This is a genomic window from Mycobacterium sp. Dal123C01 (genome assembly GCF_052566995.1).
The window spans coordinates 3186243-3243024 of the sequence record NZ_CP199580.1; the positions used below are offsets into that span (position 1 = coordinate 3186243).

Annotated in this window: 53 protein-coding genes, 1 tRNA gene and 1 pseudogene (2 of these 55 only partly in view); 42 read left to right on the plus strand and 13 right to left on the minus strand. The window is 65.6% G+C overall.

The window, feature by feature from the left end:
* The 5 genes and pseudogenes from ACTXG5_RS15080 to ACTXG5_RS15100 form a co-directional block, all read left to right on the plus strand.
* A protein-coding gene (locus tag ACTXG5_RS15080; protein ID WP_445159580.1) for an amino acid adenylation domain-containing protein crosses the window boundary here: on the plus strand, positions 1-4391 show its 3' portion. Its footprint begins 10 nt before the window's first position; only the last 4391 of its 4401 coding nucleotides appear in the window; the start codon falls outside the window, past its left edge; the stop codon is at positions 4389-4391.
* Positions 4388-5684, plus strand: a pseudogene (locus ACTXG5_RS15085) (SidA/IucD/PvdA family monooxygenase); the annotation flags it as partial. The gene ACTXG5_RS15080 and the pseudogene ACTXG5_RS15085, both read left to right, overlap by 4 nt.
* Entirely contained in the window at positions 5665-5892 is a 228-nt protein-coding gene (locus tag ACTXG5_RS15090) for an MbtH family protein (protein WP_445164430.1), read from the plus strand. The pseudogene ACTXG5_RS15085 and the gene ACTXG5_RS15090, both read left to right, overlap by 20 nt.
* Before the next feature lie 161 nt (positions 5893-6053).
* The gene (locus tag ACTXG5_RS15095; protein WP_445159581.1) at positions 6054-6578 is read left to right on the plus strand and encodes a hypothetical protein; all 525 of its coding nucleotides are present in this window, start codon (positions 6054-6056) and stop codon (positions 6576-6578) included.
* A 62-nt stretch (positions 6579-6640) separates the two neighbouring features.
* A complete protein-coding gene (locus ACTXG5_RS15100; RefSeq protein WP_445164431.1) occupies positions 6641-7144 on the plus strand; it encodes a hypothetical protein in 504 nt (167 codons plus the stop codon).
* Here ACTXG5_RS15100 and ACTXG5_RS15105 read toward each other — a convergent pair.
* From ACTXG5_RS15105 to ACTXG5_RS15115, 3 genes are all read right to left on the minus strand, one after another.
* Entirely contained in the window at positions 7141-8028 is an 888-nt protein-coding gene (locus ACTXG5_RS15105; RefSeq protein ID WP_445159582.1) for a sigma-70 family RNA polymerase sigma factor, read from the minus strand. The two genes, ACTXG5_RS15100 and ACTXG5_RS15105, sit on opposite strands and share 4 nt — an antisense overlap.
* Positions 8025-8633, minus strand: a complete 609-nt coding sequence (locus ACTXG5_RS15110) for a carboxymuconolactone decarboxylase family protein (protein ID WP_445159583.1) — start codon at positions 8631-8633, stop codon at positions 8025-8027. Before ACTXG5_RS15110 ends, ACTXG5_RS15105 begins: the two co-directional genes overlap by 4 nt.
* Before the next feature lie 81 nt (positions 8634-8714).
* A complete protein-coding gene (locus ACTXG5_RS15115; RefSeq protein WP_445159584.1) occupies positions 8715-9056 on the minus strand; it encodes a type II toxin-antitoxin system VapB family antitoxin in 342 nt (113 codons plus the stop codon).
* Between the two features lie 154 nt (positions 9057-9210).
* Between ACTXG5_RS15115 and hrcA the strand changes: the two genes are divergently transcribed.
* The 9 genes from hrcA to era all read left to right on the plus strand — a co-directional run bounded on the left by hrcA (position 9211) and on the right by era (position 17727).
* Complete coding sequence (hrcA, locus tag ACTXG5_RS15120) at positions 9211-10242, plus strand: heat-inducible transcriptional repressor HrcA (RefSeq protein WP_445159585.1); 1032 nt, start codon at positions 9211-9213, stop codon at positions 10240-10242.
* 67 nt (positions 10243-10309) lie between these two features.
* On the plus strand, positions 10310-11452 hold the full coding sequence (gene dnaJ, locus ACTXG5_RS15125; protein ID WP_445159586.1) for a molecular chaperone DnaJ: 1143 nt from the start codon (positions 10310-10312) through the stop codon (positions 11450-11452).
* A 24-nt stretch (positions 11453-11476) separates the two neighbouring features.
* On the plus strand, positions 11477-12283 hold the full coding sequence (locus ACTXG5_RS15130; protein ID WP_445159587.1) for a 16S rRNA (uracil(1498)-N(3))-methyltransferase: 807 nt from the start codon (positions 11477-11479) through the stop codon (positions 12281-12283).
* Between the two features lie 55 nt (positions 12284-12338).
* A complete protein-coding gene (locus ACTXG5_RS15135; protein WP_445159588.1) occupies positions 12339-13391 on the plus strand; it encodes a PhoH family protein in 1053 nt (350 codons plus the stop codon).
* Positions 13392-13409: 18 nt separating this feature from the next.
* Positions 13410-13943 (plus strand): rRNA maturation RNase YbeY, encoded by a 534-nt coding sequence (ybeY, locus tag ACTXG5_RS15140; RefSeq protein ID WP_445159589.1) that lies wholly within the window; start codon positions 13410-13412, stop codon positions 13941-13943.
* A gap of 41 nt (positions 13944-13984) precedes the next feature.
* Complete coding sequence (locus ACTXG5_RS15145) at positions 13985-15217, plus strand: hypothetical protein (RefSeq protein ID WP_445164432.1); 1233 nt, start codon at positions 13985-13987, stop codon at positions 15215-15217.
* The gene (locus ACTXG5_RS15150) at positions 15214-16518 is read left to right on the plus strand and encodes a hemolysin family protein (RefSeq protein WP_445159590.1); all 1305 of its coding nucleotides are present in this window, start codon (positions 15214-15216) and stop codon (positions 16516-16518) included. Before ACTXG5_RS15145 ends, ACTXG5_RS15150 begins: the two co-directional genes overlap by 4 nt.
* Entirely contained in the window at positions 16511-16831 is a 321-nt protein-coding gene (locus ACTXG5_RS15155; protein WP_445159591.1) for a cytidine deaminase, read from the plus strand. Before ACTXG5_RS15150 ends, ACTXG5_RS15155 begins: the two co-directional genes overlap by 8 nt.
* Positions 16828-17727, plus strand: coding sequence for a GTPase Era (era, locus tag ACTXG5_RS15160; protein WP_445159592.1), 900 nt, complete (start codon positions 16828-16830; stop codon positions 17725-17727). Before ACTXG5_RS15155 ends, era begins: the two co-directional genes overlap by 4 nt.
* A gap of 6 nt (positions 17728-17733) precedes the next feature.
* Here era and ACTXG5_RS15165 read toward each other — a convergent pair whose 3' ends face one another.
* Positions 17734-19221, minus strand: coding sequence for an amidase (locus ACTXG5_RS15165; protein WP_445159593.1), 1488 nt, complete (start codon positions 19219-19221; stop codon positions 17734-17736).
* Positions 19222-19282: 61 nt separating this feature from the next.
* On the opposite strand from ACTXG5_RS15165, the gene recO reads away from it, so the two are divergent.
* The 3 genes from recO to ACTXG5_RS15180 are packed head-to-tail and all read left to right on the plus strand — an operon-like array spanning position 19283 to position 21394.
* Positions 19283-20080: a DNA repair protein RecO gene (gene recO, locus ACTXG5_RS15170; RefSeq protein ID WP_445159594.1), complete on the plus strand. Its 798-nt coding sequence runs from the start codon at positions 19283-19285 to the stop codon at positions 20078-20080.
* 16 nt (positions 20081-20096) lie between these two features.
* Positions 20097-20966: a decaprenyl diphosphate synthase gene (locus tag ACTXG5_RS15175; RefSeq protein WP_445164433.1), complete on the plus strand. Its 870-nt coding sequence runs from the start codon at positions 20097-20099 to the stop codon at positions 20964-20966.
* Positions 20966-21394 (plus strand): hypothetical protein, encoded by a 429-nt coding sequence (locus ACTXG5_RS15180; protein WP_445159595.1) that lies wholly within the window; start codon positions 20966-20968, stop codon positions 21392-21394. The genes ACTXG5_RS15175 and ACTXG5_RS15180 overlap by 1 nt, the downstream gene beginning before the upstream one ends.
* 113 nt (positions 21395-21507) lie before the next feature.
* On the opposite strand, the gene ACTXG5_RS15185 is transcribed toward ACTXG5_RS15180, so the two are convergent.
* On the minus strand, positions 21508-21900 hold the full coding sequence (locus ACTXG5_RS15185; RefSeq protein WP_445159596.1) for a Fur family transcriptional regulator: 393 nt from the start codon (positions 21898-21900) through the stop codon (positions 21508-21510).
* Complete coding sequence (locus ACTXG5_RS15190) at positions 21897-22304, minus strand: ArsR/SmtB family transcription factor (RefSeq protein WP_445164434.1); 408 nt, start codon at positions 22302-22304, stop codon at positions 21897-21899. The genes ACTXG5_RS15185 and ACTXG5_RS15190 overlap by 4 nt, the downstream gene beginning before the upstream one ends.
* Before the next feature lie 175 nt (positions 22305-22479).
* Between ACTXG5_RS15190 and ACTXG5_RS15195 the strand changes: the two genes are divergently transcribed.
* From ACTXG5_RS15195 to ACTXG5_RS15205, 3 genes are all read left to right on the plus strand, one after another.
* Positions 22480-23871, plus strand: a complete 1392-nt coding sequence (locus tag ACTXG5_RS15195; protein WP_445164435.1) for a glycine--tRNA ligase — start codon at positions 22480-22482, stop codon at positions 23869-23871.
* Positions 23872-24025: 154 nt separating this feature from the next.
* Entirely contained in the window at positions 24026-25204 is a 1179-nt protein-coding gene (locus ACTXG5_RS15200; RefSeq protein ID WP_445159597.1) for a PPE family protein, read from the plus strand.
* Positions 25205-25833: 629 nt separating this feature from the next.
* On the plus strand, positions 25834-26091 hold the full coding sequence (locus ACTXG5_RS15205) for a hypothetical protein (RefSeq protein ID WP_445159598.1): 258 nt from the start codon (positions 25834-25836) through the stop codon (positions 26089-26091).
* Positions 26092-26223: 132 nt separating this feature from the next.
* Here the strand turns inward: ACTXG5_RS15205 and ACTXG5_RS15210 are convergent, their stop codons facing one another.
* Positions 26224-28206 (minus strand): TPM domain-containing protein, encoded by a 1983-nt coding sequence (locus ACTXG5_RS15210; RefSeq protein WP_445159599.1) that lies wholly within the window; start codon positions 28204-28206, stop codon positions 26224-26226.
* Positions 28207-28324: 118 nt separating this feature from the next.
* Here ACTXG5_RS15210 and ACTXG5_RS15215 point away from each other — a divergent pair, with 118 nt between their 5' ends.
* From ACTXG5_RS15215 to dnaG, 3 genes are read left to right on the plus strand one after another with little or no spacing between them, the layout of a single operon-like run.
* A complete protein-coding gene (locus ACTXG5_RS15215) occupies positions 28325-29602 on the plus strand; it encodes a deoxyguanosinetriphosphate triphosphohydrolase (protein ID WP_445159600.1) in 1278 nt (425 codons plus the stop codon).
* Between the two features lie 41 nt (positions 29603-29643).
* Positions 29644-30240, plus strand: coding sequence for a superoxide dismutase[Cu-Zn] (sodC, locus tag ACTXG5_RS15220; RefSeq protein WP_445159601.1), 597 nt, complete (start codon positions 29644-29646; stop codon positions 30238-30240).
* A 44-nt stretch (positions 30241-30284) separates the two neighbouring features.
* Entirely contained in the window at positions 30285-32207 is a 1923-nt protein-coding gene (gene dnaG, locus ACTXG5_RS15225; protein ID WP_445159602.1) for a DNA primase, read from the plus strand.
* On the opposite strand, the gene ACTXG5_RS15230 is transcribed toward dnaG, so the two are convergent.
* Entirely contained in the window at positions 32182-32460 is a 279-nt protein-coding gene (locus ACTXG5_RS15230; protein WP_445159603.1) for a hypothetical protein, read from the minus strand. The two genes, dnaG and ACTXG5_RS15230, sit on opposite strands and share 26 nt — an antisense overlap.
* 175 nt (positions 32461-32635) lie before the next feature.
* Between ACTXG5_RS15230 and ACTXG5_RS15235 the strand changes: the two genes are divergently transcribed.
* The 6 genes from ACTXG5_RS15235 to ACTXG5_RS15260 all read left to right on the plus strand — a co-directional run bounded on the left by ACTXG5_RS15235 (position 32636) and on the right by ACTXG5_RS15260 (position 37160).
* Positions 32636-32711 (plus strand) — tRNA-Asn (locus tag ACTXG5_RS15235).
* A 455-nt stretch (positions 32712-33166) separates the two neighbouring features.
* Complete coding sequence (locus tag ACTXG5_RS15240) at positions 33167-34156, plus strand: AMP-binding protein (RefSeq protein WP_445159604.1); 990 nt, start codon at positions 33167-33169, stop codon at positions 34154-34156.
* Positions 34157-34291: 135 nt separating this feature from the next.
* Positions 34292-34741, plus strand: a complete 450-nt coding sequence (locus ACTXG5_RS15245) for a class I adenylate-forming enzyme family protein (protein WP_445159605.1) — start codon at positions 34292-34294, stop codon at positions 34739-34741.
* Positions 34741-35427, plus strand: coding sequence for a TetR/AcrR family transcriptional regulator (locus ACTXG5_RS15250; protein ID WP_445159606.1), 687 nt, complete (start codon positions 34741-34743; stop codon positions 35425-35427). Before ACTXG5_RS15245 ends, ACTXG5_RS15250 begins: the two co-directional genes overlap by 1 nt.
* Entirely contained in the window at positions 35424-36254 is an 831-nt protein-coding gene (locus ACTXG5_RS15255) for an SDR family NAD(P)-dependent oxidoreductase (RefSeq protein WP_445159607.1), read from the plus strand. The genes ACTXG5_RS15250 and ACTXG5_RS15255 overlap by 4 nt, the downstream gene beginning before the upstream one ends.
* 93 nt (positions 36255-36347) lie before the next feature.
* On the plus strand, positions 36348-37160 hold the full coding sequence (locus tag ACTXG5_RS15260; protein WP_445159608.1) for an enoyl-CoA hydratase/isomerase family protein: 813 nt from the start codon (positions 36348-36350) through the stop codon (positions 37158-37160).
* A gap of 236 nt (positions 37161-37396) precedes the next feature.
* Here ACTXG5_RS15260 and ACTXG5_RS15265 read toward each other — a convergent pair whose 3' ends face one another.
* The 4 genes from ACTXG5_RS15265 to ACTXG5_RS15280 all read right to left on the minus strand — a co-directional run bounded on the left by ACTXG5_RS15265 (position 37397) and on the right by ACTXG5_RS15280 (position 40890).
* Positions 37397-37675 carry an ANTAR domain-containing protein gene (locus tag ACTXG5_RS15265; protein WP_445159609.1) on the minus strand — a complete coding sequence of 93 codons (279 nt, stop codon included), beginning with the start codon at positions 37673-37675 and terminating at the stop codon, positions 37397-37399.
* A gap of 344 nt (positions 37676-38019) precedes the next feature.
* Positions 38020-38700, minus strand: coding sequence for a serine O-acetyltransferase (cysE, locus tag ACTXG5_RS15270; RefSeq protein WP_445159610.1), 681 nt, complete (start codon positions 38698-38700; stop codon positions 38020-38022).
* 2 nt (positions 38701-38702) lie between these two features.
* Positions 38703-39635 (minus strand): cysteine synthase A, encoded by a 933-nt coding sequence (gene cysK / locus ACTXG5_RS15275; protein ID WP_445159611.1) that lies wholly within the window; start codon positions 39633-39635, stop codon positions 38703-38705.
* Positions 39622-40890: a thioester domain-containing protein gene (locus ACTXG5_RS15280; protein ID WP_445159612.1), complete on the minus strand. Its 1269-nt coding sequence runs from the start codon at positions 40888-40890 to the stop codon at positions 39622-39624. Before ACTXG5_RS15280 ends, cysK begins: the two co-directional genes overlap by 14 nt.
* Before the next feature lie 366 nt (positions 40891-41256).
* Between ACTXG5_RS15280 and ACTXG5_RS15285 the strand changes: the two genes are divergently transcribed.
* The 13 genes from ACTXG5_RS15285 to ACTXG5_RS15345 all read left to right on the plus strand — a co-directional run bounded on the left by ACTXG5_RS15285 (position 41257) and on the right by ACTXG5_RS15345 (position 55662).
* Entirely contained in the window at positions 41257-42180 is a 924-nt protein-coding gene (locus ACTXG5_RS15285; protein ID WP_445159613.1) for a family 2A encapsulin nanocompartment shell protein, read from the plus strand.
* On the plus strand, positions 42167-44086 hold the full coding sequence (locus tag ACTXG5_RS15290) for a family 2A encapsulin nanocompartment cargo protein cysteine desulfurase (RefSeq protein WP_445159614.1): 1920 nt from the start codon (positions 42167-42169) through the stop codon (positions 44084-44086). The genes ACTXG5_RS15285 and ACTXG5_RS15290 overlap by 14 nt, the downstream gene beginning before the upstream one ends.
* A gap of 605 nt (positions 44087-44691) precedes the next feature.
* Positions 44692-45459, plus strand: coding sequence for an MlaE family ABC transporter permease (locus tag ACTXG5_RS15295; RefSeq protein WP_445159615.1), 768 nt, complete (start codon positions 44692-44694; stop codon positions 45457-45459).
* The gene (locus tag ACTXG5_RS15300; RefSeq protein ID WP_445159616.1) at positions 45456-46304 is read left to right on the plus strand and encodes an ABC transporter permease; all 849 of its coding nucleotides are present in this window, start codon (positions 45456-45458) and stop codon (positions 46302-46304) included. Before ACTXG5_RS15295 ends, ACTXG5_RS15300 begins: the two co-directional genes overlap by 4 nt.
* Positions 46305-46308: 4 nt before the next feature.
* Positions 46309-47580, plus strand: coding sequence for an MCE family protein (locus tag ACTXG5_RS15305; protein ID WP_445159617.1), 1272 nt, complete (start codon positions 46309-46311; stop codon positions 47578-47580).
* Complete coding sequence (locus tag ACTXG5_RS15310; RefSeq protein WP_445159618.1) at positions 47577-48605, plus strand: MCE family protein; 1029 nt, start codon at positions 47577-47579, stop codon at positions 48603-48605. Before ACTXG5_RS15305 ends, ACTXG5_RS15310 begins: the two co-directional genes overlap by 4 nt.
* A gap of 47 nt (positions 48606-48652) precedes the next feature.
* Positions 48653-49786, plus strand: coding sequence for an MCE family protein (locus tag ACTXG5_RS15315; RefSeq protein ID WP_445159619.1), 1134 nt, complete (start codon positions 48653-48655; stop codon positions 49784-49786).
* Positions 49787-49788: 2 nt separating this feature from the next.
* Positions 49789-51168: an MCE family protein gene (locus ACTXG5_RS15320; protein ID WP_445159620.1), complete on the plus strand. Its 1380-nt coding sequence runs from the start codon at positions 49789-49791 to the stop codon at positions 51166-51168.
* Positions 51165-52286: an MCE family protein gene (locus tag ACTXG5_RS15325; protein WP_445159621.1), complete on the plus strand. Its 1122-nt coding sequence runs from the start codon at positions 51165-51167 to the stop codon at positions 52284-52286. Before ACTXG5_RS15320 ends, ACTXG5_RS15325 begins: the two co-directional genes overlap by 4 nt.
* Positions 52287-53759 carry an MCE family protein gene (locus tag ACTXG5_RS15330; RefSeq protein ID WP_445159622.1) on the plus strand — a complete coding sequence of 491 codons (1473 nt, stop codon included), beginning with the start codon at positions 52287-52289 and terminating at the stop codon, positions 53757-53759.
* A gap of 17 nt (positions 53760-53776) precedes the next feature.
* Positions 53777-54475 (plus strand): Mce protein, encoded by a 699-nt coding sequence (locus ACTXG5_RS15335; protein WP_445159623.1) that lies wholly within the window; start codon positions 53777-53779, stop codon positions 54473-54475.
* Positions 54472-55128 (plus strand): hypothetical protein, encoded by a 657-nt coding sequence (locus tag ACTXG5_RS15340; protein WP_445159624.1) that lies wholly within the window; start codon positions 54472-54474, stop codon positions 55126-55128. The genes ACTXG5_RS15335 and ACTXG5_RS15340 overlap by 4 nt, the downstream gene beginning before the upstream one ends.
* A 15-nt stretch (positions 55129-55143) precedes the next feature.
* Positions 55144-55662: a CAP domain-containing protein gene (locus tag ACTXG5_RS15345; protein WP_445159625.1), complete on the plus strand. Its 519-nt coding sequence runs from the start codon at positions 55144-55146 to the stop codon at positions 55660-55662.
* Positions 55663-55668: 6 nt separating this feature from the next.
* Here ACTXG5_RS15345 and ACTXG5_RS15350 read toward each other — a convergent pair whose 3' ends face one another.
* Positions 55669-56782 carry the 3' portion of an NAD-dependent malic enzyme gene (locus tag ACTXG5_RS15350; RefSeq protein WP_445159626.1) on the minus strand. Its footprint extends 533 nt past the window's final position, so only the last 1114 of its 1647 coding nucleotides appear in the window; its start codon lies off the right edge, out of view — the gene reads right to left on this strand; the stop codon is at positions 55669-55671.

Below are 56782 nucleotides of genomic sequence, written 5' to 3' on the forward strand. Positions count from 1 at the left end.
CCGGGACACGGCCGGTCATCGAGGACGTGATGGCGCTTAGTCCCTTGCAACGGGGCCTGTTCTCGATGGCAACGCTGGCCGATGCGGAGTCCGGCGACGACCCGTATGTCATTGCGATGGCCGCCGACGTGGCCGGTCCGCTCGACGTCGCGTTGCTGCACGACTGCGCCACTTCGATGCTGGCCCGGCACCCGAACCTGCGGGCGAGTTTTATCCACGGCAACCTGAGCAGGCCCGTGCAGGTGGTCCCCGCCGTTGCCGAGGTGCCGTGGCGGTGTGTGCGCGCCGACCCGGACGAAGTCGAGGTCCTCGAAGCCGAAGAGCGTCGGCGCCGTTTCGATGTAGGTCGGGGGCCGCTGATCCGTTTCCTGATCATCGAATTGCCGGACGAACATTGGCGTTTGGTCATCGTCGCGCACCACATAGTTATCGACGGGTGGTCGTTGCCACTCTTCGTGTCCGAGCTAATTGCCCTGTATGGATTCGGTGGCGATACCAGTGCGTTGCCGTCACCGCCTCGGCACTATCGCGACTACATCGGATGGCTGGCTGCGCGAGACGAAACGGCCAGCCGCGCGTTGTGGGCCGAACATCTCGGCGGCTTGGACGGCCCGACCTTGCTTTCGTCGGCGTTGACTGACATTCCGGCGAGAGCCGGCATTCCGCACGGCACCGAACTGAGGCTCGAGCGCGACGCGACCGCAGCACTGGCCGACACCGCCCGTAAGTGCGGCGTGACCCTCAACACGCTTGTTCAAATGGCATGGGCGATAACACTTTCAGTCATTACCGATCGCCAGGACGTGGCTTTCGGTGTGACGGTGTCAGGGAGGCCCAGTGAATTGTCGGGCATCGATACGATGGTTGGCCTCTTCATCAACACCGTGCCCTTACGGGTTCGGCTCAATGTCCGCGAAACAGTTGGCGCGCAGTGCCTTGCACTACAACGTGCGTTCGCCGAATTGCGAGACCACAGCTATCTGGAACACGCCGAATTGCGTTCCCTGGCCGGTGTCGGCGAAATGTTCGACACCCTGTTGGTGTACGAGAACATCCCGCCCCGCGACGTCGTGGGGGCCGTGGAGTTCGTCGCTAACGGAGCGACAATTCGCCCGGCCGCGATGCAGAGTTTGTCGCACTTCCCGGTGACCATCGCGGCGCACCTCACCGACGGCGAGCTGACGGTCCTGGTGGAGGTGCTTGACGGTGCGCTGGGGGCGATGTCGCCCGAACACCTCGGCGCCCGGCTGCTCACCGTGGTGGAGCGCTTGCTCGCGAATTGGGAACGGCCGCTGCGCGACGTCAGTGTCCTGCTCGAAGACGAGGCGGTCCCGGCGGTCGCCGGGACGCTCACCCCGTCGGCCACGCCCGGCATCCACGCGCGGTTTGCCGACGTCGCGGCGCGCGCTCCGGACAATACCGCGGTCAGCTGGGCGAGCGGCGCGATGAGTTACCGTGAGTTGGACGCCCTTGCCAACGGGTTGGCCGCCCGGCTCGCGACCCGTCGCATAGCGCCTGAAACCCCAATAGCACTGCGGCTTTCGCGTGGCCCTCAGTACATCGTCGCTATGCTTGCGGTGCTCAAGGTCGGTGGGATGTGTGTGCCAATGGAGCCGGGGATGCCGCTAGAACGAGTGGATTCAATTCTGCGCCAAACCGGTGCGTTGATCGTCATCGACGACGCGTTCATGACCGGCAGCGAACCGCCCCCAGCCGTCTTCCGCCCGCTCGACGTCAGTCCCGAGCAGGCCGTCTATGTTGTCTTCACTTCGGGGACGACGGGAGAACCCAAGGGCGTCATAGCAACTCACGCCGCAGTGAGCGCATATGCCGACGATCACCTCGACCGCGTGCTACGTCCCGCGGCCAGCCGGCTAGGTCGACCGCTGCGTATCGCACACGCCTGGTCGTTCGCGTTCGACGCCGCGTGGCAGCCCCTGGTCGGGCTCCTCGACGGTCATGGCGTGCACGTCATCGACGAGCACACGCAGACCGACGCCGAGGCACTGGTCGCGGCGATCGCCGCGCACGGCGTTGACATGATCGACACCACGCCGTCGATGTTCGCCCAACTCACCGCAGGTGGGCTGTTGACGACGGTTCCGTTGGCGGTGCTGGCGCTGGGCGGCGAAGCGCTCGGCAGCTCCGCGTGGTCCCTGATCCGCGCCGGGAGCGCCCGCACGCAGATGTCGGCCTACAACTGCTACGGACCGACGGAAACCACTGTCGAGGCGGTGGTGGCCGCCATCGCCGAGCACGACGAGCCGTCGATCGGACGGCCCACCCGGCACACCCGCGGTTACGTGTTGGACTCGGCGCTGCGTCCGGTGCCCATCGGCGTGACCGGCGAGCTCTACCTGGCCGGCGCGCAACTGGCCCGTGGATATCTGGGACGCGCAGCCGAGACCAGCTGCCGATTCATCGCTGATCCGTTCGCGGTTGGCGAAAGAATGTACCGCACGGGCGATTTAGTGCGCCGCGGATCGGATGGCTCACTGCACTATGTGGGTCGTGCCGACGCCCAGGTGAAGATTCGCGGCTACCGGGTCGAGCCGGGCGAGATTGCCGCGGCGCTCGATTCGCATCCGGCCGTCCGGCACGCGGGGGTGGTGGTGCGACGCAGGCAAGGAGCTGCGCGGCTCACCGCGTACGTAGTGCTGGCCGACGCGGTAGCGGATAGGCCGTCGGCGGCCGAACTGCGCGGCATGCTCGGCTCCCGGCTGCCGCGCTACATGATTCCGCATCGCATCGTTACCGTTGACGAAATTCCGTTGACCGCCAATGGCAAGCTGGACGAAACTGCGCTGGCTGCATACGACGCCGACGACAGCGCCGTCGTCGGCGAACCCGAAACACCTACCGAGGCCGCGCTGGCCGAACTCCTCGCCGAGCTCCTCGGGCTGCCCCGCATCGACGTCGCCGCGGACTTCTTGCAGCTTGGCCTGGACAGCATCATGGCGCTGTCGGTGGTGCAGGCGGCCCGGGCCCGGGGTATCGCGCTGCGGGCCAGGCTCATCCTGGAGTGCGCCAGCGTCCGCGAGCTCGCGGACGCAATCGAATCCGAAACCGTCGCTGCCGCAAGTGATGTCGAGGACGGCACCGGTCCCATGCCGGTACTCCCCAATGGGCGCTGGCTCTACGAATACGGCGAACCGCGTCGGCTGGCGCAGACCGAAGCCATCCGGCTGCCCGACGACGTCAGCCGCGAGCACCTGGATGCCGCGCTGGCAAGCATCGTCGACGGGCACGAAGTGCTGCGCGCGCGACTGGACCGCGCCACCATGACCCTGATCCCGTTGCCTTCCACCGAGACCCGCGGTGGGCTCATCGACGAGGTAGCGGTGTCCGGCGACCTGCAAGCCGGTGTCCCCGCACACGTCGCACAGGCCGTCGACCGCCTCGACCCCGAGCGGGGAGTGCTACTGGCCGCGGTGTGGCTTCGCCCACCGACCGGACAGAGCGTCCTGCTGCTGGCCGCCCACGTGCTGGCGATGGACCCGGCGTCCTGGCGCGTGGTCCTCGGCGAACTCGACGCCGCGTTGCGGGCCTTGACGACCGGCCATTCGCCCGCACCGATCCGGGAGCACACCAGTTACCGGCGCTGGGCCGGCGCCCTCACCGAGCGCGCTCACCGGTTGGACACGGCGCAGTTCTGGGTCGGACAATTCGGCGGCGAGGATCCCGATCTCGGCAACCGGCGGCTCGATCCGGACCACGACCGGGCCCGCGATCTGGACGTCCGCATGTTCGCCACGGACGCGGACACCACCCGACGGTTACTGGACTCCGGCCTGCCGTTGCCGCACCTGCTGATCGCCGCCACCGCGGCGATGGTGACGCGCTGGCGGCAGTCCCGCGATCAGGCCACGCCGCCGCCGCTGCTGGCGCTGGAAACCCACGGCCGGGCCGACAGTCTGGTCGACGAGCCGGGCGCGCTCACCGTCGACACCGGTGACACGGTCGGACTGCTCAGTTCCATTTACCCGGTGCGGGTGGCCTCGGCCGATCCACGAGACGTCGGCGAGCAGCTGGCCGCGATTCCCGGCGATGGACTCGATTACGGGTTGCTGCGTTATCTGCGTGCCGACACCGCCCAACTGCTTGCTTCGTCGCGGGGTCCACAGCTGCTGCTGAACTATCTCGGCGCGGCCCGTGCGGGCGGCGGCACCGGGCTGACGCTGGAGCGCGAGCTGCTGGCCAAGGTATCGCCGCAGCCGGAACCGGATCTGGCCGTCCGCCATGAGCTCACCATCGTGGCCATGGTCCTGACATTCGACGGACAACGTGTCCTGGCCACCCAGTGGCGAACGTTGCCCGACATTCTCGACGACGCGGATATCGCTGCGTTGCAACAACTCTGGATTGAATCATTGCGGGAGGTGGTGACATGAGCACGCTAGCGATCCTCGGCGCCGGCGCCAAGGCGGTGGCCGTAGCTGCCAAGGCTTCGGCGCTGCGCGACATGGGCGTCGAGGTCCCCGACGTGATCGCCGTCGAACGCACCGGGGTGGGGGCGAACTGGCTGGCGAGCGGCGGCTGGACCGACGGGGCGCACCGACTGGGTACCAGCCCGGAAAAAGATGTCGGGTTTCCCTATCGGTCGGCGCTGGTGCCGCGCCGCAACCGCGAGGTCGACGAGCGGATGACCCGGTACAGCTGGCAGTCCTATCTGATCGCGACGGCATCGTTCGCCGAGTGGATCGACCGGGGCAGACCCGCGCCGCCCCACCGCAAGTGGAGCCAGTACCTGGGTTGGGTCGCCGACCAGGTCGGCATGAAAGTGGTGCACGGCGAGGTCGACGGGCTGGGCGTCGCCGGTGACCGCTGGGCACTGCACACCCACGAGACCACCGTGCACGCGGACGCGTTGATGATCACCGGACCGGGCCAGGCGGAGAAATCGCTGCTGCCCGGCAACCCGAGGATGATGTCGATCGCCCAGTTCTGGGATCGCGCGGCCGGCCATGACCGCATCAATGCCGAGCGGGTTGCCGTAATCGGCGGCGGTGAGACGGCCGCCTCGATGCTCAATGAGCTTTTCCGGCACCGGGTTTCGACGATCACGGTCATCTCGCCGCAGGTGACGTTGTTCACTCGCGGCGAGAGCTTCTTCGAGAACTCGCTGTTCTCCGACCCCACCGACTGGACCGCCCTGACGCTGGACGAGCGTCGCGACGCGCTGGCCCGTACCGACCGCGGCGTGTTCTCGGCAAACGTGCAAGAGGCGCTGCTGGCCGATGACCGCATCCGCCACCTGCGTGGCCGGGTCGCCCACGCGGTTGGCCGCGACGGGCAGGTCCGGCTGACGCTGTCCACCAACCGGTTCAGCGAGAACCTGGAGACGGTGCACGGTTTCGATCTCGTCATCGACGGCTCCGGCGCCAACGCGCTTTGGTTCACCTCACTGTTCAGCCAGGATGCGCTCGACACCCTCGAGCTGGGGTTGGGCGGACCGCTGGCCGCCGATCGCCTGCAGGAGGGGATCGGCTACGACCTGTCCCTCAGCGACGTCACCCCCAAGCTGTTCCTGCCGAACCTGTCCGGACTCACCCAGGGGCCCGGGTTTCCCAACCTGAGCTGTCTGGGACTGCTGTCGGACCGGGTGCTGGGGTCATGGGTCGGTCCGGCCGGTCTGTCCAAATACCAAACGATGGTGGAGAAGCGATGAGCACAAACCCTTTCGACGACGACAACGGCACGTTCTTCGTGCTGGTCAACGACGAGGAACAGCACAGTCTGTGGCCTGCCTTCGCCGACATTCCGCCGGGCTGGCGCGTGGCGTTCGGCGAAGCAACCCGTGCGGCCTGCCTGGACTATGTCGAACAAAACTGGCCCGACATCCGGTCGAAGAGTCTGCGCGATTCCCTGGCCGGGAACCGGCCGGCCGGCTGAGCCAGCAAAGCCAAAATTCTGGGCTGCTACACAGGTTGCGCACAGACTAGTCAGGGTGAACCCGAGTAGCATCTGTCACAAGGTGCACAACCGCACCATCTGCAACAGCTGATGGTGCGGGGTGACATTCCGTCACGTCGTTGCACTTCGAAGGGGGAATCATGAAATCCGTGAAAGCCATTGCTACGGGTGTCGCAGCTGTGGGCGCCATCGGCGCCGCGGCCATCGGCGTCACCTCAATCGCGTCGCTGCCTGCTGGCAGCGCAGCTCAGGTACAGCTCGCCGCGGTCGGCGCGCCGTTGCCACAGGACCCACCGCCCGCCCCGGCTCCCGTCGCCGGCGTTCCGACCGCCGACCAGCTGACCGGGGTGCTCACCACCCTCGCCGATCCCAGCGTCTCGTTCACGAGTAAGGGCAATTTGGTCGAAGGCGGCATCGGCGGGACCGAGGCACACATCGCGGACCACAAGTTGCAGAAGGCGGCCAAGAACGGCGACCTGCCGTTGAGCTTCAACATCACCAACATTGCGCCGGCCGCCGGCGGGTCGGTAACCGCGGACGTTGCGGTGTCGGGCCCGAAGCTGCCGAACCCGGTCACGCAAAACGTCACCTTCGTCAACAACCAGGGCGGCTGGATTTTGTCGCGCTCTTCGGCGATGGAGCTACTACAAGCGGCCGGACACTGACTAACATCCGTCACGTCGGCCAACGCAGGCCGCTTAAAGGGGGAACCGTGAAATCCGTAGCTATGAGCGTGGCGGCGCTGGCCGTCATCGGCGGCGCTGCCGTCGGCATCGCGTCCGTCGCAGCGCCAGTCACTCAGGTGCAACTGGCTGCGGTCGGCGCCCCGTTGCCGCAGGAACCGCCGCCTCCTCCCGCGCCTGCGCCGGTGGGGCCGGGCCTTCCGACGGCGGAGCAGTTGACCAACCTGTGCATCCAGGCCACCGACCCTGGCGTGGGCTACTCCACCAAGGTCGGCCTGGTCGAAAACGGCATCAACCCCGACGAGGGCCACGTTGCCGACCACGACCTGCGGAAGGCCTACCGGAACGGCAACTTCCCGGAGACGTTCACTGTGACGAACATCGTGCCGGCCGGGCCGAATACGGCCGCCGCCCAGGTGGCCATCGGGGGTCCGAAGTTCGCCGGGCCGGTCAACAAGCAACTGGTGTTCGTCCAACAGGGTGGCAACTGGGTGCTGCAACATGACGCCGCGCTGGCGTTGCTGCAGGCCGCTAGCGCGGTGAACTAGCCGGACACGGCTTTGAGGTCGAGCCGGGAGATGCGCTCCGGGTCCGCCAAGACGTCGATGGCGGCCACCCGGCCGTCGCGCACCACGAACGCCATGATCGTGGTGGGCTGGCCGGCGACGTAGACGACCGCGCCGGCTGCGCCGTTGACGGTTGCGGGGCGGACTTCGCGCTCGGGGGCGGCGTAGCCGCGGGCCAGCTTGGCCACCGACGATGCACCCTCGGTGCGGAAGAGCCCGGCGCCGGAGCCGAAGTCCCCACGCAACACCACGTCGGGATGTAGCACCGACACCAGCCGGTCGAAGTCCCCGGAGCGTCCGGCCGCGAAGAACGCGTCGACGGCCTCGCGCTGCGCGGCGATGTCGCCGTCGGGAACCGGGTCCGCCTGCCGGATTCGCCGGCGTGCGCGGCTGGCCAGCTTGCGGGTCGCTTCCGGTGTCCGGTCGACGATCGGCGCGATCTGGTCGAACGGGACGGTGAAAACGTCGTGCAGGACGAACGCCAGCCGCTCGGCCGGCGGCAGTGTGTCCAGCACGACGAACAGCGCCAGTCCTACCGCGTCGGCCAGCATCGCGCGGTGTTCGGGGTCGAATTCGCCGTGGGCGTCCACGATCGGGTCCGGCAACTGGGCGACCGGTTCCTCGCGATGACGGGCCTGGCGGTCGCGCAACGTGTTCAGGCAGATGCGGGCCACCACGGTGGTCAGCCAGGCGTCGAGGTTGGCGATATCGTCCGCCGAGCTGCGGTTCAGCCGCAGCCAGGCCTCCTGCACGGCGTCCTGGGCGTCGTCGATCGAGCCCAGCATGCGGTAGGCGATGGCGCCCAGCTGCGGCCGGGCTGCCTCGAAACGCGCCGTCAGCGACGTCTCAGACGCGTCTGCCGTCATGTGCGACCGGTCTCGGGAAGGGCGCACACCTGGTTGCCGGAGAAGCCGGACGACCCGATGCCGAGCGCGAGGTTGAACCGGGCACGCAGGTTGCCCAGGTTGATGACGTGGGTGAGGCCGACGAGCTGGGGCGTGTCGAAATGGGCGCGCAGCGCGTCGAACAACCGGTCGGTCACCTCGACCGGGGTCCGACTCATCGCGGTGGCGTACTCGAGGATCAGCTTGTCCACCTCGGAGAAGCACGCCGCGTTGCGGTAGTCGGCCTTGGACATGGAGAGGGCGAGCAGTTCTTCGTCGGTGATTCCCCACTGGCGGGCGATCTGCGAGCCGAGGTCGATGCAGTACTCGCAGCGCACCGTCGTCGCCGCCTTCAGCTCGGCCAGCGCACGGTGGCGCGGACTGAGGATGTCCAGCTTCGATTCGGCCTGTTCGAGCTTGCCGTAGGCGCTGAGCAATCTGGGGATGTGGGCATACATCCGCAGCGGTTCGAGCATCCCGGCCGTTTCGAGACCGGCCATCTGCGCGAGCTTGCGTTTGGTGAAGAAGAAGGCGATCTTGGCGCCCAGGCCGGCGTCGCGGTCGGAGACTCCCTGAAGCCGGGACATGGCGAACCTCCCGAATAGTCGCGGTGCGGACCTTGATGGCCCTCACTACGTCGACACCCGGCGACGCGCAAACGTGACCGGTTAATGCTCGAAAGTCGAACCCGATCCCTGGGTCTGCTGGCTCAGCGGCACATCCATGTCGTACACCCGAGCATGGAACACGGTGCGATTCCGCAGGGCGGCCTGCACGGCGCGGTGCAGGCCGTCTTCGAGGTAGATGACGCCTCGCCACCGGACGGCGTGCGGAAAAAGGTCGCCGTAGAAGGTGGAGTCCTCCGAAAGCAGCCGGTCCAGGGCCAGCACCGTGGTCGTGGTGACCAACTCGTCGAGCCGGATCTGCTGCGGCGGTATCTGGGACCAGTCCCGGTAGGACAGCCCGTGTTCCGGATAGGGCTTACCGTCTCGTACACCCTTGAAAATCATTCGCGGATCTTCTCCGATGCGTCGTCGAAGCCCGACGGATACATGCTGGACAGGCTAGCCGCAAAGCTATCGGAAGTGCGCGGCGGACGGTTGCTGATGGAGGTCAGCGCGCCGTGAGACCCTAAAATGAATGCAATGAAGGAAGTAGGAGCCGATGGGTAGTGCTGACGACCGTCGCTTCGAGGTGCTGCGCGCCATCGTTGCCGACTTCGTTGCCACCAAGGAACCCATCGGTTCGAAGTCCCTCGTCGACCGTCACAACCTCGGCGTGTCCAGCGCCACCATCCGCAACGACATGGCGGTGTTGGAGGCCGAGGGCTACATCACCCAGCCGCACACCAGCTCCGGGCGGGTGCCCACGGAGAAGGGTTACCGCGAGTTCGTCGACCGCATCGACGACGTCAAGCCGTTGTCGTCGGCCGAACGGCGGGCGATCCAAAGCTTCCTGGAATCCGGTGTCGACCTCGACGACGTGTTACGCCGTGCGGTGCGGCTGCTGGCTCAGCTGACCCGTCAGGTGGCGGTGGTGCAGTACCCGACGTTGTCGACGTCGACGGTTCGGCACCTGGAAGTGATCGCGGTGACGCCGGCGCGGCTGTTGATGGTGGTCATTACCTCGTCCGGGCGGGTGGATCAGCGCATCGTCGAACTCGGCGACGTCATCGACGATCATCAGCTCTCCCAGCTGCGCGAGACGCTCGGCCAGGCCCTGGAAGGCAAGAAACTCTCGGCGGCCTCAGTCGCGGTAGCCGACCTGGCCCAGCAGCTGGGTGGCGCGGGCGGGTTGGGCGATGCGGTCGGTCGTTCGGCGACAGTGTTGCTGGAGTCGCTGGTGGAGCACACCGAAGAGCGCCTGGTGATGGGCGGCACCGCCAACCTGACCCGCAACGCCGCGGACTTCGGTGGTTCGCTGCGTTCGATCCTGGAGGCCCTCGAGGAGCAGGTGGTGGTGCTGCGGTTGCTGGCGGCCCAGCAGCAAGCCGGCAAGGTGACGGTGCGCATCGGTCATGAGACGGAGGCCGAGCAAATGGCGGGCACGTCAATGGTGTCCACCGTGTACGGCACCATAGACACCGTGTACGGCGGTATGGGTGTGTTGGGGCCCACTCGGATGGACTATCCGGGAACCATCGCCAGCGTAGCCGCGGTTGCTCTTTATATTGGCGAGGTCCTGGGTGCTCGATGAACGCGCACCCGCACACTTTGTGAACAGACGTGGTAACGCGGCCTAGAAGGGCCGAGGGAGGTCAGGCGTGGCACGCGACTATTACGGGCTGCTGGGCGTTGGCAAAAACGCCGGCGATGCGGAGATCAAACGCGCCTACCGCAAGCTGGCGCGCGAGCTGCACCCCGACATCAATCCCGACGAGGCCGCGCAGGCGAAGTTCAAGGAAATCAGCGTCGCCTACGAGGTGCTGAGCGATCCCGAGAAACGCCGGATCGTCGACCTGGGCGGGGACCCGCTGGAAAACGCGGCAGCGGCCGGCGGGTTTGGCGGTTTCGGTGGTCTGGGTGACGTGTTCGAGGCCTTCTTCGGCGGCGGCTTCAGCGGGGGCGCGACGTCTCGCGGTCCGATCGGCCGGGTTCGGCCGGGCTCGGACTCCCTGCTGCGGATGCGGTTGGATCTCGAAGAGTGCGCGACCGGTGTGACCAAACAAGTCACCGTCGACACCGCGGTGTTGTGCGACCGGTGCCAGGGCAAGGGGACCAACGGCGATTCCGCGCCGATCCCCTGCGACACCTGCGGCGGTCGCGGTGAGGTGCAGACGGTCCAGCGCTCGCTGCTGGGCCAGATGGTGACCTCGCGGCCGTGCCCCACCTGCCGCGGCGTCGGCGTGGTCATCCCCGACCCGTGCCATCAGTGCGTGGGCGACGGCCGGGTGCGAGCCCGTCGCGACATCAGCGTCAAGATTCCCGCCGGTGTCGGCGACGGCATGCGGGTGCGCCTTGCCGCCCAGGGTGAGGTCGGGCCCGGGGGAGGGCCGGCCGGTGACCTGTATGTCGAGGTCCACGAGCAGGCCCATGACATCTTCGTTCGCGACGGCGACGACCTGCACTGCACCGTTTCGGTGCCGATGATCGACGCCGCGCTCGGCGCCACCATCAGCATCGACGCCATTCTCGACGGCACCAGCGAGATCACCATTCCGCCTGGCACGCAACCGGGTTCGATCATCACGCTGCGTGGTCACGGGATGCCGCAGCTGCGGGCGGCCACCCGCGGCAATCTCAACGTCCACGTCGAAGTGGTGGTCCCCACCCGGCTGGACCACCAGGACAGCGAACTGTTGCGCGAGCTGAAAACCCGCCGCAGCCGCGACGTGCCCGAGGTCCGCTCGACGCACACCGGTGGTGGCCTGTTCAGCCGGCTGCGCGAGACCTTCACCGGGCGCTAGCCCCGGTCCCTGGGGCTTCGGCACATGGTGGCGACGCTGTTCTACGTCGAAGCACTGCCCGACGTCGGTGAACTGGCCGTCGTCGATGGCGACGAAGGATTTCACGCCGCGACCGTGCGCCGGATCCGTTCCGGTGAGGAATTGGTGCTCGGTGACGGTGCCGGCGGCTTGGCCCGCTGCGTGGTCGAGCAGTCCGGACGTGACGGGCTACGCGCCCGGGTGCTGGATCGCTGGACCGTCGACCCCGGGCGGCCGACGGTGACGGTGGTGCAAGCGCTGCCCAAGTCCGAGCGCTCGGAGTTGGCGATCGAATTGGCCACCGAGGCCGGCGCCGACGCGTTTTTGGCCTGGCAGGCGGCCCGATGCGTGGCCAGCTGGGAAGGTGCCCGCGTCGACAAGGGTCTGCGCCGGTGGCGTGCCGTGGTCCGGTCGGCGGCCCGGCAATCGCGGCGGGCGCACATCCCGCCCGTTGACGGCGTGTTGTCCACGGCGGCGCTGATCCAGCGGCTCCGCGACGAAGTGGCCGCCGGCGCGGTGGTATTGGTCCTGCATGAGTCGGCGACCGACCGGATCGCGGACGTCGCTGTCGAGCAAGCACACGCGCTGCTACTCGTGGTCGGTCCCGAAGGAGGCATCGCGCCGGAGGAGCTCGCCGCGCTGAGCGAGGCGGGCGCGGTCGCGGTACGGCTGGGCCCGCAGGTGTTGCGGACCTCGACCGCCGCCGCGGTGGCCCTGGGTGCGCTGGGCGTGCTCACCCGGCGATGGGAGCAGAGCGGCGAGGTCGGGTCGTCTACGCCGCTTGCGGCTGACCAGACGGAGCCTCCGGCGTAGACTAAGACATCCGAACTACCCCTGATGAGCCGAGAAGGCAGGCACCGAAAACCACGTGACGCCACGCGAGACCAGCGCTGCTGACGCAGCTAGGGCCCTGCAGGCCGACGCTCAGGTTCGCAGCAGCATCGACATTCCTCCTGATCTTGTCGTGGGCTTGCTGGGTTCGGCGGACGAGAATCTGCGCGCCCTCGAACGGATACTGAGCGCCGACCTGCATGTTCGCGGCAATGCCCTCACCCTCTCGGGGGAACCGGCCGACGTCGCGCTCGCCGAGCGGGTGATCTCCGAGCTGGTCGCCATCGTCGCCGGCCGCCAGCCGTTGACGCCGGAAGTGGTACGCCACAGCGTCGCCATGCTGGTCGGCACCGGCAACGAGTCGGCGGCCGAGGTGCTCACCCTGGACATCTTGTCGCGCCGCGGTAAGACAATCCGGCCCAAGACGCTCAACCAGAAGCGCTACGTCGACGCCATCGATACCAACACCGTCGTCTTCGGGGTCGGCCCGGCCGGTACCGGCAAGACGTATCTGGCCATGGCCAAGGCGGTCAACGCGCTGCAGACCAAGCAGGTGACCCGCATTATCTTGACCCGTCCGGCCGTGGAAGCCGGTGAGCGCCTTGGGTTTTTGCCGGGCACGCTGAGCGAGAAAATCGACCCGTATCTGCGCCCGTTGTACGACGCGCTGTACGAGATGATGGACCCGGAGTTGATCCCGAAGCTGATGTCGGCCGGGGTGATCGAGGTGGCGCCGCTGGCATACATGCGCGGCAGAACCTTGAACGACGCGTTCATCGTTCTCGACGAGGCGCAGAACACCACCGCCGAGCAGATGAAGATGTTCCTCACCCGGCTCGGTTTCGGGTCGAAGATCGTCGTCACCGGGGATGTGACCCAGGTCGACCTACCGGGCGGCGCCAGGTCGGGCCTACGGTCGGCGATCGACATCCTCGACGACGTCGACGACATCCACATTGCCGAGCTGACCAGCGTGGATGTGGTACGCCACCGCCTGGTTTCGGAGATCGTCGACGCCTATGCCAGGTCCGACGACTCTGGGATGAATCGGGCGGCCCGGCGGGCATCCGGGACCCGGAATCGCCGGTGATGGTGCGGTGAGCAGTCCATGACCATTGAGGTTTCCAACGAATCGGGCATCGACGTCTCCGAAGCGGAATTGGTGAGCGTCGCGCGGTTCGTCATCGCCAAAATGGACGTCAATCCGGGCGCTGAGCTGTCGATGGTGCTGTTGGACACCGCGGCGATGGCCGACCTGCACATGCGCTGGATGGACCTGCCCGGCCCGACCGACGTGATGAGTTTCCCGATGGACGAGCTCGAGCCGGGCGGCCGTCCGGACGCGCCCGAGCCGGGGCCGTCGATGCTGGGCGACATCGTGCTGTGCCCGGAATTCGCGGCCGAACAGGCCAGCGCGGCGGGCCACACCCTCGGACATGAGTTGGCGCTGTTGACAATTCACGGCGTACTTCACTTGCTCGGCTACGACCACGCCGAGCACGACGAGGAGAAGGAGATGTTCGCCCTGCAGGAGCGACTTCTCGAAGAGTGGGTCGCCGAACAGGTCGAGGCATACCACTACAACCGGCAGGACGAGAAAGACCGCCGGTTGCTGGACAAGTCAAGGTATTTCGACAATTGAGCCTCTTAACGAAAGCACTCGGGATCGCGGCCTCAGCCGCCATGGCTTTGGCGCCGTTGGTGGTGCTGACGAGCACGCCCGGTGTGGCACAGGCGTCTCCGTGTGCCGGCGAGGGGTCAAACCCCACATCGTGCCAGCACTGCCTGTTTTACGTGCAGGCCTACCACACCGCGAACGTATGCAACGCGCCCGCGCCGCGGCCGGCCCCGGCGCCGTCGAGCACTGTGCCGGCTTATATTCCGGAGCCTCCGCCGATACCTGTGCAGCCGAGTCCGACGCGCCCGATCCAGGTGCCGATGCAGACCCCGAAGATCAATCCGCCGGGCCCCGGGGCGCCGAGAAGCATCGCGGTGGTGGCACCGCCGCGGAAGTTGGATGCGCCACCGCAGGCGATCGCGGCTGCCAAGACCGCACCGGTGGCGCGGCTTGATCCTGCCGCCCCGCCGAGGCCGCCGACCCAGACGGACTTCAACCAGCAGGTGCAGAACGTCATCAGCGCCCACAGCGACAACATCGAGCTCATCAAGGCCGACAACAAGGCGCTGGTTCGCCCCCGCCACTGGGACTTCCTCGACTACGACGAGTATCACCGCCCGACCCTGTACAACCCGCTCGATCAGGCGATGACCTTCCGCTACGCCTACGGCGGCGCCTCCCGCGAGGCGTACCTGCCGGCCGGTGGCCGGATCGTCCTCGATACCGCCACCGTCGGCCTGGTCCCGTTCACCGCGGTCAGCGATAGCTATCTGGCGTCGGGCAGCTTCTACGGAGGTGCCTTCATACCGCCGGAAAACGGGCAGGGCCCGCCGCCGCCCGAGTACGTCGCGCCGGGGCCCCCGACGGCGTACCAGAACGTGTCGGCCGAAGTCCCTGCCGATAACCAGACCGTGCAAATCGGCGAGGTGACGGTGGTCGGCCACGACGACAGCCAACCCGCGGGCAGCCAGGACACCTTCCTGCTCGACGACTCCACCTTGGCCTGGGGTCAGGTCAACGATCCCAGCAGCAGTGTGCAAATCAGGGTGAACAGGACTCAGTCGCTGCCGGGCTTCGGACCGACCGACAATGGCAGCTTCTTGGTGGCGCTGGCCGGCCACGAGGGGCCCGGCCAAGCCGCCTCACCCGCAATTACCCAACCCTGGTGGCCGTCCGCGCTGGGCTTCGGGATTTTGGGGATCGTCGTTGTCGTTGTTGCCTCGTTGGTCAGTCGTCGGAAACAAGATGACGATGCCACCAACGAGTCCGCGACCGAGTCAAGGCATTCTCACCATTGACCGGCATATTTCAACTGCTCGGTGCGATCGCGCTGATCGCGTTGGGCGGGTTTTTCGCCGCGATCGACGCCGCGATTAGCACGCTGTCGGTGGCACGGGTCGCGGAGCTGGTGCGCGACGAGCGGCCTGGCGCTGGGGCCCTGTCGAAGGTGATGGCCGACCGGCCGCGCTACATCAACCTCGTGGTGCTGTTGCGCATCGCCTGTGAGGTCACCGCGACCGTCCTGCTTGTGGTGTTTCTCTACGACAACTTCGGCCTGAATTGGGCGGTGTTCGGCGCCGCGACCATCATGGTGCTGACCAGCTTCGTCGTTGTCGGTGTGGGCCCGCGAACCCTCGGTCGCCAGCATGCGTATTCCATTTCGCTGGTGACGGCCATTCCGCTGCAGGTGATCTCGTCGCTGTTGATGCCGCTCAGCCGGCTGCTGGTGGTTTTGGGTAACGCGATCACTCCGGGCCGGGGCTTGCGGAACGGCCCGTTCGCTTCCGAGATCGAACTGCGCGAAGTCGTCGACCTGGCCCAGCAGCGCGGCGTGGTGGCCGCTGACGAGCGCCGGATGATCGAGTCGGTGTTCGAACTCGGTGACACCCCGGCGCGCGAGGTGATGGTGCCGCGGACCGAGATGATTTGGATCGAGAGCGACAAATTCGCCAGCCAAGCCACCAACTTGGCTGTGCGCAGCGGACATTCCCGCATTCCGGTGATCGGCGAGAATGTCGACGATGTCGTCGGGGTGGTGTATCTGAAAGACCTTGTCCAGCAGACGTTCTTGTCCGCCGACGCTGGCCGCGACACCAAGGTGTCGGAGGTGATGCGCCCGCCGGTGTTCGTGCCGGATTCCAAGCCGTTGGATGCGCTGCTGCGTGAGATGCAGCGCGACCGCAACCACATGGCGTTGCTTGTCGACGAGTACGGCGCGATAGCCGGCCTGGTCAGCATCGAGGACGTGCTGGAGGAGATCGTCGGCGAGATCGCTGACGAGTACGACCAGGAAGAGACGGCTCCGATAGAAGACTTGGGCGACAAGCGTTTCCGCGTGTCGGCGCGGCTGCCGATCGAAGACGTCGGCGAACTCTATGACCTGGAATTCGATGAGGATCTCGACGTCGATACGGTGGGCGGCCTGCTGGCACTGGAACTGGGCCGGGTTCCGCTGCCCGGCGCCGAGGTGGTTTCCCACGGCCTGCGGCTGTGCGCCGAGGGCGGCCCCGACCATCGCGGACGGGTGCGGATCGGCACCGTCCTGCTGAGCCCGGCCGAATCGGAGGATCACGAGTTTGAGGACACTCATCATGGCTGAGCAGCTGGACCAAGCGGACGAGAAGCTGGTGGTGCTGGCGCGTGCCGCGATGGCGCGCGCGGAGGCCGGCAGCGGCGCCTCGGTGCGAGACGTCGACGGCCGCACGTATGCCGCTGCGCCAGTGACCTTGTCGGCGCTGCCGCTCACCGGCCTGCAGGCGGCGGTGGCCGCGGCGGCATCCAGTGGGGCGACCGGCTTGGAGGCCGCCGTGCTGGTGGCGGGGTCGGCCGACGACCCGGGTATCGCCGCGGTGCGCGAGCTCAGTCCGACCGCCGCGATCATCCTGACCGACAACGCCGGTACCCCGCTATGAGTGAATTCCGTTCGGGCTTCGTGTGTTTGGTTGGCCGGCCCAATACCGGCAAGTCGACGCTGACGAACGCTCTGGTCGGCACCAAAGTGGCAATCACCTCGAAGCGACCGCAGACCACCCGCCACACCATCCGCGGCATTGTGCACCGGGAGAACTTTCAGATCATTCTGGTCGACACCCCGGGGCTGCACCGACCGCGCACCCTGTTGGGCAAACGGCTGAACCATTTGGTCCGTGACACCTACGGCGAAGTCGACATCATCGGGCTGTGCATCCCGGCCGATGAGGCGATCGGCCCCGGAGACCGCTGGATCGTCGAGCAGATCCGTTCGGTCGCGCCCAAGACCACACTCTTCGTGATCGTCACCAAGATCGACAAGGTGCCCAAAGACCGGGTGGCCGCCCAGTTGGTCGCGGTCAGCGAACTCGTCGATGGTTCGGCCGAAATCGTCCCGGTGTCAGCGGTCACCGGCACGCAAGTCGACCTGCTGATCGACGTGCTGGTCGCGGCGCTGCCCGTCGGCCCGGCCTACTACCCCGACGGCGAGCTGACCGATGAGCCCGAAGAGATGTTGATGGCCGAGCTCATCCGCGAGGCCGCCCTGGAGGGAGTGCACGACGAGCTTCCGCATTCGCTGGCGGTGGTGATCGACGAAGTCAATCCGCGGGAGGGCCGCGACGACCTGATCGACGTGTATGCAGTGCTCTACGTCGAGCGGGACAGCCAGAAGGGCATCATCATCGGCAAGGGTGGGGCCCGGCTGCGCGAAGTGGGCACCGCGGCGCGCGGTCAGATCGAGAAGCTGCTGGGCACGAAGGTCTATCTCGACCTGCGCGTCAAGGTCGCCAAGAACTGGCAGAGTGACCCCAAACAGCTTGGGCGGCTGGGGTTTTAGCGCATCTCAAGCTTGCGGCAGGTTGTGCTCGTGCTCCCACCACACCTTCGGCTGCTGGGCCACCCAGCCGCAGACGGCCTCCAGCTCGGCGGCCAGCGAGATCAGCATGGGTTCGCTGTTCGCCGGTCCCATCAGCTGCACACCGATCGGCAGGCCGTCGGAAGTGAATCCGGCGGGCACGTTGATCGACGGCCAGCCCAGCACATTCCACGGCCACGTCACCGGGCACGCCTTGATCATGACGCGGTCGGTGCCGTAGCCACCCAACCGGTCGAAAGATCGTGCCAGCGGGGGTGGCTGCGCGGTAGTCGGTGCCACCACCACGTCGACGATGTCGAAGATCGAGCCCACCCGGCGCTGCAGCGTGCCTTCGTGCAGGCGCGCATTGCGCAGGATCGCTTGTCCCAGTACATGACCCATCCGCAGGTTGGACAAGGTGCGGGGGTCCAGGACGACACCGTCGCCCAGCCGCTCCTCCCATTCCCGCAGTCCCGCAGTCGACCTCGCCAGAAAGTCCCACCCCAGCCGCACGCCGTAGTCCGGATTGCCGTTCTGCACGGTGTGGCCGAGCAATTGAAGTTGCTTGCCCATGGCGCGGGTCGCGGCCAGGATCTCGGGATGCAGTTTGGCTCGAAAGAAGGTGTACGGGAACCGGGTTGACAGGGCGATGTTCAGCTGCCCGGGCGCGATGCTGACGTAGTCGGACGCCCTGATCGGGCGCGGCTTGTGCCGGTCGCCCTCGACGTTCCCGGACGCGGCGTCGAGCACCAGCGCCGCGTCGGCCACCGTGCGGGCCAGCACGCCGTTGACGGTGATCCCGTTGAACGACTCCGGCAGCGGCCAGGTGGAGATGCGGCCGCGCTGCGGCTTGATGCCGACCAAGTGCGTCCAGGCCGCCGGGATCCGGACGCTGCCGGCGCCGTCGGAGCCGATCGCGGCGGTGACCAGACCGGCGGCCACCGCGGCCGCGCTGCCGCCCGACGACCCGCCCGGGGTGTGCCGCCGCGACCACGGGTTGCGGGTGTGTCCGAATCCCGGTCCGCTGGTGAACGGCCACTGGCCCAGTTCGCAGGCGTTGGTCTTGCCGACGATCACCGCCCCGGCGGCTTTGAGGCGCCGAACCACCTCGGCGTCGTGGGTGGCGGGGCGGACGTAGCCGTCGGTGCCGAAGGCCGTGGGTACCCCGGCAACATCAACGTCGTCCTTGACGGCGATCGGGACGCCCAGCAACGGCGCCGTGTCGCCGGCGGCGCGTCGCCGGTCGGCCTCGGCCGCGTCCGCCAGCGCCGACTCGGTGAGGACCACCCGGAATGCGTTCAGCGTGGACTGGCTGACATCAATGGCGTGCAGCGAGCGGCGCACCAGTGTGTCGGACGTCACCGAGCGGCTGGCCAGCTGATAGAGCAGGTCAGTGAGTGTGGGCAGGCGCGTGCTGCGGGATTCGGAAGCGGACCCAGAAGCGGACCCAGAAGCGGACCCAGAAGCGCCAATCACGGGGTACGAGACTATCGGCGCGGATACCCGCGATGTCGCGGCGGGGTGCAAAACTATTGAGATGCGGCTGTATCGAGACCGAGCGGTAGTGCTGCGCCAGCACAAGCTCGGCGAAGCCGACCGGATCGTCACCATGCTGACCCGCGAGCACGGGCTGGTTCGCGCGGTGGCAAAAGGGGTGCGCCGCACCCGCAGCAAATTCGGTGCGCGGCTCGAGCCGTTCGCGCACATCGATGTCCAGCTGCACCCCGGCCGCAATCTCGACATCGTCACCCAGGTCGTTTCGATCGATGCGTTCGCCACCGACATCGTCAGCGACTACGGCCGGTACACCTGCGGGTGCGCAATGCTGGAAACCGCCGAACGCCTCGCCGGTGAGGAGCGGGCACCCGCCCCGGCGCTGCACCGGCTCACGGTCAGCGCGCTACGGGCGGTGGCGGACGGACACCGCCCTCGTGAGCTGCTACTGGACTCCTACCTGCTGCGTGCCATGGGCATCGCCGGCTGGGCGCCGTCGCTGACCGAGTGTGCCCGCTGCGCCGCACCCGGTCCGCATCGGGCATTTCACATCGCCGCCGGGGGCAGCGTCTGCGGCCACTGCCGTCCCGCGGGTTCGACCACGCCGCCACTGGGCGTACTGGAACTGATGTCCGCGCTGCACGATGGCGATTGGGAGGCCGCCGAGGCGACGCCACCATCGCACCGCAGCCATGTCAGCGGATTGGTGGCCGCCCACCTGCAATGGCACCTGGAACGGCAGCTCAAGACGTTGCCGCTGGTGGAACGCAATTATCGGGTCGACCGCACGATCGCCGACCGGCGCGCAGCGCTGATCGGGCAGGATGAGGCCTGTGGCTAGGAACCACGAGCGCAAGCTGAAGTCCACCGACTACCCGCAACTGCCCGCCGCACCCGAGGGCTATCCGACTTTTCCCGACAGGTCGACATGGCCGGTGGCGTTCCCCGAACTGCCGCCGTCTCCCGGGGGCGGCCCGAGCCGGCCGCCGCAGCACATCTCGAAAACGGCTGCACCGCGGATCCCGGCCGACCGGGTGCCCAATCATGTGGCCATCGTGATGGACGGCAATGGCCGCTGGGCCACCCAACGCGGGCTGAGCCGTACCGACGGCCACCAGGCGGGCGAGGCGGTAGTGATTGACATCGTCTGTGGGGCAATCGAAATTGGGATCAGGTGGCTCAGCCTCTACGCCTTCTCCACCGAAAACTGGAAGCGCTCCCCCGAGGAGGTCCGCTTCCTGATGGGCTTCAACCGTGACGTGGTGCGCATGCGCCGGGTGAATCTCAATGTGATGGGCGTCAAGATCCGGTGGGTGGGGTCGCGGCCACGCCTGTGGCGCAGCGTGATCAATGAATTGGCGATCGCGGAGGAGATGACGAAGGGCAACGACGTCATCACCGTCAACTACTGCGTCAACTACGGTGGCCGCGCCGAAATCGCGGAATCCACAAGGGAAATCGCACGCTTGGCCGCCGCCGGCCGGCTGAACCCGGAGCGCATCACCGAGTCGACGGTGGCGCACCACCTGCAGCGGCCCGACATCCCTGATGTGGATTTATTTCTGCGGACCTCGGGGGAGCAGCGGTCCAGCAATTTCATGCTCTGGCAGGCGGCGTATGCCGAATACATTTTTCAGGACAAGCTGTGGCCCGACTACGACCGTCGCGACCTGTGGGCGGCCTGCGTTGAATATGCGGACCGCAACCGACGATTCGGGAGCGCCTAATGCCATCCCTGCAGGAGCGACTGGGGTCGATTCTCCGCGAGGTGCTGCCCGTCGAGGACGAAGCCGACGGCGGGCTGACGGTGCACCATGACGCCACCTTCGCGTCGTTGCGGGTGGTGAACATCGCCGAGGGACTCGACCTGGTGTCGCTGACCCAGATCGTGGCGTGGGATCTGCCGCTGACCAAGAAGCTCAGCGATCAGGTGGCCAAGCAGGCGCACGACAGCAACTTCGGCAATGTGACCATGGTCGAGAAGGTCAGCGACAAGGCCGCACAGCGCAACTCCGGCAAAGGCGCTGCCAAGACCGCGGACGTGATGCTGCGATACAACTTTCCCGGTGCGGCCCTCACCGACGACGCCCTGCGCACCCTGATCCTGCTGGTGCTCGATACGGGCGCCCAGATACGGCGCGCGCTGACGGCCTGAGCCCGCTCAGCGCTTAGCCGCCGAGTGTGCGGCCAGCTTCACGTTCGGTGCCGACTGTGCGGGCAGCTTCACACTCGGCGCACTTGAGCCCGCTCAGCACATACGAGCCGCGATCAGTGCTCGCAGTCCGAGCAGGTGCCGAAGATCTCGATGGTGTGGCTGACGTCGGAGTAGCCATGCTTGGCGGCCACCTGCGCCGCCCACTCTTCGACTTCGTGGTCGCCGACCTCGATGGTGGACCCGCAGTGGCGGCACACCAGATGGTGGTGATGGTGCTCTGAGCATCTGCGGTAGACCGACTCGCCGGTGTCGGTGCGCAGCGTGTCGACCCTTCCCGCCGATGCCATGGATTGCAGCGTCCGGTAGACGGTGGTCAGCCCGATGTTCTCCCCGCGGCGGCGCAGCTCGTCGTGCAGTTCCTGGGCCGAGCGGAATTCGTCGAGGGTCTCCAGCAGGGTGGAAATCGCCGCCCGCTGGCGGGTGGACCGGACGCTGGTTCCTGTCATGGTGTGTCCTCGCTGGCGTGCGCGACGGCGTCGACGACGATGTGCGCAAGGTGGTGATCGGCCAGCCGGTACAGCACCTCGCGGCCGGATCGCTCCCCGGCGACCAATCCGGCCGCCTTGAGAATCTTCAGATGCTGGCTGACCAACGGCTGGGGCACGCTCAGTGCGTCGACCAGTTCGTGCACGCAGCGCTGGGATTCGCGCAGTTGCAGCACGATGGCGATCCGCACGGGTGCGGCCAGGGCGCGCAACAGCTCACCGGCGGCATCGAGGATTTCTCGCGACGGCGGCTCCGGATATTCGGCGAACGGGTGCTCGCCGGCGCCTGCCTCAACGTGCCGGTGCGGGCCCAAATCCGACGGCGAGCCAGAGGCAGCAGTCGGCGTTGAGGAGGACATCACCATCGGAGTCATCACCTCGAGGAGTGCGGGATCGTTGGAGTGCCCACTGTAGGGAACGACTTCCACTGTCACATGCATGATGACGCATGTCAAAGAACCACGGCGCGGTCGATACCATTGCTGAGGTTTCGTGGGCGACGATTCGCCGGCCCGCGCGTCTGAGTTATCCGGAAAGGGAGTGGACCACCCCGTGGCGTCCGTCATCGACACCGTCGTTAACCTCGCCAAACGGCGCGGATTCGTCTATCCCTCGGGTGAGATCTACGGCGGCACCAAGTCGGCGTGGGACTACGGCCCGCTGGGCGTCGAACTCAAAGAGAACATCAAACGACAGTGGTGGCGCACGGTAGTCACCGGTCGCGACGACGTCGTGGGACTCGACTCGTCAATCATCCTGCCCCGGCAGGTGTGGGTGGCTTCGGGCCACGTCGAGGTGTTCCACGACCCGCTGGTGGAGTCGTTGATCACTCACAAGCGCTACCGCGCCGACCATCTGATCGAGGCCTACGAGGCCAAACACGGACACCCGCCGCCCAACGGCCTGGCCGATATCCGCGACCCGGAGACCGGCGAGCCCGGTCAATGGACCGAGCCGCGCGAATTCAACATGATGCTCAAGACCTACCTCGGACCCATCGAGACCGAGGAGGGGCTGCACTATCTGCGGCCGGAGACCGCGCAGGGCATCTTCGTCAATTTCGCCAACGTGGTGACGACCGCACGGCGCAAGCCACCGTTCGGTATCGGGCAGATCGGCAAGAGCTTCCGCAACGAGATCACCCCGGGCAACTTCATCTTCCGGACCCGCGAGTTCGAGCAGATGGAGATGGAGTTCTTCGTCGAGCCGTCGACCGCCAAGGAATGGCACCAATACTGGATCGACGCCCGGCGGCAGTGGTATCTCGACCTCGGTATCAACCCCGAGAACCTGCGGCTCTACGAACACCCCAAAGAGAAGCTGTCGCACTATTCCGACCGCACCGTCGACATCGAGTACAAATTTGGATTCCAAGGTAATCCGTGGGGCGAGCTGGAAGGCATCGCGAACCGAACTGACTACGACTTATCAACGCACGCAAAGCATTCCGGCGCCGACCTGTCGTTCTTCGACCAGGTCAGTGACACTCGGTACACGCCGTACGCGATCGAACCGGCGGCCGGGCTGACTCGGTCGTTCATGGCGTTTTTGATCGATGCCTACGCCGAGGACGAAGCCCCGAACGCCAAGGGCGGCACGGACAAGCGCACGGTGCTTCGCCTGGATCCGCGGCTGGCGCCGGTCAAGGCCGCGGTGCTGCCGTTGTCCCGGCATGCCGACTTGAGCCCCAAAGCTCGCGACTTGGCCGCCGAGTTGCGGAAATCCTGGAACATCGATTTCGACGACGCCGGCGCGATCGGGCGCCGCTATCGGCGCCAGGACGAGGTCGGAACGCCATTCTGCGTCACGGTGGATTTCGACTCGCTGGAGGACAACGCCGTCACCGTGCGCGACCGCGACGCGATGACGCAGGAGCGGGTGTCGATGGACGCCGTCGCTGACTACCTGGCGGTTCGGCTCAAGGGCTGCTAGCGACCTGGGGTTTTAGCCGTTTCGACAAACCCGTCAATTTTGGAGTAGTGCTGCCCTACGATCCACCCTTAGTCTTATACAAGTGTCCAGTTGCTGTAGTGACTGTTGGGGTGCGGTGTAAGGCCGTAGAAACGGCTGGGTGTCGAGGTACTAGATGGTTCTGGATTTTGCTTTCTTGCCGCCGGAGATCAACTCGGCCCTGATGTATGCCGGCGCCGGTTCTGGGCCGCTACTGGCTGCTGCCGCGGCGTGGGACGGCTTGGCCTCCGAGATGTGGGCGTCGGCGTCGTCTTTCGACTCGGTGGTCTCGGGCCTGGCGTCGAATGGGCAGTGGATGGGTCCGGCCTCGGAGTCGATGACTCAGGCCGCAGGACCGTACTTGCAGTGGTTGCACGGTGCGGCGGCGCACGCCTCCATGTCTGCCCTGCAGGCCCGGGTGGCGGCGATGTCGTACGAGGGGGCATTCGCGGCGACGGTGCCACCCGTGGCGGTGGCAGCCAATCGCGTCCAGCTGATGGCATTGATCGCGACGAACATTCTGGGCCAGAACACCGCAGCGATTGCGGCCACCGAATTCGAATACATCGAGATGTGGCTGCAGGATGTGATGGCCATGTTCGGGTATCACGCGGGCGCGCAATCGGTCATGTCGGCGCTGCCGTCGATCAGTTCGGCGCCGGCGAGTCTGGCGGGATTGTTCACGACGCCCCTGAGCAGTCTGGCCTCGCAGTTCGCCGGGGCGTTGTCGTCGGTGGGCGGTCAACTATTCGGCCCGGGCTTCTCGTCAGCGGTGGGCGCGATTCAGTCCGCGCTGACCCAGGTGGGGTCGATAGTTTCGTCCGCGCCCGTGTCGTCGTTCATGTCGGTGGCCCAGATCGGGATGTATCCGGCGAGCGCGCTGATGTCCCCGATGATGGCGCTGACGCAAGGCACCGCACCTGCTACGTCGCTGGCAGGTGCGACGAACGTGGCCGCCGCCAATGCGTCGCAGTACGTCAGTTCGACCGCTCCGGCGACGAACGTGCTCGGCAGCGGCGGCGGTTGGGGTTCGTCGATCTCGGCCAGCCTTGGCCGGGCGCGGTTGGTGGGGGCGATATCGGTGCCCTCGGTGTGGCAGGGGTCGACTCCGGCCCCGATCATCAGCTCGGCGATGACGGGGGCGGCAGTGCCTGGCGCCGTGGCGGAGCCGGTCGGATCCCCCGGTGGCATGCCGGTGCCGGCGCGGGCGGGCACCGCGAATGACAAACCGGCCGAAATGCTGGGTCGTGCCGGGGAAAGTCCGCCCCACGTCGTGCAGGGCCGGCCCAAGGTAGTGCCTCGCAAGGGCGCCTGAGCGGACCGGAGGCAATTGCCGGTGCGGCCAAACGAATGAATCGGGCGCCTGGCGAATATCCCGACATGTTTCCGACTCGTATTAATCAGTTAACCGCTTAATCAAACGATTAGGTACGGTTTGCTACGGCGAATCATTGCGTCCGCAGCAATCTCGGGACGTCCTCAGTACAGGTGCGGGTGGTCCGCGGCGGAGTCCGACCCGTTGCCCTCGTCCGCAGGCAGCGCGGCGGAGGGCAGCGCGGATGCAGCCATCCCGGCCGGGCCACCGTCTAGCCGCAGAACCCCTGCCGAGCAACACTTTTCGCATTGACCCTGCGCGCCCGGCTCTGCGCGGCGCGTCGCACCAGGCGGTCGTGGGTCGCCGGCGCCACGATCGACCGGCTCGACACCGGTCGCCGTCGCAGGTTGCCACCCGTGACTGGATTTTCAGGATGGCCGGCGACGAAATCGGAAATTCCAACAATTTTCCGGGATTTGATTTACGATGAAAAAACTCGGCGGTGATTGGCACGCCGTTGGGGTTTGTGTGAACAGAGTTTCGGGTGTGGAAAGGGGGCCATTGTGCTATTGCCTCTTGGTTCACCCCTGCCGGACGATTCGGTGTCGGCGCTTCGGGGGGAATCGGGCATGCTCGGTCGCTTAACAGTTCCGCTCAGTTGGGGCGTGGCTGTTCCGCCGGATGACTACGACCACTGGGCGCCGGTGCGCGAAGAGCGCGCCGATGCCGAGGGCGAGGTGACCGACGGGCCGGATTCAGAGGCGGCGGCCGACGGCATGAGCGAAAAGAAAGAACACGCGTGGGGCGACTTTGAAGGCGAAGCTGAACCTCGCTTCAAAGTGGCGCGATCCAACAAATTTGTCCCCCATTCGCCTGCGGCTGGTTGAGATCGAAAGACGGTCGGCCAATGGGTACGACACGTCAATGGGTTGAATCCAGGTAGCTAAAGAACAGTGGCCTAAGCGATTTCGATCGGAGGGGCGCGCCGAATCATCGGTGCGCCTTTATTGCTGCCGCGGTCAGAAACGCCCGCCGCCGCCCATGAAGCCGCCGCCGGAGCCACCCGGCGACGAGTGCGCAGAGCCGCCGAACGACGTGGGGCTCCAGCCGCCGAATCCGCCTCGCACCCCTCCGCTGAGGAGGTCGCCGATGATGATCCCGCCGAGCATTGCGCCGGTGTCATTGCCCCCGCGGCGGGTGTAAGCGCGCTGAGCGGACACCACGTCGGCGTTGGCCAGCGACTGCGCGTTGGCCGCCAGCGCCGACGCCGCATTGGCGTGGGCAATCGCCTCGGTCGGGTTGGTCGACTTCTTGTCGTGTGCGGCTTCGAGATGCCGTTCGGCTTCGGCGAGCCGAGTTCGAGCATCGGGCCCGATACCGCCGCGGCGCGTGTCGATGTACTCGGCGACACCTCGCACCCGTGCCTGGGCGGTGAACAACGCCTGTTCAAGCGAACGATTGAGTCGTTCGGCGTCCGCCTGTTCCTTGGCCAGCGTGGCCAACAGCCGGTTGAGATCGGCGTCGGCCCTGGCCACTTGTGCGAACGTGCCCAGCGGATCGGCGGATCCGCCGCCAGCCGCGTCAACGGCTCTGGTGGCGGCGTCGCGGGCCGCGACCAGCTCGCTGGTATGCGCGGATTTGGGTTTCTCCCTTTGCAATTGCTCGGTGGCGTGCTGGATGCCCGCCTTGATGTCGGTCAGCACCGACGGCAACGTATCGACGGCATGCCGGATGTCGTCGGCCGCGCTGTCCACCGCGTCGAGTAGAGCGCGAGCCTGTCCGAGCGCCGACTCGGTGGCGCGCACAGCATCGACCAAACCGCCCTGCTGTCCGCTGACGGCGTGGTCGGCCAGCGCCCGGGCCGAGCTGATATTGCGGTCGGAGAAGGCCAGCCGCTCCTTGACGGTTGCGATATTGCCCGACACCGAAGTCAGTGCCGCAGGGCCGAATTCCTTGTTCAGCTCGACTAGCCGCTGTTTGGCCGGCTCGACGCGAGCGGTGAGTTCGACGACCTGCTGGGTCAAGGCGTCGAGCCGCGTCGCGGCGTTGACCACCAGATCCCGTAACTTCTCGAACGCCTCGGTTTGTGCTTCCAGTTCGCGGTCGGCGCCGGCCGCTGACACGATCACCTGGGTGAGCAGCTCGCGTCGCTGCGCCGGCGTCTCGGGTGTGGCGTCGTCGAGTTGTTGGCGCACCGTAAAAGCTTGGGACATAGCCACTTTGGCATTATTGACGGCCGCAGTGAAAGGCTCGGTGCGCGGGGCGCCGAACTCGTCGATCGCCAGGGCGAGTTCGTTGGTGCTGGTGCGCACCGCGTTGTCGACCTCCACCACCATCGAGCGCGACAAGTCGTCGAGTGCGCCCAGCGGCACGGCGGCCAGCGCGGTCGGGTCGGTCGGGTCGACTCGCCGGGCGGCTGATAATTCGGCGGCACGGCGTCGCCCGCGGCGATAACGCATGACGAGCCCCAGGGCCACCACCGCGATCACGATCCCGCCGAGGGTGGCCAGCAACCAGACGCGGCTCGACGAATTCGGCTTCGAATTGAGGCCGTTCGCCGCCGAAACTGCGGCCCCACTCCAGTCACCGTCGCGCAGAGCGGGTTCGATCTGGTTATAGCGAAGGTCGTCCACCTGAGTTTGGGTCACGCCCTTCACCCCGGACGGCACCAGAAAGGCATACGCGCGTCCGGTGGTGCTGACGGCGAGCAACGCGTCATACGTACCCAAGTCGCTCTCGTGGATGGTGCGCTGCCCCCAGCTCGCCGCGCTCTGGCCGGAGAAGTCGTTGACATAGACCACCCACAGCCGGATGTGGCGGTCGGCGTAGAGCTTGTCTACGGCCGCGGCCACGTTGGCGCGACCGGAGACCGACAGTGCGCCCGCGTTGTCGGTGACATACCCCGGCAGCCGGAACGGGGGCTGCGCGCCGGCCGTCGGCGCCAGCAGCAGCCCGGTGATGAGCATTGTCAGGATCACGCCGAACAGGCGGCCAGTGCGCATACGTCAATTTAGCCTCGCGACAACACCGGTCCGCACGGCGAGGCGGGGTCCCGAGCCCGGATGCGGCGCGAGGCAGAGCGGGGCCACTTCCCGGCATTCCCTGGCAGACTGTGCGTCGGTGATCACGAACCCGCAAGACCCATACGACGACTTCGACCGTCAACGACGGGCAGCTGAAGCGCCGAAGACCGCGGGCTTGCCGGGCACGGAAAGTCAGCACCGCAGCGACTTCGCCCGGGATCGGGCGCGGGTGCTGCACAGTGCCGCGTTGCGCAGGTTGGCGGACAAGACGCAGGTTGTCGGGCCTCGTGAAGGGGACACCCCGCGCACCCGGCTGACGCACTCACTCGAGGTCGCACAGATCGGCCGCGGCATGGCCATCGGGCTGGGCTGCGATCTCGATCTCGTCGAGCTGGCCGGGTTGGCCCATGACATCGGGCATCCGCCCTACGGACACAACGGCGAGCGCGCGCTCAATGAGGTCGCTGACAAGTACGGCGGCTTCGAGGGCAATGCCCAGAATTTCCGGATCCTGACCAGCCTTGAGCCCAAAGTGCTTGACGATCAAGGCAATAGCGCGGGACTGAACCTCACTCGCGCTTCGCTGGACGCGGTCACGAAATATCCGTGGACGCGTCGTGACGGGCTGGGAAACGGGAGACGCAAGTTCGGGTTCTACGAAGAGGACCGTGAGGCGGCGGACTGGATGCGCGCAGGTGCCCCGCAAGGCCGAATGTGCCTGGAAGCACAGGTGATGGACTGGGCCGACGACGTCGCCTACTCGGTGCACGACGTCGAGGACGGCGTCGTCTCACAGCGCATCGATCTGCGGGTACTGGCCGATGACGATGAGGCGGCGGCCCTGGCCAAGCTGGGGGAGAGTGAATACTCCCGGGTGAGCGCCGACGATTTCATGGCCGCCGCGCGCCGGCTGTCGGGGCTTCCTGTGGTCGCCGCGGTCGGCAAGTACGACGCCACCCTGGTCGCCGCGGTCGCACTCAAGCAGCTGACCAGTGAATTGGTCGGCAGGTTCGCCTCGGCCGCGATCGCGACGACGCGTGCGGCCGCCGGTCCCGGGCCGCTGGTGCGTTTCCATGCCGTTCTGCAGGTGCCGGATTTGGTGCGCGCCGAAGTCGCCTTGCTGAAGATTCTGGCGCTGCAGTTCATCATGTCCGACCCGCGACATCTGGAAACTCAGGCGCGGCAGCGCGACCGCATTCACCAGGTGGCGCAATGGCTGTATGCCGGGGCGCCGCGAACGCTTGATCCGATGTTTGCTTCGACCTTCACCACCGCCGCCGACGACGGCGCCCGGTTGCGGGTCATCATCGACCAAATCGCCTCGTACACCGAAGGTCGGCTGGAGCGAATCGATACCCACCCGACGAGCCCCTGACGGCACTTTTCGGCCGGAGTCCACAAGGTTAGGCTGCGGGCATGAGCAGAAACACCGCCGTTGCCGCCCTGTTGTCGTTTCCGATCGTGGCGATCAGCGCCTGCAGTTCGCCCCAGCACGCGAGCACCCAGCCGGGCACCACTCCAGCGGTCGTCAGCGGCTCGCCGGCGACATCGAGCCCGGCGCCCAGTGGCCAAGCCCTCTCCACCCAACTAAAGGCTCCGGACGGTCGGCAGGTGGCCACGGCCACCATCGACGTCACCAACGGCTACCTCACCGTCACCGTCAAGACGGACACCCCCGGCATCCTCGCGCCCGGTTTCCACGGCCTGCACGTCCACGAGGTCGGAAAATGTGAGCCCAATTCGGTCGCTCCGACCGGTGGGCCGCCCGGAAACTTCCTGTCCGCCGGCGGCCACTACCAGGCGCCCGGGCATTCTGGAAAGCCCGAAAGCGGCGACCTGACGTCGCTCGAGGTGCGCCAGGACGGGTCCGCATACCTGGTGACCACCACCGATGCGTTCACCCGGGACGAGCTACTGGCTGGAAACAAGACGGCCCTGATGATCCATGGCCCGCAGGACAGCGATATGGCGATGGACCGCGTTGCCTGCGGCGTGATCGGCCCGGCCAGCTGAGCTGGTCGTCACCGCTGCAGGATCCGGCGTCCTAGACTAGGCCGATGGCTGGCCGGATCTCCGATCGCGATATCGCCGCCATCCGCGAACGTGCCCACATCGAGGAAGTCGTCGGCGACTACGTCCAGCTGCGACGCGCGGGCGCGGACTCGCTGAAGGGCTTGTGCCCCTTCCACAACGAGAAGTCCCCGTCGTTTCATGTCCGCCCCAACCATGGTCACTTCCACTGCTTCGGCTGCGGCGAAGGCGGTGACGTGTACGCGTTCATCCAGAAGATCGAACACGTCAGCTTTGTCGAAGCCGTCGAACTGCTCGCGGACCGGATCGGGCACACGATCACCTACAGCGGCCCGGCCACCAGCGTGCAGCGCGATCGCGGCAGCCGCAGTCGGCTCATCGCCGCGAACGCCGCCGCGGCCGAGTTCTATGCGGCGGCGCTGGAGTCCGACGAGGCGGCACCGGCCCGCCAGTATCTGACGGAACGAAACTTCGACGCCGAGGCCGCCCGGCACTTCGGCTGCGGATTCGCGCCGTCGGGGTGGGAGACGCTGACAAAACATCTGCAGCGCAAGGGTTTCGAGTTCAAAGAGCTCGAAGCCGCCGGCCTGTCCCGGGAGGGGCGCCGCGGGCCGATGGACCGCTTTCACCGCAGGCTGCTGTGGCCCATCCGCACCTCGGCCGGTGAAGTGATCGGCTTCGGTGCCCGGCGGCTGTTCGATGACGACCCGATGGAAGCCAAGTACGTCAATACGCCCGAGACGCTGCTCTACAAGAAGTCGTCGGTGATGTTCGGCATCGACTTGGCCAAACGCGACATCGCCAGGGGACACCAGGCGGTCGTCGTCGAGGGCTACACCGACGTGATGGCGATGCATCTGGCCGGGGTCGCCACCGCGGTCGCGTCGTGCGGCACCGCATTCGGCGACGAGCACCTGGCGATGCTGCGCCGCCTGATGATGGACGACAGCTTCTTTCGCGGTGAACTGATCTACGTGTTCGACGGCGACGCGGCGGGCCGCGCGGCCGCGATCAAGGCCTTCGGCGGCGAGCAGAATCTGGCGGGGCAGTCCTTTGTCGCGGTCGCCCCGGACGGCATGGATCCCTGCGACCTACGGCTCAAGTCCGGCGACGGGGCGCTGCGCGACCTGGTGGCACGACGAACCCCGTTGTTCGAGTTCGCGATTCGCACCGCGATGGCCGAGTTCGACCTGGAGAACGCCGAAGGCAGGGTCGCCACGCTGCGCCGCTGCGTACCGATGGTGGCCCAGATCAAAGACCCCACGCTGCGCGACGAGTACGCCCGCCAGCTCGCCGGCTGGGTTGGTTGGGCCGACGTCGCGCAGATCATTGACCGGGTGCGGACCGACGCGAAAAACTCCCAGGCCCCCGCGGCCCGGGGCAGTTTCGCACCGAATGCGCGCCGTCGAGGCGCCGAGCAGCCGGCCGAAAGCGGCCCGGCCGAACCCGCCGCGCGTCCTGACCCGCGCGACCCCACACTCTGGCCGCAGCGCGAGGCGCTCAAGTCGGCGTTGCAGTACCCGGCGTTCGCCGGCCCGGTGTTCGACACGCTGACCGTCGAGAGCTTCACCCACCCCGGGTATGCGGCCGTGCGCGCGGCCATCGACGCGGCCGGCGGCACGTCGACCGGAATCACCGGCGCACAGTGGATCGATGCGGTGCGCCAAAAGACCACGTCGACTCTGACCGCCAGCCTGATCAACGAGCTCGGGGTGGAGGTTGTCACCGCCGATGACGAGAGACTGCCCCGCTACGTCGCCGGGGTGCTGGCCCGTCTGCAGGAGGTCTGGATGGGCCGGCAGATCGCCGAGGTCAAGTCCAAGCTGCAGCGCATGTCACCCGTTGAGCAAGGCGACGAGTATCACGCGCTGTTCGGCGACCTGGTCGCGATGGAGGCATACCGTCGCAGCCTGCTGGAGCAGGCTAGCGGCGACGATCTGACGGTGTAAGGGCCTGATCGGCCGGCCGCTCGACTTCGCGCTGCACCACGGCCGTCTCGTTGTCGATCTCGGCCACGGTGACAAACCCCGCGTCGGGTGAGATCCGATTCGCGATCTTGCGGCGCCCGCCTTCGATCACCGACTGGGCCATCGGACTACTGGTCAGCGTGCGATACGCAGCGGCGAGCTGCTCGTATCGCCGGCGTCCGGCTTTCGAGCCCAGCACGTACCCCAGCCCGAGCACGACGACATATCGGATCAAAGCGCCCCTCCCACGAACGTGCGGATGCGTCCATCCTGCCTCACCCGGCTGGGAGCGCGCGCCCCCGATCGATCTAGCTGGGAACGAGGGGCCGGCCCTGAACTTGGGCGACCGTGTGTCGGTACGCTAGAGTCGTCCAGCGATCCGCGCCAGAGTTCGCGTGGACACCGGTTATTCCCCTGTAGCTCAATTGGCAGAGCATTCGGCTGTTAACCGAAGGGTTGGTGGTTCGAGTCCACCCGGGGGAGCCACGTCAGATACCGGCGACCCTTTCCGTCAAGGCCGGAGCTGAAGGATTCACCGAGCCAGCCCGCTCCGTGCGCACGCCAAGCTCTAAACCCTGGGGTTCTTAATCAGTCGAGAGTTGGTCATCGGCCCTCTGGCGCGTCGTGGGGCATCGTGGCCGGAGCTCCCGACAAGCGTTACACACAGCGCTAGGCGACAAAACCTTGTCACCTGGACACCCGGGAACCGTTGCCGAACAGCCGGCCGGTAGGACTCTGCCGCGGCGGCCGCCCAAAGGTGTAGCGGCGCAACCCCATTACCGCCATCGCTGTGCCTGCGATCACCATCCGCGGCGAATACGCCGCGCGCGCATCGCAGCCGACCGGATCCGTGGGACGTGTGGGCGCGTCCGTCCAGTGCGGGCGCCGCTCCGGATCGGACCGGATTGCTACGGTTAGTCGAATAGTTTACGATTCGTAAGATGAAGGGAAATCTCGTCCAGTGGTTTGAGAGGCTCGGCTACCCCGCGACGTGGCTCGCCGAGGCCGAGCGCTACGCGCTGGACCGCAGCATGAGCTACGGCGAGCTGCACGAGCTCGTCGGTCGCGCGGCCGCCGTCCTGCGCGGGTGCGGAGTGAGCCGCGGCGACGTCGTTGCCGTGATGGTGCCCACCTCAGCGATGCATTGGGTGATCTTCTTCGCGCTCGCCCGCCTCGGTGCGGTGCACTGCGGCGTCAACGTCATGTACCGCGCCGAGGAGGTGCGCTTCCTGCTCGATGACGCCGCGCCCCGCGTCATCATCTGCCTCGACCAGCTACTGCCTGTCATCGAGCAGGCGGCGGACGGGCGCAGCCAGGCGACTGTGTTCACCGTGTCGATCACCGATCTGGCCGACCCTGACTTCGTCCCGTACCCGGGGCTGGACGCGTGGTGGCCATCGCCCGAGCGCCGGGCCGGCGCCGCGCCGGCACTTCTCGACGAGATGATGGCGGCCCAGCCGTTGCTGGACCCCGCTCGCGTCGCCGACGTGCGAGAGCAGATCGGCCAGATCGTGTACACGGCCGGCACCACCGGCCGTCCCAAGGGCGTCCTGCAGTCCCACTACAACCTGATGCACAATGCCGTCACACACACGTTGGCCATGCCGGGTGTGAGCATCCCGGTTACCCTGTCCATCCTGCCGCTGTTCCACACCGGGGGCTTCTTTGTGTATTCGCTGCCGACCTTTGTGCGTGGGGGGACTGTCATCCCGCGGCCGTTGTTCGACCCGGGCGATGTGTTGCGCTGCGTGCAACGACATTCGCTCAACGTGCTCTTCGGTCCGCCCACCTTCTACGTGGCCCTGTTGAAGCACGGATTGAATCACACCGATCTGTCGGGCATTCGGGTCTGCTCGACGGGCGCGGCCCCCATCCCTGCGGCCTTGCCGCAGCGATGGGAAGCGGCGACAGGAACGGGGGATGGGGGATGAGCGAACTGAACAGCCTCGGGACGTTCAATGGTCTGCCCGGTAAACCCACTCCCGGCACGCTCGGTGTGCCGGTCGTCGGAGAGATGCGGGTCACCGTCGACGGGTCTGTGGTGGCTCGTGAGGTCGAGGGCGAGATTGAGTTCCGCGGCCTGCAGGTGTCCAAAGGCTATCTGGGCAGGCCAGAGGACACGGAGGCGGCGTTCGGCGCCGACGGGCTGGCTGCGCACTGGCGATATCGGCTACCTCGATCAACACGACGCCCTGCGCTACGTCGACCGCAAGAAGGACCTTCTGTTCGTCTCCGGTTACAACGTCGCGCCAGCGGAGATCGAGGCGACGCTGCTGCAGCATCCGCGAATCATCGATGCGGCTGTCGTGGGGGAGGACGATCCTTATCGCGGTGAGATCCCGGTCGCTTTCGTCGTCGGCGACGTCACACCCGACGAGGTCGAATCCTATGTCCGAGAACATCTTGCGGCCTTCAAGGTGCCGCGCAGAGTCGAGGTGGTCGACGCATTGCCCAAGAATGCAATGGGGAAGACGCAGAAGCAGGAATTACGCGCGAGGCGAACGGAGCAGCAGTGATGGCGCGAGCAAACGAGTTATCGGTGGTGGCGCGCGGCCGGCGCGAGCGTGAGCGTATCGCGCGACGGGACAGCATCCTGGCCGCAGCGCAGGAGACGTTCAGCACGCGGGGGTTCGCCGGTTCCACGATGGAGGAAGTGGCGCTTCGGGCCGAGATCACCAAGCCCACGCTCTATGGATACTTCCACACGAAAGACGAGCTGCTGCTCACACTGATGCTTCCGGTATTCGCCGACATCGGGACCCAACTGCAGGCCGTCCAGCGAGACCTCGAGGCCGGGTTGATCGGCAGCTGCCACGAACTGATCCGCGAGTACCTCGACGCGGTGCTCACCCCATACCGCACCGACCCGGCACAGTTTCGGCTTACTCAACTACTCCATCAGACCCGGCTGGTGGAGACCCTGGACCCGGCCACCGTCGCCGCCCTGGATATCCAAGGGCGACAGGACTTTACGCTGGCGCGCTCGATCCTGCGCACCGCCGTGCAGAAAGGGTTGATTCGGGATGTGCCGGTCGCGCCGCTTGCGGACGTGATCTGGGGCATCGTCGTCGGGACCATCCAGGTCGAGGACATCAAGAACCGCACCGGCGGTCACCCGCAACACACCGCCACGCTGAAACTCGCGGCCGACCTGCTCACCGCGGCCCTCACCCCCCACCAGGCCGAGGGAGAACAGCGATGACCGAGGACCTCACCGGCAAAGTCGCGATCGTCACCGGCGCCGCCCGCGGCATCGGCGCTGCGATTGCCCGACAACTGTCCGCGCGTGGTGCCACGGTGGTACTCGCTGACATCGACGACGTCGAGTTGCGCTGTGCGGCTGCGGAATTGCCGGGGCCTTCGACACCGGTGGCCGTGGACCTGACCGCCCCTGAGGCCCCGGGCACGGTTGTCGATACCGCAGTGCGTGCGCACGGCCGCTTGGACATCGTGGTCAACAATGCCGGGTACACCTGGGACGGCCCAGTGCACACGATGTCGGACGAACAGTTCCAGGCCATGCTCGACATCCACACCGTCGTACCTTTCCGCCTACTGCGTGCGGCGGCCAAGCCGATGCGCGCTGCCGCCAAGCAGGAGATCGCCGCGAATCGGCTCGAGCACCGCAAGGTGGTCAACGTGGTGTCGCTGGCCGGCCTGATGGGCCAGGGCGGCCAAATCAATTACTCCGCCGCCAAGGGCGCGACAATCGCGATGACCAAGGCGCTGGCCAAGGAATGGGGACACCTTGGCATCAACGTCAATGCGGTGGCCCCCGGCTTCATCGAAACGCGGCTGACCGCCAGTCCGGAGCCCGACAACCGTATCGACGTCGGCGGCCGAACACACCAACTCGGCATCTCGAACGCCGTACGCGACACTGCAATAGCCACCAATCCGTTGGGACGTGTTGGTCTGGCCTCTGACATCGCAGAAGCGGTCGCATGGCTAGCATCACCCGCCTCCGACTACGTCCAGGGCCACGTGTTGACCGTCAGCGGGGGCCAAATCGGTGGGATGACGTGCTGAACCCGTAAGTCCGGTGTCGCGCAGCCGTCTTCGAGCAAACTTTACGACTAGCGAAATTACTTAATTAGACGTTCATTATTGAAAGGATTCCCAGTGACTGACGCACTCACCGAGACCGACGTCGTCAAATACGAGGTGCGAGACCACATCGCCATCGTGACCCTGAACCGGCCAGACCAACGCAATGCGTTCGACGTCGAGCAGTCCGCCGCCACGCTAGCCGCCTGGGACCGCATCAAAGCCGATCGCAACATCCGCGTTGCGATCATCACCGGCGAAGGCTCCGCGTTCTCTGCCGGTGCGGACTTAAAGAAACTCATCCCCTACATCCGAGACGCCAGCGACGAGGACAACCGCCGCCGCGCATTGGAAGGACCGGGATGGGCGGGAGTCTCAGGTGGCTACACGATCAACACGCCAATCATCGCCGCGATCAACGGCGACTGCATCGCCGGTGGGCACGAACTCGCCGAGTTCTGCGATATCCGGATCACCGTGCCGCACGCGCGATTTGGCCATCAGGAGATCAAGTGGGGGCTGATGCCCGGCGACGGCGGTTGTTCACGACTTTCGCGCATCATCGGGCTCGGCCGCGCGATGGAACTGATCCTGACCGGCCGAATCTACGACGCCGAGGAAGCACTCCGAATCGGCTTCGTCACCAAGATCGTCGAACCGCAGCACCTCATGCGGGACGCCATCGCCATCGCACAAACGATCGCCTCCAACGGCCCACTGGCGGTACGAGCCGCCAAACAAACCATCCTTCGTGGAGTCGGCCGGCCGTTGAACGACAACATCCCCTTCGAAACCGAGACATTCAGCTACCTGTGTAGGTCCGACGACTGGGCGCGGGGTCAGCGTGCATTCCTCACCGGCGAGAAGCCGGATTTCCAGGGCCGATAAGACGCGCGCACAGTGCCCGAAACCGCTACGGCTGCCCAAGACGAAGGTCGCCCGATTCGCTTCGCCGAAAGCCCGCCAACCAAGGGAGGTGGCATTTTGTCAACGCTGCCTTCACTGACCCCCGGCCGAAACACGCTGCTGTGGCCGAAGTCCGTCGCGGCGTTCTGGCTGCGCACGCGTCGCGTGCGACGAGCCGATGTTGATCGGCTGCGTGCCTAGTCGACGTGCGGACACTCTCACAGCAGGTAAGTCAGGCCCCATTCCCGCTCGGCGGCGAGCTGAGCGGCGATGTCCGCCTTGGGATCGCCGTCTCGGCCGGCTAGGGCTACCAGGGCGTCGGCTAGGGCGAAGATCGGTACCCGGTGCCGCTCGCTGACCGAGATCAGTTCCCGGAAGGCGGCATGAGAGTTGCACCGGCGCCAGCCGACGATTATCCCTACCGCCGTGTCGAGAACGCGAATGTCTGGCCTGCGCCCGGGGCGCAGTTGTGGCTGGCTAACTAGGCTTTCGATCATCTGATCTCCTGGTCGGAATGTGTCTCAAAGTTGGTCTAACGCCGAATTGGCGAATGCCGTCGAAATAGCATGAAAGGCAAGGGAATCAAGTAAAGCGTCCGGACTGGGGACCGACACGAGGTGTCACCCACTGACCGGCGTCAGGCAGTCAACGACAACAGCGCGCTGCCAGGCAGCGGCGAACGACTAAGCGTTCCGTGAACTGTTGCATCACACCACTATAGGACATTCGCGTCGCACCAGGCGCATTCAAATTGTTTGGCTCACAACCGATTTAAACCTTGCTCGGGCCTCGGCCTCCGGTATCCTCAGCGCGCACATTCGGCCGAGTGGCCCAATAGCCCTCAGATGGAGAAGTCCTCGCCGTGCCACACTCCGGCTTCCGGCGGCCGGATGACCCGGCCACTCTGTGGACTTTCGCTCTGAGCCTCCAGCCTCGCCACCCTGCTGAGCAACTGTTGCAGGCTGACACCCACCAGATCCGGCAGTGAATCGTCCTCGCCGGCCGGGCCGGATCGGCTCACGATCTGCCCGGGCACGCCGACGACCACACTGCTTGACGGAACTTCTTTGACCACAACGGCATTGGCGCCGATGCGGCTGTCATCGCCGATTTTGATCGGGCCGAGTATCTTGGCTCCGGCACCGATGATCACGCGGTCGCCGATGGTCGGGTGGCGTTTCCCGGGATCCGTGCTGATGCCGCCGAGCGTCACGCCGTGGTAGATCGTGACGTCATCGCCCACTTCGGCGGTTTCGCCGATCACGACGCCGGTGGCGTGGTCGATGAACAACCGGTTGCCGAGCACCGCACCGGGGTGGATTTCCACCCCGGTGAAAATGCGGGTCAGCTCCCCGACGATCCGTGCGGCGACACGCGCGCCACGGGTCCACAGCCAATGGCTGATCCGGTGGCCCCACAGGGCGTGTACGCCGGGATAGGCGAAGATGACTTGCAGCGCTGTCGGCCGGGCCGGGTCGCGCTCGATGGCAGCCTGGATGTCCTGCCGTATCGCCGCAAGCATGGTTATTGGGCCGCGTCGTCAAACAGCGGCGTGCTCAAATACCGCTCGCCGAAGTCGGGGAGGATCACCACGATGAGTTTCCCGGCGTTCTCGGGGCGCCGTGCCACCTGCAGGGCCGCCACGGTGGCCGCACCCGAGGAGATGCCGACCAGCAGTCCTTCTTCGCGGGCCAGCCGCCGGGCCAAGTTGACCGAGTCGTCGTTTCCGACGGTGATGATCTCGTCGACCAGATCCAAATCGAGCACCGGCGGGATAAATCCGGCGCCGATGCCCTGGATCGGGTGCGGGCCCTTCTTGCCGCCGGAGAGCACCGGTGATGCGGCCGGTTCCACGGCCACGATCTGCACCGATGGTTTGCGTTCCTTGATGACCTGGGCCACCCCGGTGATGGTGCCGCCGGTGCCGACTCCGGACACGAAGATGTCGATCTTCCCGTCGGTGTCGCGCCAGATTTCTTCGGCGGTGGTCTTCCGGTGAATGGCGGCGTTGGCCGGGTTCTCGAATTGCTGAGGCACGAAATAGCGCTGGTCGGTCTTGGCGAGTTCCTCGGCCTTGGCGATGGCGCCGGGCATGCCGTCTGGGCCGGGAGTCAGGACCAGTTCGGCACCATAGGCCAGCAGTAATTTGCGGCGCTCGATGCTCATCGTCTCGGGCATGGTCAGCACAAGCTTGTAGCCGCGTGCCGCGGCGACCTGCGCCAGCGCGATGCCGGTGTTTCCGCTCGTCGGCTCGAGAATGATGGTGTCCGGCTTGATCAGACCGGCTTCCTCGGCCGCGTCGATCAGGGCTACCCCGAGCCGGTCCTTCACGCTGGCGGCCGGGTTGAAGGATTCGAGCTTGGCGACGACGTCCGCGCCTGCTCCGTCGGTGACCCGGTTCAACCGGACCAGGGGGGTATTGCCGATTAGTTGCGTGATGTTCTCAGCGATGCTCACAAACGCCATTCCAGCGAATGTCGAAGTGGATTGCAACGTCGGCGGGCACGGCGAGGGCCACCGGAGTGAATTGTTCCGGCGCGTCGGGTGCCACTCCGGCCAAAACTTTCCCGGCGATTTGGTGCGAAGGTGTCGCGGTCAGCGTCGTCGCCGAGGTGCCCGGCGCCGGGCGCAGGTAGAAATCGGTACCCGGTTGGACGATCCCATCGATGGCGAAGCCGTCGGCGTCAACCAGCGAGTGACCGTCGGCAACGTTGAGTGTCAAAGGGATTCGCACCCGAAATGGGCCTACGAGCTCTGGTCCGGCGGTGGCCTCGGTATCGACGAGGACGGGCTCGTCGGCTTCCTGCGGTGCCTTGAGCGCTCCGGAGAGTAGGTAGTTGTAGAGGTGCACAACGCGGTCGGCATTGCGGTAGTGGCGCGTACCGGTCAGCCAGAAGCTCACGTGGCCGATCCTGGGTGTGGTGCCGGCCTCTGCCTCGACAATGAGCCGGTAGTAGCGGTAGCCGTGTCCGCGGTGACCGTGGCTGCTGCTCGACAAGGTGCTGCCTATTCCCAACGCGCGTTGGTAGCGACCCTTGGCTGGACTCGTCGTCAGTTGTGAGCCGGAAACATCTTGCCAGTCAACGCCATTGGCCGACTTCTGCAGTCGCAGTGTGACGGCGCTGTCGGAGGCGGTCCACACCGAGTAGCCGCCGAGTTGGGGTTGGCCGTCGAATTCGAAGGTGATCACCGGTCCGGGTGCCCGGTGCACCGCGACAGGAATGTTCAGCGGCTTGGTGTCCAGGGCCAAGCCGTTGGTCAGGTACCAGATCGCGGCCTGGGTAGCCGCGATGGCCTCGTGTTCGTCGAGATTGGCGTATCCCAGCGGGTAACCGGCCTGGCGCAACTGTTGACTCAGGTCCACGGTCGTGCGCATCGGATACGAGTGGCGCAGAATCCAATCCACCTCGGCTTCATAGTCGCGCCTGCGCAGATGCGGCAGCGCCGACCAGGTCCCCACGCGGTAGCGCGACGGCAGGTGCGGTGCGATGCCGGCGAAGTCCAGTGAATACGCGCGCAGGTTGGGGTTGAGCCGGATCAGGTCGGTCCGCGCGGTGCTGCCGTCGCTGAACACGATCTTGTCGACGGTGTGGGAGTACGTGCCGCCTCGGTAGCGCGTCATGTGCGGTAGCTCGGTCGCCGGCTGGACCAAGATGCGCTGGCGGGTAGCCACCGGCGTCAGTGCGCGGCTAGATATGGATAACACGGTCATGGCTGGTTGTTCTTCCCGGAAGATTTCGACTGTTGCGCGCTTTCGTACGCGCGGGCTTGGACGCCCGCTAGCGGGAAAAAAGCGCGACGATTACAACGTCAGAATTGGGTCGTCAGGAAATCAACAACAGCAACAACAGTCCACGGCAAGGCAGCGCGAGCGGATGAGGCGCAGCTGTGCAGCGTGGTGCATTCGACCACTATAGGGCATCATCGCGACCAGGCTCGTTCGACGACTAGTGCCCACCCCGCGGTCGAAAAAATCTCGATGAGTTTTACACTTGCCTCGGCTCAATGCGGCGCTCTCGGTTGGTGGCCTGTGGCTCTACATCCGTGCTAGGTAATCAACAACGACGGAAGGACCAACATGACGTCGGCTCAAAATGAGTCTCAGGCACTGGGGGATCTCGGTGCCAGGCAGCTCGCCAACGCGACCAAGACTGTTCCGCAGCTATCGACCATCACCCCTCGCTGGCTGCTGCACCTGCTGAGCTGGGTCCCCGTCGAAGCGGGTATCTACCGGGTCAACCGGGTGGTCAACCCCGAGCGGGTCGCCGTGACGACGCAAGAGGGCGACTCCCTCGACACTCCGCTGGAAGAGACCTTCGTCGACTACGAGACCAGCCCGCGCGAATACACGCTGCGGACGATTTCGACGCTGCTCGATGTCAGCACCCGGGTCTCCGACCTCTACTCCAGCCCGCACGACCAGATCACCCAGCAGCTGCGGCTGACCATCGAGACCATCAAGGAGCGCCAGGAGTTCGAGCTGGTCAACAGCCCCGAGTACGGCTTGCTGGCGCAGGCGACTCCGGAGCAGACGATCCAGACGCTCGGCGGAGCGCCGACGCCGGACGACCTTGACGCGCTGATCACCAGGGTGTGGAAGACGCCCAGCTTCTTCCTGACGCACCCCCAAGGCGTTGCCGCGTTCGGGCGCGAGGCCACCTACCGCGGTGTCCCACCCGTCGTCGTCAGCCTGTTCGGCGCGCAGTTCATCACCTGGCGTGGCATTCCGTTGATCCCGTCGGACAAGGTGCCGGTGGAAGACGGCAAGACCAAGATCATCCTGGTGCGCACCGGCGAGGAGCGCCAAGGAGTGGTGGGCCTGTTCCAGCCGGGCCTGGTCGGCGAGCAGGCACCGGGTCTGTCAGTGCGCTTCACCGGCATCAACCAGTCGGCGATCGCACGGTATCTGGTCACGCTTTACACGTCCTTGGCTGTGCTCACTGACGACGCGCTCGCCGTCCTCGATGGTGTCGCTGTGGACCAGTTCCATGAGTACAAGTGAGTACCGGTCGGTAGACGCCGAAAGCGACCTGCCGGTCAGCGCCGCGGAGCTTGCGGCGCTGGCCACGCAGCTGTACGCGGCAAGCGTCCGGCCGGGGCCGGACAGCCCGCCGCAGACAGTGCCGGTCGCCCCGCGCGGAAACGTGCCGGACACCACGGCCGCGGCATCGGCGGTCCGGGCGGCCGCCGGGACGTCGGATCCGTTCCCGGCACCGCTTCCGCCGATCGGCTTCACCGACATCTACCTGCCCGCTCCGACGTCTCCCGGGCCTGAGGGGCTGCCGCAAGCGGTGCCCGTCGCCCCACGCGGCAGCGTCCCGGATACGACGGCGGCGCCGTCGGCCGCCTGGACGACCGCCGGGGTCGCCGATCCCTACCTGCCGCCGGGTATCGCCGACCTCAGCGCCTTCGCTGTCCCCACGGAGGGCCTCGTCTCGACACAGCCGGGTGTGCTGGCCGGCTCGGGGCCGAGCGCTCCGGTGGCCCCGCGCGGCTCATTGCCTTATTCGGGGCCTTATTCGGGAACCGAATGGCTACCCGAGGCGCCGTCGGTCGTCGACGTCGGCTGGTCTGACGCGGTGCCCGCCGCGCCGGCTGCGACCGCACCGGCCGGTGACGGGTACGACTACCACTTCCTCACCGGAGCCGACCCGGTCCCGGAGTTGCCCGACGACCACGAGATCTTCGACGTCAACGCGATCCGGGCGGACTTCCCGATCCTGAAGGAGACGATCAACGGGAAGCCGCTGATTTGGTTCGACAACGCGGCGACGACCCAGAAGCCGCAGGTGGTCATCGACCGGCTGTCGTACTTCTACGCTCACGAGAACTCCAACATCCACCGGGCGGCGCACGAGTTGGCGGCCCGGTCGACCGATGCCTACGAAGAGGCCCGCGAGACCGTGCGGCGGTTCATCGGGGCACCCAAGGCCGAGCAGAACATCTTCGTGCGTGGCACCACCGAAGCCATCAACCTGGTGGCTTACGCGTGGGGCGGCAAGCACCTGGGCCCGGGCGACGAGATCGTCATCACCCACCTGGAGCACCACGCCAATATCGTTCCTTGGCAACTGCTTTCGCAGCAGACCGGTGCCATTCTGAAGGTTGCGCCGGTTGATGAGGCCGGTAACCTGCTGCTCTCGGAGTTCGAGGACCTGCTGGGTCCGAAGACCAAGCTGGTGGCAGCGACCCAAGTGTCGAACGCGCTCGGCACGGTGACGCCGGTGGAAAAGATCGTCGAGCTCGGTCACCGATACGGCGCGCGAGTGCTGATCGATGGCGCTCAGTCGATTCCGCATCTGCCAATCGACGTCGCCGAACTCGGTGTCGACTTCTTCGTGTTCTCCGGCCATAAGATCTACGGCCCCACCGGGATTGGTGTGCTGTACGGGTCCGAGGAGGCGCTGGCCGAGACGCCGCCGTGGCAGGGCGGCGGCAACATGATCGCCGACGTCACCCTGGAACGCTCGCTGTACCAAGGACTTCCCAACAAGTTCGAGGCCGGCACCGGCAACATCGCCGATGCCGTCGGATTGGGCGAGGCGCTGCGCTATGTCGAGCGGGTTGGCATCGAGCGCATCGCGGCCTACGAGCACGCCTTGCTCGACTATGCGACCCCGCGCTTGGCCGACATCCCCGGTGTTCGCCTGATCGGCACCGCGGACGAGAAGGCCAGCGTGCTGTCCTTTGTGCTGGCTGGACACGAGCCGCTCGAGGTGGGCAAGGCGCTCAACGCCGAAGGGATTGCGGTCCGGGCCGGACATCACTGCGCGCAGCCAATTTTGCGCCGATACGGCCTGGAAGCCACGGTTCGTCCGTCGTTCGCCTTCTACAACACGTTCGAAGAGATCGACGTGTTCCTCAAGGCGGTGCGCCGGATCGCCGAGGGTGGCTCGAACGTCGGCTAGCGGGCGGCGAATATGAGTGCCGCCGTGTTTGCTACGCAGCGGGCCTAACCGGGCGGAAATCGCGTTGCCGACCAAGTAATTGCGCTCGGTCTGAACGAAACTGTTGCTTTGGGCTTCACTTATCGCCGATTGTGACGTGCGGCGGCAATAGCCGTACTCCGACGGCGGCCGCGAATGCTCAAGTGGGTTTCGACATGGCGGAAACAAATTCGCGCAGCGCTTTCAGCCTCAGCGCCAGCGAACGGTCCGGCGTCGATTTCTGCCGTCGCCACGATCGCCTTGCCATTCCGAGCTTGGCGGCGCGCTGGCCGGGTCGCCGTCGCGCCCCACCCTGAGGGCGAGAGCCTCTGTCTGAACGCGGCGGCCGCCGGCCGACCGCGTTATCGCTATCGGCCAGATTTCTTCTGGTTGATTGCAACTCTAACGTCGGGCATCGGTTTGCCCGTAAATTTTTGCGATGTTCTATGTGTACAAACTGACGGCGCGGTCCACGTGTAAACAATGCTGACCCTTACCGGGCCGGCTAGTTACAGGCGAGTAAAAATCATTACGAAAACGGGGGACCGCATGAGCCGAATGGACCGTCTGCGTTCTGGACGGGTTCGATGAACGGCACGGCCATAGCAAAGCCCATGAATGCGCTGGGCGAATTTTTTATGCTCAGCGCCGAAGCATTGGTGACCATGCTGCGGCGGCCGTGGGCCTGGCGCGAGATTCTCGAGCAGATCTGGTTCGTCGCCCGGGTGTCGATTTTTCCGACCATCATGCTCTCGATTCCGTACACGGTGCTCATCGTGTTCGTCCTCAACATTTTGCTCGTCGAGATTGGTGCCGGGGATCTCTCTGGCGCCGGCGCGGGCCTGGCGTCGGTGACCCAGGTCGGGCCGGTTGTCACGGCGATGGTCGTTTCGGGCGCTGGGTCGACCGCGATGTGCGCCGACTTGGGTGCGCGCACCATCCGTGAGGAAATCGATGCGATGAAGGTTATCGGCGTCAATCCCATTCAGGCTCTGGTAGTTCCGCGTATCATCGCCGCCACCTTCGTTGCGGTCCTGCTGTACTCGGTGGTCGCGGTCACCGGATTGGTCGGTAGCTACGTCTTCGTGGTCTTCGTTCAGCACGTCACGCCCGGTGCCTTTATTGCCGGGATGACCCTGGTCACCGGTCTGCCGCAGGTGGTGATTTCGCTGATCAAGGCAACATTGTTCGGGTTGTCCGCGGGATTGATCGCCTGCTACAAGGGCTTGTCGGTGGGCGGGGGCCCGACCGGCGTCGGGAACGCGGTGAACGAGACCGTGGTGTTTTCCTTCATGGCCTTGTTCTTCATCAACATCCTGACTACCGCGCTGGGAGTGAAGGTGACTGCCAAATGACCAGTGTCGCGCGTGAGCCCTCCTGGTTCGTCACTCTTGGCCCCAGGCTGGTGGTTTCCACCCGCAAGCTGGGCGAACAGACCCAGTTCTATGGGAAGTCTTTGGCCTCCACCGGAGATGCGGTACGGCGCTACCCGGGAGAACTGCTGCGGCTGATCGCCGAAATGGGTATGGGCACCGGTGCGCTCGCAGTGATCGGGGGCACCGTCGGCATCATCGGCTTCCTCACCCTGACCACCGGCGCCCTTGTTGCGGTACAGGGCTACGACACGCTGTCCAACATCGGGGTCGAAGCGATGACCGGCTTTCTGTCGGCCTTCTTGAACGTCCGAATGATCGCGCCGTGCACGGCCGGGTTGGCATTGGCCGCCACGATCGGTGCCGGAGCGACGGCGCAGCTGGGCGCGATGCGCATCAACGAGGAGATCGACGCGTTGGAGGTGATGGGTATCCGTTCGGTCACCTATCTGGCATCCACGCGGATTATCGCCGGCGTCCTGGTCGTCATCCCGCTCTACGCCGTCGCCGTGCTGATGTCGTTCATCGCGGCTAAGTTCCTCACGATTTATGTTTACGGCCAGTCCCGTGGCGTCTACGAGCACTACTTCGCCACGTTCCTGCGGCCTAGCGACTTGTTGTGGTCGTTCTTATCGGCGCTGACGATGGCGACCGGTGTGATGGTCGTGCATACCTACTACGGTTTCACCGCCTCGGGCGGTCCCGCCGGTGTGGGGGAGGCCGTCGGTCGTTCGGTGCGGTCATCGATGATTGTGACGGCGTTTGTGTGCCTGATGATTTCGCTATCTGTGTACGGGCAGTCCGGCAACTTCAACCTGGCGGGGTAGCCGTATGAGCACCCACAGGGAGAGCGGGCCGGGGAGGCAAAATAGGGTCCGCAACAGCAGGATTGACCCGATCTGGTGGGCGCCGACGTTGTTCATCCTCATCGGCGGTCTGATCGCGCTGACCGCAGGGGCGTTCTCCGGCAAATTCCAAACATTCATCCCGCTCACGCTGGTCTCGAACAGGGCGGGACTGGTGATGGAAGATGGCGCGAAGGTCAAGTTGCGCGGTGTAGAAGTCGGCCAGGTCGCGTCGATCGGCACCGACGTGAAGGCGGCTCAGCTACAGCTGAAGATGCAGCCAGGCCCATTCAAATATCTGCCGAGCAACGTTGAGGCGGAGATCAAATCGACTACTGCGTTCGGGTCGAAATACGTCGACCTGATCGTGCCCGAACATCCCAGCCAAACACCCCTGAAGCCGGGCGCGGTGCTCCAATCCCGCAATGTCACAGTCGAAGTCAACACTGTCTTCGAGAATCTGCAATCGGTGGTCCAGGCCCTCGATCCGGCGAAGCTGAACGCGATCTTGTCGGCATTCGCGCAATCAGTGCGTGGTAAGGGCGATCGAATTGGACAGGCGATCACCGGCGCGAACGATCTGCTGCTCACCGTCAACCCTCGCATGGAAGCGATCCATCGGGACTGGCGGCTGTTTGGTAAGACCACGGCCACCTATTCCGATGCGGCGCAGGATATCCTGTCGATCCTCGACTCGGCGGCGACGACCAGCACCACCCTCACCGAAAACCAGCGGTCGCTCGACTCCCTGCTGTTGTCGGCGGTGGGTTTGAGTCAGACGGGCATCAATGTCATCGGTAGAAACGAATCCAATATCGTTCGGTCCTTCAACCTTCTCGATCCGACCACGGCGCTGCTGAATAAATACTCGCCGACCTACACGTGCCTGTTCCAGGGTGCGCAATGGTACGTAGACCACGGCGGCCGAGACGCCTTGGGCGGCAACGGCTACTCGGTAATCCTCGACGCCGCGCTGCTTTTCGGCGACGACCCGTACCGGTTCCCGCGACACCTGCCCAAAGTCAATGCGACAGGTGGGCCCGGCGGGAAGCCCAGCTGTGGCTCGCTGCCCGACCCGAGTGCGAACTTCCCAGTGCGTGCGCTGGTGACCGACACCGGTTGGGGCGCTGCTCCCGACGAGATCCGCACCACTCCGTGGGTGGGCAATCCATGGTGGGCCAACTACTTCCCGACCACCAAGAATCCTCCGGAAGCGCCCCGCTTCAACTACCGCGGGGGGGTGCCGCCGCCCCCATGAGAAGGAAACTCTCCAGCATCATTTTCCGTGTCGCGATATTTACCACGGTCTGCTTACTCTTTACGTTCACGCTCATTGCGGTGTTCGGGCAACTGCGCTTCGAGGACCGAACCGGCTATAACGCGGTATTCACGAACATCTCCGGTCTAAAGTCCGGCAACTTTGTCCGCATTGCCGGGGTGGAGGTCGGCAAGGTCGGCGACCTCACGCTGCATCACGACGGCACAGTCACCGTCGGCTTCACAGTGGACAAAGGGGTGCGACTGACCGAGGGCACCAAAGCCGTTGTGCGCTATGAAAACTTAATCGGTGACCGCTACCTCGGTCTCGAAGAGGGCCCCGGGCCCCCACGCGGGCTGCCGCCGGGCACGACGATTCCCCTGGCCCGAACATCGCCCGCCCTGGATATCGACGCGCTGATCGGAGGCTTCCGCCCGTTGTTCCGCGCGCTGGATCCCGATCAGGTCAATGCGCTGTCCGGTGAATTGCTTCGAATCTTCCAGGGGCAAGGGGGCACCCTTGCCTCCGTGCTTTCGCAGACATCGATGCTGACCTCGACCCTGGCCGGTCGCAGCCAGCTGATCGGTGAGCTGATCACCAACCTGAACACCGTGCTGCACACCTTCGGCACGCGCGACCGCGAGTTCTCGGACGGCTTGGACAAGCTATCGCAGTTCGTGGAGGGCCTGGCGCAGCGCAAGGACGACATCTCCACCGGGCTGGCCTACATCAACGCGGCGGCCGGGCCGGTCGCCAGCCTGCTTGTGCAGGCCCGTCAGCCGATCAAGGACGTGGTGCGCGAGACCGACCGGGTGTCTGGGCAGGTACTTTCCGACCGCGACTATGTCGACACGCTGCTCAGGGACCTTCCCGACATCTATCAGGTGCTGGCTCGGCAGGGGCTCAACGGCGACTACTTCGGCTTCTATTTCTGCGAAGTGTTGCTCAAGCTCAACGGCAAGGGGGGCAACCCGATCTTCGTCAAGCTGCTGGGCCAGCCAAGCGGGCGGTGCACCCCGCAGTGAAGCTGAAGCTACCTAAGGTCAAAACGCTTGGCCGGCGGAGCCCCGTCATGTTGGGAGTGATGGGCACCGCCATCTTGGTCTGCGTGACCATCGTCGCCTTCCAGTACAACAAGCTGCCGTTTGTCAAGAACACGAAGGACTATTCCGCATATTTTTCCGAGGCTGGTGGCATCAAAACCGGTAGTACGGTTCGGGTTTCGGGTTTGGGTGTCGGCAGGGTCTCAGACATCCGACTGGAGGGCACCAAGGTCCGGGTGGGTTTCACGGTCCGCGACGATATCGACCTGGGCGACCGCACCGAAGCGGCGATCAAGACGGAGACAATACTGGGCAGCAAGATGCTTGAGCTGACCTCGCGGGGCGAGGGGACGCTCGCAGGCACCATTCCGCTGGAACGCACCACCTCGCCGTATGACCTTCCCGACGCGCTGGGCGATCTGACCACCACCATCAGTGGCCTGGATACGGCCCAACTCTCTTCGGCGCTCACGACATTGGCTAACACCTTCAAGGAAACACCGCCGGATCTCAAACCCGCACTACAAGGAGTGGCGCGCTTCTCGGAGACCCTCAACAACCGCGATGCGCAGCTGCGGAGCCTGTTGGGGAACGCGAACAAGGTCTCGGCGGTACTGGGCCGTCGCAGCCAACAGATCGCCGGCCTGGTGGCGAACTCCAACGCGCTGCTGGCAGCGCTGCTGGAGGAACGCGCTTCAATCGACGCGTTGATGAACAACCTCACCGCGGTTTCGCACCAGATTTCAGGTTTGGTCGATGACAACCGGACCCAACTCAAGCCGGCCCTCGACAAGCTCAACGGGGTGCTCGAGATCCTCGACAATCACAAACAAGATCTGCAGAGCACTTTCAACAAATTCAGACGATATGCAATGTCATTCGGCGAATGCCTGGGTTCTGGGCCATTTTTCAAGGCCTACGTCGCCAACTTGATTCCCGGCCAGATCGGTGGCCCGGTTCTCGATGCCGATATGTATGACCGGTTCTTGGACCCCAACCAAAAGTTGCCGTCGGAGTCGGTGGACCCACCGACCGGGTCGCCACCAGTCCCGCCGGAGAACGCACCCGTCCCGCTGTGGTCGCAACCACCCTCGCCCCCGCCCTCGACGCCACCGGTGCGGACCATTCCTCCGCCGTCGCCCCACGAGTTCGACGGGCCGTGAACATGAGTCGTAACACCCTTCGAAGACTGACCGCCATCAGCCTGGTGGCGACGTTGGCCGTGGCTTCGTTTCTGGTCGTCACGAAGCTCTGGAAAGATGTTGAAAAGAACACCTATTCGGCATATTTCGTGGAAGCCAACGGTCTGTTCGCCGGCGACGAGATCAGGATCCTCGGCGTCGCCGTCGGTGTGGTGGACAAGGTCGAGCCGCAGCCCGCCGGCTCCAAGGTGACTTTCTCCGTCGACAAGCAGTATCCAATCCCGGCCGACGCCCGCGCTGCAATCCTGTCGCCCTCGCTGGTGACTTCTCGGGCGATCCAACTCGTCCCGGCGTACTCCAGCGGACCCAAATTGAGCCCGGGCGCATCGATTCCACTGAACCGCACCGCGGTGCCCGTCGAGTGGGACGACTTCCGTAAGCAGCTGGAAAAGCTGACCGACGCGCTGCAGCCCACCTCTCCGGGCGGCGTGAACTCGGTCGGCGAATTCATCGACTCGGCCGCGGAGAACCTGCGTGGTCGGGGAGACACCGCTCGCGACACCGTAATCAAGCTTTCCCAGGCGATTTCAGCGCTCGGTGATCACGCCGACGACATCTTCAGCACGGTGCGCAATCTGCAGCTGCTGGTGTCGGCGTTGTACTCCAGCAGCGATCTGCTGGCCGCGTTCAACCAGAACCTGGCCGGCGTGACGACGATACTGTCGAACACGCCCAACGAAGTCGCGAATGCGGTGCAGGGCCTGGATCGGGCGCTGACGGACGTGCGCCAGTTCCTGGCCGATAACCGGGAGGCAATGGGTGTCACAGTCGACCGGCTGAGTTCGGTCACGACCGCGCTCAACGACAGCCGCGCTGATATCAAACAGGTCCTGCACATCGCCCCGAACGTGTTCCAGAACTTCCTGAACATCTACCAGCCGGCGCAGAGTGCGATGACCGGCATCATAGCGTTGAATAACTTCGCCGACATCCCGCAGTTCATCTGCAGCGCAATCGAATCGGCTTCTCGAGCACGCTTGGCCAGAGTGTCGAAGCTGTGCCTGCAATACCTCAATCCGATCATCAAAAACCGCATCTACAACTACATCCCGGCCGGCATCAACCCGTTCGTCGGAACGCAGGCGCGGCCGAACGAGATCACCTACAGCGAAGACCGGCTCCGGCCCGGCTACACGCCCCCGCCTGACGCGAACACGCCCCCGCTGCCGGGGCCCCCGCCGCAGGCGCCGCCGCCCGTGGATGGCTCAGCGCCGGCGCTTCCCGGGCAGGCCGGCCTTGCCGATCAGCCGGCACCGGCCGAGGGGCAGCAGCCGCCGCAGCGGGGCACGATCAGCTCGATCGAAGTACTGCAGAATCTGATGCTGCCGACGGGCCCCTCGTGAGACGCGCGATAGCTGGGGCGCTCTGCGTGGCGTGCATTGCCGTGCTGCCGGCGTGTGGATGGCGCGGCCTGAATTCGTTCACCCTGCCCGGCACCGCCGGCGGGGGGCCGGGTGCGTACACGATCCAAGCGCAAATGCCCGACGTCGTGACCATTCAGCAGAACACCCGTGTTCGCGTCAACGACGTCAACGTCGGCAATGTCACCAAGATCGAGATTCAAGACTGGCACGCGCTGGTCACCATGCGCATTGACGGCGATGTCCGCCTGCCGGCCAATTCGACCGCCAAGCTCGGACAGACCAGCCTGCTGGGGTCGATGCACATCGAACTCACGCCGCCCAAGGATGAGCCGCCGGTGGGCCAACTCAAGAACGGGTCGGTCATCCCGTTGCCGCGAGCGAGCCTGTATCCCACCACTGAGCAGACGCTGGCCTCGGTGTCAATCCTGCTCAACGGCGGTGGAATTGGGCAGTTGCAGGAAATCAACCAGGCGATCGCCAAGGCATTCGGCGGCCGCGAAAACGACATGCGCAGCCTGCTGCGCCAACTGGACGAGTTCATCCGCGGCACGAACGACCAGACCGACGACATCATTGCGGCGGCTGAGAATCTCAATGGCCTGGCCGGCCAGGTGGCCGACAAGGACGCGGTCGTCGACCGGGCGTTGACGACCGTGCCCAAAGCGTTGGCGGTATTGGCGGAGGAGCGCACCAAGATCGCCGATGCGATTGATCAACTCGGCAAGTTCAGCGCGATCGCCGCCGACACGATTCATCAGAGCAGGGAATCTCTGGTGAACAACCTGCGCAACATCGCGCCGGTGCTGCGGTCCCTCGCCGACGCCGGGCCGTCGCTCACCAAGGGTCTGGACGGCTTGGTGGCTTATCCTTGGCCGGCCTCGACCGCGAGGAACTGGTTCCGCGGCGACTACGCCAACCTCACCCTGGTCGTCGATTTGACGTTGAGCCGCATCGATCAAGGGCTGTTCACCGGCTCACGGTGGGAAGGTAACCTGACCCAGCTCGAACGGCTGTGGGGACGCACCATCGGCATGCAGCCGAGCCCGGCCACGGCGGGCAACCCACTGACCTATCCCTACCACGACGGGGGATACTGAATGCTGCGCCTGAACCGCAGGACGTGGATCCAGTTGGCAGTTTTGACCCTGGTGACCGTAGTTTCCTGTGGCGCAATGGCGTTCAACTTTATGAAGCTTCCCCAAACCTTGTTCGGGGTTGGCGAGTACAACGTCACGGTCGATCTGCCGCAGTCAGGCGGGCTCTACCAGACCTCGGTGGTTACCTATCGCGGCACCGACGTGGGTCAGGTCAAGTCGGTCGAGGTCACCGCCACCGGCGTGCGTGCGTTGCTCGCGTTGAGATCCGGCGTCAAGGTGCCCTCCAGTGTCCAGGCGTCGGTGCACAGCCGCTCGGCGATCGGCGAGCAATATATCGAACTGACTCCGCTGCCCGGAAAAGGAGAACAGTCGCGGCCGCTACGTGCCGGCGACATCATTCCCGCCGGCCATGTCGATGTCCCCGTCGACATCGGACGCCTGCTCGACATGACCAACCGTGCGCTGCAGGCGATTCCGCGCGACAACTTGCACACGGTCATCGACGAGACTAACCGCGCGGTCGGGGGCCTTGGTCCCGAACTATCTCGTATCGTCGACGGGTCGACTGCCTTGGCCATTAGGGGAGGCCAGACCGTCGACCCGGTCGCCGCCCTGATCGATCAGTCGCCTGCGGTGCTGAACTCGCAAGTCCAGACGTCGGATTCGATTGCCACCTGGGCTAATCGAACGGCGGCCATCATGGCGCAATTCAAGGCGCAGGATGCTGCGGTGCGAGACCTGCTGACGGAGGGTACTTCCGGCATCGAAGAAGGTCGCGCGCTGCTCGACCGGGTTTCGCCTACGCTGCCGGTTCTGTTCGCCAATCTGGTGAGCCTCGGCGACATTGCCGTCGTCTACCGTCACGACATCGAACAACTCCTAGTGCTCTTGCCGCAAGGCATCGCGGGCATGGCGGCGATCGTGGTGCCGAGCTCTAACACCAAACAGGAGTACCGGGGCGCCCAGTTGGACTTCAACCTGAACATCAACCTGCCGCCGCCCTGCACGACCGGGTATCTGCCCCCGACTCAGCGCCGCTCACCTGCCAGCGTCGATGCTCCAGACCGCCCGGCGGCAGAGCTGTATTGCCGCGTGCCGCAAGATTCGGACTTCAATGTCCGTGGCGTGCGCAATATTCCGTGCGAGGCCAAGCCGTGGAAGCGGGCCCCCACCGTCGAGATATGTGAAAGCGACGAGGAGTACGTGCCGCTCAATGAGGGCTACAACTGGAAGGGCGACCCTAACGCCACCACCACGGGTCAGGGCGTGCCGCAGTATCCGCCGGGACAGGATCCGCGACTACCACCGCCACGGGGCACCGCGCCACCCCCACCGCAGGCACCGCTTGCCGTTGCCACGTATGACCCGACCAATGGTGACTACGTAGGCCCCGACGGACACCACTACACGGAGGCCGACTTGGCCCACCCGCGTGCCAAAAACTGGCAGTCGCTGCTGGTGCCGACGCCGTAGGAATGTGAAGGAGAAACATGACCGACGAGCCCGATACCCCTGAGACCGATGAAAAGGTCACTGAGTCAACGGCAGCCGACATCGAAGACCCAGCCCAGCCAAACGAGGCCGCTGAGGATGACGTCGAGCAGGTCGCTGACATCGACGAGGTCGCTGACGTCGACGAAACCGACGAGGACGCAAACCAATCCGAAGGTCGGCTCGCCCGCTGGCGGCAGCGGGCCGGCAGTCGACGGCTTTCGCGCGTCGGAACGGCCCTGGTTGCCAGCGCCGTCATCGTGGCCACTTTGGCGGGATTGGCGGGCTGGCTCGGCTTCCGGGCCTACCAAAAGCACGAGGCCCAGCTGCAGCGCGATCTGTTCGTTCAGATTGCTCGGCAGGGTGCAGTGAACCTCACCACGATCAACTACACGCAGGTCGATGCCGACGTGCAGCGGATCATCGATTTATCCACCGGTGCTTTCCGCGACGACTTTCTGCAACGGTCTAAGCCGTTCATCGAGGTCGTCAAGGCGGCGCAGTCGAAATCCGAAGGCACGGTGACCGATGCCGGGCTGGAATCTCAGCGGAACGATTCGGCTGAGGTCCTGGTGGCGATCGCGGTCAAGTCACGGACCGCCGGCGGCGAGGAGGCACCGCGGGAATGGCGGATGCGAATTGAGGTTCAATCGGTCGGTGACGACGCCAAGGTGTCCAACGTGGTGTTCGTGCCATGACCACACTCAGCGAAGAAATCGAGAAGACCGTGAACTCTGACATCGAGGATTCGGCAGCGGCACCGCCACCAGAATCCGGGGCCGAAGACACGGCGACGCCAGAAGAATCGGAAGCCGCCGAGGTCGACGAGACCTCCGACGACGAGCCCGAAACTCGCAGGCGCCCGATCGCATGGTCGCGAATACTCGCCTATGGCGTGTTGCCGGCGCTCGCGTTGGTGCTGGCATTGGCGGCGGGCTACTTCAGGTGGGTGGTTGCGTCGGCCGATGAGCTTGCCTTAGCCCGCACCGAATCGGTACGGGTGGCCAGCGAAGACGCCGCTGCCTTGTTGTCCTACAAGGCGGATTCGGCAGACAAGGACCTTAATAATGCGGCGCGTGACCGGCTGACCGGCGATTTCAAGGATGCCTACATCAATCTGATCCGCCAAGTGGTTATCCCGGGCGCAAAAGAAAAGCACATCTCGGCCGTGGCCAAAGTAAATGCGGCAGCATCGGTTTCGGCAAGCGCCAACCACGCCGTGGTCCTGTTATATGTCGATCAGACCGTGACCATCGGTGACGGCGCTCCCACCGATACCCAGCCCGTGGTTCGGGTGGCTCTGGACAAGGTCGATGGCCGATGGCTGGTTTCACATTTCGACCCGGTGTGATTCGAGGAGGGCGACATGACCGCGCGGATACGCAGTTGGCTACGGCTTAGCGCCCGCGTGCTACCCGTTGCCGTAATCCTGTCGGCGACAGGCGCGTTGGCGGCCCCGCACGCACATGCCGACAATAAGCGGCTCAACAGCGCCGTCGTCTCCGCCGTCTACACCTTCCAGCACCAGGCGGGCTGCACGAATGACGTCATCAGGGACAACGCGCTGACCCTGGCCGCCCAATGGCACGCAGACGACATGATCAACAACCGAAACATCAATGACGACACTGGATCCGACGGTACGAGTCCGCAGGACCGCGCCAACGCTGCCGGCTTCCACGGCAAGGCCGCCGAGACGGTGGCGATCAACCCGGCGATCGCAATCAGCAGTTTCGAACTGGTCAACCAGTGGTACGCCAACCCCGACGATATGGCGATCATCCGCGACTGCGCCAACACCAACATCGGGGTGTGGTCGGACAACAGCCCGGATCGCACCGTTGTCGTCGCCGTTTACGGACAGCCCGCCTCCGCACGGCGGTAGACTCGGTTAGTCGTAGACCGGCGTCCACAGCGTGTCGGCTACCGCTTGCGCGACATCGTCATGGCTCGTGGTGGCTACCCCGTCTTGGGTGGCGGCGTGATAGACAGCCTCGGCGACCGCCGTCGAGATGATGCGCAGGTTCTGCACATCCGGCAACAGTGAATCTCCGATCTCTGTCGGGCTTGCATGCTGGACAATGGCTTTCGCCGCCGCCTGCAACATGCCCGGGGTGACTACCTTGGCTCGGGCGACGATGGTACCCAGTCCGATGCCCGGGAAAGCCAGCGCGTTGTTGGCCTGGCCGATCGTGTAGGTGGTCCCGTCGTAGGCGACGGGGGCGACCGGGGTGCCGGTAGTGATCAGCGCCTTGCCGTGCGACCACGCCAGCACGTCGGTCGGCATGGCTTCCATGCGTGAGGTCGGGTTCGACAACGGGAAGATCATCGGTCGTTCGCAGGATGCGGCCATCGCTTCGATGACTTCTTGGGTGAACGCGCCGAATACGGCGGAGGACCCCAACAGAATGGTGGGCGACGCAAGCTTGATCGCGTCTACCAACCCCACCCGTTCTCCGGCCGCCACACCGAGCTGGTGACGGTTTTTCGCGTACGGGACCTGGAACTCGCGCAAGTCGTCCATGTCGTCGAACAACAAGCCTTGCTTGTCGATCGGCCAGATCTGGGATGTGGCCTGCTCGACGGTGGCGCCGGCGGCGACCATCGCGTCACGGATTTGGTCGGCGACGCCGATCCCGGCGGTCCCGGCTCCGAAGACGATCGTTTTCTGGTCGCGCAGCGCGACACCGGTGACGCGACATCCGCCGTAGACGGCGGCCACCACCACCGCGCCGGTGCCCTGGATGTCGTCGTTGAAGATGCAGTAATCGTCGCCGTAGGTCTGCAGGATCGCGCGCGCGTTGACCGGCCCGAAGTCCTCGAAATGCAGGATTGCGTGCGGAAACAGCCGGTGGGCGGTTTCGATATAGCGGCCGATGAAGGCGTCGTAATCCTTGCCGCGGCGCCGGGCATGGCGGTTGCCCAGGTAAAACGGGTCCTGCAGGAGCTGTTCGTTATCGGTACCGACATCGAGTGACACCGCGATGCAACGACGAGGATCGATG

What these genes read in the sequence shown, in the direction of transcription:
- ACTXG5_RS15090 (WP_445164430.1), top strand. Translation starts at nt 5,665, where the DNA reads ATGAGCACAAACCCTTTCGACGACGACAACGGCACGTTCTTCGTGCTG.
- ACTXG5_RS15095 (WP_445159581.1), top strand. Translation starts at nt 6,054, where the DNA reads ATGAAATCCGTGAAAGCCATTGCTACGGGTGTCGCAGCTGTGGGCGCC.
- ACTXG5_RS15100 (WP_445164431.1), top strand. Translation starts at nt 6,641, where the DNA reads ATGAGCGTGGCGGCGCTGGCCGTCATCGGCGGCGCTGCCGTCGGCATC.
- ACTXG5_RS15105 (WP_445159582.1), bottom strand. Translation starts at nt 8,028, where the DNA reads ATGACGGCAGACGCGTCTGAGACGTCGCTGACGGCGCGTTTCGAGGCA.
- ACTXG5_RS15110 (WP_445159583.1), bottom strand. Translation starts at nt 8,633, where the DNA reads ATGTCCCGGCTTCAGGGAGTCTCCGACCGCGACGCCGGCCTGGGCGCC.
- ACTXG5_RS15115 (WP_445159584.1), bottom strand. Translation starts at nt 9,056, where the DNA reads ATGATTTTCAAGGGTGTACGAGACGGTAAGCCCTATCCGGAACACGGG.
- hrcA (WP_445159585.1), top strand. Translation starts at nt 9,211, where the DNA reads ATGGGTAGTGCTGACGACCGTCGCTTCGAGGTGCTGCGCGCCATCGTT.
- ACTXG5_RS15130 (WP_445159587.1), top strand. Translation starts at nt 11,477, where the DNA reads ATGGTGGCGACGCTGTTCTACGTCGAAGCACTGCCCGACGTCGGTGAA.
- ybeY (WP_445159589.1), top strand. Translation starts at nt 13,410, where the DNA reads ATGACCATTGAGGTTTCCAACGAATCGGGCATCGACGTCTCCGAAGCG.
- ACTXG5_RS15145 (WP_445164432.1), top strand. Translation starts at nt 13,985, where the DNA reads ATGGCTTTGGCGCCGTTGGTGGTGCTGACGAGCACGCCCGGTGTGGCA.
- ACTXG5_RS15155 (WP_445159591.1), top strand. Translation starts at nt 16,511, where the DNA reads ATGGCTGAGCAGCTGGACCAAGCGGACGAGAAGCTGGTGGTGCTGGCG.
- era (WP_445159592.1), top strand. Translation starts at nt 16,828, where the DNA reads ATGAGTGAATTCCGTTCGGGCTTCGTGTGTTTGGTTGGCCGGCCCAAT.
- recO (WP_445159594.1), top strand. Translation starts at nt 19,283, where the DNA reads ATGCGGCTGTATCGAGACCGAGCGGTAGTGCTGCGCCAGCACAAGCTC.
- ACTXG5_RS15180 (WP_445159595.1), top strand. Translation starts at nt 20,966, where the DNA reads ATGCCATCCCTGCAGGAGCGACTGGGGTCGATTCTCCGCGAGGTGCTG.
- ACTXG5_RS15185 (WP_445159596.1), bottom strand. Translation starts at nt 21,900, where the DNA reads ATGACAGGAACCAGCGTCCGGTCCACCCGCCAGCGGGCGGCGATTTCC.
- ACTXG5_RS15190 (WP_445164434.1), bottom strand. Translation starts at nt 22,304, where the DNA reads ATGGTGATGTCCTCCTCAACGCCGACTGCTGCCTCTGGCTCGCCGTCG.
- ACTXG5_RS15200 (WP_445159597.1), top strand. Translation starts at nt 24,026, where the DNA reads ATGGTTCTGGATTTTGCTTTCTTGCCGCCGGAGATCAACTCGGCCCTG.
- ACTXG5_RS15205 (WP_445159598.1), top strand. Translation starts at nt 25,834, where the DNA reads ATGCTCGGTCGCTTAACAGTTCCGCTCAGTTGGGGCGTGGCTGTTCCG.
- ACTXG5_RS15210 (WP_445159599.1), bottom strand. Translation starts at nt 28,206, where the DNA reads ATGCGCACTGGCCGCCTGTTCGGCGTGATCCTGACAATGCTCATCACC.
- sodC (WP_445159601.1), top strand. Translation starts at nt 29,644, where the DNA reads ATGAGCAGAAACACCGCCGTTGCCGCCCTGTTGTCGTTTCCGATCGTG.
- dnaG (WP_445159602.1), top strand. Translation starts at nt 30,285, where the DNA reads ATGGCTGGCCGGATCTCCGATCGCGATATCGCCGCCATCCGCGAACGT.
- ACTXG5_RS15240 (WP_445159604.1), top strand. Translation starts at nt 33,167, where the DNA reads ATGAAGGGAAATCTCGTCCAGTGGTTTGAGAGGCTCGGCTACCCCGCG.
- ACTXG5_RS15250 (WP_445159606.1), top strand. Translation starts at nt 34,741, where the DNA reads ATGGCGCGAGCAAACGAGTTATCGGTGGTGGCGCGCGGCCGGCGCGAG.
- ACTXG5_RS15255 (WP_445159607.1), top strand. Translation starts at nt 35,424, where the DNA reads ATGACCGAGGACCTCACCGGCAAAGTCGCGATCGTCACCGGCGCCGCC.
- ACTXG5_RS15265 (WP_445159609.1), bottom strand. Translation starts at nt 37,675, where the DNA reads ATGATCGAAAGCCTAGTTAGCCAGCCACAACTGCGCCCCGGGCGCAGG.
- cysE (WP_445159610.1), bottom strand. Translation starts at nt 38,700, where the DNA reads ATGCTTGCGGCGATACGGCAGGACATCCAGGCTGCCATCGAGCGCGAC.
- ACTXG5_RS15280 (WP_445159612.1), bottom strand. Translation starts at nt 40,890, where the DNA reads ATGACCGTGTTATCCATATCTAGCCGCGCACTGACGCCGGTGGCTACC.
- ACTXG5_RS15285 (WP_445159613.1), top strand. Translation starts at nt 41,257, where the DNA reads ATGACGTCGGCTCAAAATGAGTCTCAGGCACTGGGGGATCTCGGTGCC.
- ACTXG5_RS15290 (WP_445159614.1), top strand. Translation starts at nt 42,167, where the DNA reads ATGAGTACAAGTGAGTACCGGTCGGTAGACGCCGAAAGCGACCTGCCG.
- ACTXG5_RS15295 (WP_445159615.1), top strand. Translation starts at nt 44,692, where the DNA reads ATGAACGGCACGGCCATAGCAAAGCCCATGAATGCGCTGGGCGAATTT.
- ACTXG5_RS15300 (WP_445159616.1), top strand. Translation starts at nt 45,456, where the DNA reads ATGACCAGTGTCGCGCGTGAGCCCTCCTGGTTCGTCACTCTTGGCCCC.
- ACTXG5_RS15305 (WP_445159617.1), top strand. Translation starts at nt 46,309, where the DNA reads ATGAGCACCCACAGGGAGAGCGGGCCGGGGAGGCAAAATAGGGTCCGC.
- ACTXG5_RS15310 (WP_445159618.1), top strand. Translation starts at nt 47,577, where the DNA reads ATGAGAAGGAAACTCTCCAGCATCATTTTCCGTGTCGCGATATTTACC.
- ACTXG5_RS15315 (WP_445159619.1), top strand. Translation starts at nt 48,653, where the DNA reads ATGTTGGGAGTGATGGGCACCGCCATCTTGGTCTGCGTGACCATCGTC.
- ACTXG5_RS15320 (WP_445159620.1), top strand. Translation starts at nt 49,789, where the DNA reads ATGAGTCGTAACACCCTTCGAAGACTGACCGCCATCAGCCTGGTGGCG.
- ACTXG5_RS15330 (WP_445159622.1), top strand. Translation starts at nt 52,287, where the DNA reads ATGCTGCGCCTGAACCGCAGGACGTGGATCCAGTTGGCAGTTTTGACC.
- ACTXG5_RS15335 (WP_445159623.1), top strand. Translation starts at nt 53,777, where the DNA reads ATGACCGACGAGCCCGATACCCCTGAGACCGATGAAAAGGTCACTGAG.
- ACTXG5_RS15340 (WP_445159624.1), top strand. Translation starts at nt 54,472, where the DNA reads ATGACCACACTCAGCGAAGAAATCGAGAAGACCGTGAACTCTGACATC.
- ACTXG5_RS15345 (WP_445159625.1), top strand. Translation starts at nt 55,144, where the DNA reads ATGACCGCGCGGATACGCAGTTGGCTACGGCTTAGCGCCCGCGTGCTA.